We start from the raw sequence: 53484 nt of genomic DNA, 5'->3' as shown, positions 1-53484 counted from the left end.
GTGCGGGCAGCGTTCGACTGGAAATCAGCAATGAACCAGTTTGCTATCCTGTTCGGTGAACGATTCACCCAGGCGCGTGGATAACGCGTTGTTCAACCGCCTCGCCCACAAAAATGCGGACAGGTTCTCCAGGCATGTCCATACACGCTTCATCCGGGCCAGTCTCAGCAATTCTGCAATTGCAGTCCCATACCCCCGATCGCGGTCTCACTCTTTCCATTTCCGTGCTGCCACGCCCGGCCGCAATGCAGTTGCGGGCGCCGATAGCCTCAGCCCATCGGCCCCCGCAACCGCCCCGAAGGCAGCTCAGACAGCGTCAGCCCGCCTTGCCCACCACCCTCTTCCCACCGAAAGCCTCGCACTCCGCCTTATCCCACCGCGTCTTCACGACGCGGTTATCCGAATCGAACTGAACCTGATACTGGCAGGTCGCGACCTTTCCGGAATCGCGGAACTGGAACAGGTAATTCCACGTCCGCACATGAAAAATCCACTCGTGGAAATGCGGCGGCCCGAGCAGCTCGTACAACTGGTTCTTCGTCACGCCCGGCTGAACCTGCGCGAGATTCGCGAGATTCGGATACGTGCCTTCGGGCAGCGTGGCCGTATCGGCCGACGGAAACGGCGGATCGCCCTGCTGCGTGGCGCATCCGGTCAGGCCGGCGACGGCGAGCAGTGCCGCGGCCGCGAACTTAGCAATGTGTGCGTTCATGTTTGGCATCGTTTGAATGAAAGGGAAACGGCGCGGTTCGCGGCTCACCACTGATACCCGGCACCGACCACCGCGCCATACGTGCCGCGCGTGTTGGTCGAGACGGCCGCCTTGTAGATCCAGTGGTTGTTCTCCGAAATCGTCGAAATGCCGAGCGCCTGCCCCGACTGGCCGCGATACACGCTGCCGGCCACCGCGACCATGCTCTTGCCGGGCCCGGACGGCTGCGGCAGGCCGGCGACGGCCATCGCCGTCGCCGTGCCGCCGTCCGCATCGCGGCGGTAGCTGTCGAGGCTGTTGCGCAAGCCGGCGACCTGGCCGTCCGTGTAGCTGTTCGCCTGCGACAGCGTGTTGCCGACGCTGGCATTCAGCTGGTTCACGTTGACCGCATCGGTGCCCTGCGTGCCGGCCGCGACGTTGACGACCTGGCGCGCCGAATCCGCCGAGCCGACCGCGACGACGTTCGAGCGCCCGCCGTCGTTGCTGCCCGTGCCGATCGCGGCCGAGTTGCTGCCCGACGCGGTCGACCCGACCCCGATCGCGGTCGAGCCGTTGCCGGACGCCAGCGACCCGTTGCCGACCGCCGTGCTGTTCGAGCCCGATGCGACAGCACCCGAGCCGCCCGCCGACGAGTTCGACCCGGTCGATCCCGGCGGCACGTTGGAGCCGGCCGGATTCGACGTGTACGAACCGCCGAGGTTGGACGTGCGCTGGTTGATCAGCGTCGTCAACTGGTTGGCGACCGAATCGAGCTGCGACACGTTCACCGCGTCGGTGCCGCTCTTGCCGGCCGCGAGGCCGGTGATCTGCCGGTTGCCGACATTCACTTCGCCGGCCGACGACTGCGGGCTGCTCAACCCGTACGCGATGTAGTTCGTCTGCGCGCCGACCGTGGTCAGCGAACCGGCGCCGAGCGCGACGCTGTTCGCCAGCGTCGCCGACGCGCCGGCGCCGAGCGCGAGCGCGTCGGTCGCGTTGCTGCGCGCACCCGATCCGAGCGCGACGCTGCCGACGCTGGCCGCGACCGCGTGGGCGCCCTGCGCGACCGACTGCGCGCCGGTGGCCGTCGCGCCGCTGCCGAGCGCGATCGCATCGGCCTGCGCGGAACTCGCCGCCTGCCCGATCGCGACGCCGCCGGGCGCAGTGGCGTCGACGATCGCACCGTTGCCGATGCCCACGCCGTTATCGCCGTTGACGACCGTCGTCGGGCCGACCGCGATCGACTCCGCACCGACCGCGAGCGAATCCACGGCCGTCGAGTTCGCATGGAAATACTTCTGGCTCGTGACCGCGAACGACTGCAGCGCGCCGGCCAGCTGCCGCACGGTCACGGCATCCTGCTGGCCGGTGCCATCGGCGACGTTGGTGATCTGGCGATACGTCCTGCTCGTCGCGTCGCCGACCGATACCGCGCCCAGCAGCGTCTGGTCGGTCGTGTTGAACGGGATCGACGCGCTGCCGTTGCGGATCACGCCGGAAGCCGGCACCGTCGCGCGATCGGCCACCGAGCCGGCGCCGAACGCGATGCTGCCGTCCACCCTCGCGACCGCGTTCGGACCGATCGCGACGCTGTCGACGCCGAGCGCCTGGCTGTCCGGCGCGGTCGAGTTCGCGTGGAAATACTTGGTGCCGTGCGCGTTGATGTTGTCGATCGCCGAGCCGACGTTGTTGTTGATCGTCGTCGAACCGTCGCTGTTGTACGTCACGTACGACGGTGCCGAGATCGTCCCGGTCGTCGGGTTGTAGGTCGCGCCGCCGCCGATCGCGCCAGCCGTGCTGTTGCCGAGATTGGTGTTGTTCGACGCGATCGAGCTGAGGCTGGTCGACAACGAACCGATGCCCGTCGACGTCGCAGTCGACAGCGACGTCAGGTTGCTGTTCGTGCTCGACAGGCCGGTGGACAACGAGCCGACGATCGTCGAGGTCGACGTCGACAGTGACGTGATCGAGCTGTTGGTCGAACTGAGGCCGGTGGACAGCGAACCGATGCTCGTCGACGTGGCAGTCGACAGCGACGTCACGCTGCTGTTCGTCGTGCTCAGGCCGGTCGACAGCGAAGCGACGCCGGTGGACAGCGAACCGACGATCGTCGAGGTGGACGTCGACAGCGACGTGATCGAGCTGTTGGTTGAACTGAGGCCGGTGGACAGTGAGCTGATACCCGTCGATGTGGACGTCGACAGCGACGTGACGGCGCTGTTGGTCGAACTGAGGCCGGTGGACAGCGAGCCGATACCCGTCGACGTGGACGTCGACAACGACGTGACGGCGCTGTTGGTCGAACTGAGGCCGGTGGACAACGAACCGACGACCGTCGATGTGGACGTCGACAGCGACGTGACGGCGCTGTTGGTCGAGCTCAACCCGGTCGACAACGACGACACCCCCGTCGACAACGACGTAATGCTCGACGACGTCGACGTCGACAACGACGTGACCGCCTGATTCGTCGCATCGAGCTGCGACCCGTTGATCGCGTCCGTGCTCGCCGAATTGATGCGCCCGGCCGCGACGTTGGTGATCTGGCGCTCGGTGCCCGGCGCGCCGACGCTGACGACACTGGTCGGCGTCGTGCCCTGGAAGGTATACGTGACGCTGCCGATCGTCGCGCTCGACGTCGGATGCGGTGCAGCCGTCGTCGAGCCGGAGCCGAGCGCGACATCGTTTGCGTTGTTCGCCACGGCCGATGCGCCGAACGCCACCGCGCCCGCCGCCGCGGCCGTCGACGTGTTGCCGAACGCGAGCGAGCCGACGCCCTGCGCGTTGTTCGAATTGCCGATCGCCACCGCGCCATCGCCGTTCGCCGTGTTGTTCGCACCGGCCGTGACAGCACCCGTGCCGATCGCGGTGCTCGGGTCGCCGATCGCCACCGCACCGTTGCCGCTGACCGTCTGGCCTGCGCCGAGCGCGACGGCGCCGGTACCCGCCAGCACCTTCGAGTTATTGCCGCCGGCGATCGAGCCCGCGCCCGCGGCAGCGGCGACCGAGTTGGTGTCGCCGATCGCCACCGTGGAACCCGCCGCCGCGACGCTGTTGATGCCGATTGCGGTCGAATTGATGGCCGACGCCGTCGCGCCGGGGCCCAATGCGGTCGCCGATATGCCGCTCGCGCGCGCGAGATTGCCGAACGCGACGGCGAACTGCTGCGTCGCGGTCGCCTGCACGCCCATCGCGATCGAACTGACGCCCGACGTATTCGCGCTCAGGCCGAATGCCATCGACTGGTCGGCGCCGGCCGTCGTGCTCGAACCCAGCGCGATCGAGCTGATGCCGAGCGACTGCGTGCCCGATCCGGGCACGCCGGCCGTGCCGCCCCAGCCGATCGCGATCGATGTGCCGCCCTTCGCGCCGCTGTTGACACCCATCGCGACGCCGGAATTGCCGGTCGCCAGCGCGCCGCTCCCCACCGCAACGGCGGCCGCGCCTGAACTCGTCGACTGGTTGCCGATCGCGACCGTACCCGTATCGGTGGCATGCGACGCGTAGCCGAGCGCGATGCTCTGAACCCCCACCGCGCTCGCCCCGAGACCGAGCGCAGCCGCATACTGGCCGGACGCCAGCGCATTGTTGCCGAGCCCGATGGCCGACACGCCGGTCGCGGCTGCGCCACTGCCGATCGCCACCGCGCCGCTTTGGGTCGCGCTCGAGAGATTGCCGACGGCAACCGAGTAAGCGCCGCTGCCGATCGCCTGCACGCCGAGCGCCGCGCTATTGACACCGGTCGCCTGCGAGTTGATGCCGATGGCCGTCGAAGCGTCGGCTATTGCGTGTGCGCCCGGGCCCAGCGCGGTGGCAGAAACGCCCGTTGCCGTCGCGAGGTTGCCGAATGCGGTGGAATTCACCTGCGTCGCAACCGAACCGTTACCGACCGCTATCGAACTGGCGCCACCGGTTGCCGACCCGCCACCCGCCGAGTACTGCGCATGCGCAGCAACATGGAACAAGCCGAGATACGCCGATGCCATCAGCACTGCCAGCCGCCGAAGCGACGGAGTGGCAGGCGTTCCCGCGTGTGTCGCCGCGCCCCCGATCGCGGTAAGTTCCGCCGCGCTGCTCGACGACGCGACGCGCTTGCCGCGCGCACGGTCAAGCTCCGACGCCGCAACCCAGGCCCCCAATGCTTCGTTCCAGATCGACTTGAACGACTTGTTCATCTTGTCTTCCCTCGGTTCTCATGTGCTGGATGACGCAACAGCGAACGCATCGACAAGCGATCACGCATCCGTCTGCGTTCCCGCTCGTCTTGCGACGCTCCGCGATTCACTTTGGATAGCTAACTAAATGCTCGAACAACGCTGCACGACACTCGCGATCGCCATCGCGATCACGCGACCGCACGCCGCACGTGCGCTTCGGCACGATGCGCGACGACGATCGCCGGTTATCGAATCATGGAAGCCGACGTCGCGGGAAAAGCGGCGGCGCGATGCACCGCGCACCGTGAATCCGCGCGCGTGCGCCGTCGCACCGAACCTGCGGCGACCTCGAATTTCATGGGAAAGCGTCGTTCAGACGCCGGATGGACGGATGCCGGCCCAAACCCCAGGGGCGGCCCGTCGTGATTCATTCAGGAGGAGGATGACACTGCGTAGTCCCCGGGTCTGAAGCATGCGCAGCCGGTTCGATCGAACCGGTGCGTCGAACTGCCATGCCTGTCGTATTCATATTTTTCGTGCCCGCCTGATTCGATAGCGCACCGCGCGCGCTCGCGCCCGAGCGAATCAAACCGCCAGGCTGCCACCGCGAAGCCGCTCACCCTTTCCGTTCGGCCGCCAAACGCACTTTCCGGATTTCCGGAAAAGAACCGAGGGCTTGCCGAACGACCCCTGCACCGAATTGATCGGTCGAATTTCCTTGACGATTTTTTATTGCCAGATGCTTCACATCTCTAACCAACCCCACAATTCTCCGGTTTATCTTGTATACCAACGCATGCGGAGAATTGTGAAGTTTGCATTACCCTCGTGCCAGTTATTCGCCCGCTGCCGCACTCCCACACTTTGAGAGTTTCATCATTCAATGTCACATTGAATATCGCATGCTTCCGGATGTGACAGCGGCAAGCCGTCCGCGCGGAATCGTTCACCTCGAAGAACCGATTCCATCCGCGCCGGGGCTAGTGTGCAGGCATTCGTCCAAACAAACCTTTTCCCGAGCGGACGAACCCTTTTCCCGAGCGGACGGCATTTACATTCATACATTTCGGCGCGAAATCCGATTTCCCCGGGAAAAAATTTTGAACGACGATCAATAAAACATTAATCGGTCAAGCCTCGAATCGGCACTTTCAATTTACTCGAACGACACCAATCCTCGACACAAGACGCCAGAATTCATCGCGCGGGCCATTTCAATCGGATAATCATTTTTCCGGAAATAAAGACCGATATTAAAAGGCGATTCGGAATCTTTTTCCACTTCTTTTTATTCCCGCCGATCGCCGCCACAGAAAACCCGCCGGGCCCCGTCTGATATGCCCACACAGGACGCACGGAATCCTCACAATCGTGCTTTTGCCGGCATATAATTTTTCGCAACAATCGCGCGCATAGCGATGCTTTCAGCCCGTCAGGCCTATTTCCCTACCCGTCCGCAACCATGTCATCCCGCTCGTCCAGCCCGGCGCCGCTTCGCTCCACGCCGGATCTCGCTGACGCACATATTCTTGTCGTCGACGATCGCCCGAACGACCTGCGGCTCCTGACCGAGATCCTGCGTGCCGCGCGGTGCCGGATCAGCGTCGCGTTCGACGGGCTGCAGGCCTATCATCGTGCGCAGGCCATCTCTCCCGACCTGATCCTGATGGACGTGCGCATGCCGCGCATGGACGGGTTCGCCGCGTGCCGGCTGCTGGCGTCGACGCCGTCGACGCAGTCCATCCCGGTGATCATCCTGACCGCCGCGGGCGATCTCGAGGATCGCATCGCGGGGCTCGAAACCGGCGCGATCGACTACATCGTCAAGCCGTTCGAACCGGCGGAAGTGATCGCCCGGATCCGCAATCACCTGAAGCGCGCGCGGCGCAGCCAGCCGTTTGCGCACCTGCCCGAACTGCCCGACAACCCCGACGCGGCCGTCGTGCGCGCGGCAAGCGAGGTGCTGCTGCGCAACCTGCGCCATCCGCCGGCGCTCGAGGATCTCGCCAAACAGGTCGGCACGCACGAGAAGCGCCTGTCCCGCGTGTTCCGCGACCATCTCGGCCAGACCGTGTTCGAGTATCTGCGCGACACGCGCCTGCGCGCCGCGATGCACTTTCTCGCGGAAACGTCGATGGGGATCGGCGACATCGCCGAGGAGATCGGCTTTTCCACGCCCGGCAATTTCGCGACCGCGTTCCGCGAACGCTTCGGCATCACGCCGTCCGACTGGCGCCGCCAGCGCCACGCGGTCAATGCGCCGCCCACACCGGGGGAGCACCATCACGATGCGTAGGCGATACGCGGCATGGGCAGCCGGATGTCGCGCGTTGCTGCTGCTTCTGATGGCGATGGCCGTCACCTGCGCGCTGGCCCGGGCCGCGCCGGCGCCCAACCCCGCGCGACTGGAAGCCGTGTCGGTGTTCGAGGACGCCGGCACGACGATGACCGCCGATCAGGTCGACGCCCGGCTCGCCGATCCGTCACGCGGTAAATCCGCGGCAACCACGCCATCGTTCAACGTCGAGTTTTCCCGGTCGGCATGGTGGGTCCGCGCGACGCTGGCCAACCGCGGCGGCACGGTGCGCCCGCTGGTACTGGTGTTGCGCGACGCGCGCGTCGACCATGCCGACTTCTATCTCCACCGGAACGGCCAGTGGACACTCGCCAGCCGCTTCCCCGCCGCCGATACCGATGCCGACGGCGATGCGAACCGGCAGCCATCGCGGTACCCGGTACTCGACGTCACGCTGCGCGCCGGCGAAAGCATCCCCGTGCTGATCCGCGTCACGTCGCGCAAGGAAATGCGGCTCGCGCCGGCCGCGTTCACCCGCGAAGCATGGAACGCGCAGGAGTCGCGCGCCACGATGTGGGACTTCGGTTTCTTCGGCGGGTTGCTCGCGCTCGTGTGGTGCGCGCTGCTGATCGGTTTCTTCTCGCGCAGCGGGATGTTCTACGTGCTGGCCGCGACGGCGCTGGGCACGACGCTGTTCGAAGCGGCGTACCGCGGCTACACGGCGTTGGCGCTGTGGCCCGCCGCGCGCGAGTGGTCGGCGCGCGGCGAGGTGATCTTCGCGTACCTGGCGGTCTCGCTCCTCATCGTGTTCATTCTGTTGGTCGCGCATCGCGAGAAGGCGCGGCTACCGGTGCGCGCCGTCTACATGACGATCCTCGGCCTCGAATGCGCGGGAATGGCCGGCGCCGCCTTCGGCGACCTGCTGACCTTCACGTGGTTCTGCCTGCGGCTGAACACCGTGCTGGGGATCGTGAACGTCGGCATCGCGCTGACGCTCGCGATCCGCCGGACGCCGACCGGCCGCGTGATGCTGATCGCGGTTACGCTCGCCTGCTTCAACATCCTGCTGCGCACGCTCGACGGCATGGACGCGCTGCCTCCGTTCCTGATCTGGCTCAAGTCCGATATCTATCCGAACCCCGTCACCGCGATCATCGGGCTCGCCACGCACCTGCTGGTGCTGGCCGCGTGGATCCACCACGTGGGCCGTCAGCGCACCGAGGCGAGAAAACGGCTCGAGCATTTCCAGCTCACCGAACAGGATCGCCTGCGCGACGAAGTCGCGCGGCGCACGGTCGCGCTCAACGACGCGCTGCAGCAGGTGAAGACGCACATGCAGCAGAAGATCGAGACGCTCGGCTATGTCAGCCACGACCTGCGCGCGCCGCTGTCCACGATCAACGGCTACGCGAAGCTGCTGCTGCAAAGCGCGACGCGCGGCCAGGCGCGGCTGATCCGGTCGATCGACCGCAGCATCCGCTACCAGCTCGCGCTGATCGACGAACTGCTGGCGTTCACGAAAGCCGAGCTGCAGCCGCTCGGCGTGTCGCCGGACACGACCGACCTGCCCGGCCTGCTCGACGATATCGGCCACTATGCGGTCGCGCTGTGCGCGCAGCAGGACAACCGGTTCGTCTACCGGCCGGCCACGCCGCTGCCGCACACGGTGTCGATCGACGGCATGCGGCTGCAGCAGGTGCTGCTCAACCTGCTGTCCAACGCGTCGAAATTCACGCGCGACGGCACGGTCACGCTGTCGGTTCATGCGGCGCGGGAAGGCGATGCGTGGCGTCTCCTGTTCGAGGTCGCCGATACGGGGATCGGGATCGACATCGGCGGAACGCGCGACATCTTCCGCGCGTACCAGCAGGTGCAGGCCGTGAACGGTGGAACGGGGCTCGGCCTGTTCATCGCGCAGCGCATCGTCGACGCGATGGGCGGCGAACTGGCCGTCTCCAGCCGGCCGGGCGCCGGCACGTCGTTCTCGTTCCCGATCGTCGCACCGGTAGTCGGGCACGCGCTGGTGCCGGTGTCGGAGCTCGTCCGGCGGTTTCAGCCGGCCGACGATACCGAACCGGAGATCGCCGCGCCGTTGCTGCACGGCCCGTCCGACGATGCGCTCGACGAACTGATCCTGCTCGCCGGCGAGGGCCGGCTCACCGATATCGAAGAGTGGCTCGGCCAGTATGCGGACGAGCCCGAGCATGCGGCCTTCGTGCAGGACGTGCGAGAGCACCTCGACGCGCTCGATCTGCACGCGATCGAGAAGCTGGCCGGGTCGCTGAAACGCGCGCGCTTTGCCGATACGTCATTCGACGCCGAGACGGACGCGGCCGGGCAGGCCTGATCATCATGGTCGGTCGCGCGATAGCCGCTGCATCGTCGATACCGGCGCCGCGTCCTCGTCAGGCGCCGCCACGCGAACGACTGTAACGGACCTACTGCTCGGCCGCGGGCACCAGGATGCTACGCGGAATCAACGCGATCAGCACGCAGCTGACCAGCAGGCAGGCGCCCAGTGCGTAAGTACCGTTGTTGATGTTGCCGGTCATTTCCTTTGCGATGCCGGTGATCATCGAGCCCGTGAAACCGGACAGGTTGCCCACCGAGTTGATCAGCGCAATGCCGGCGGCCGCGGCCGTGCCGGACAGAATCTGGCCCGGGAAGGTCCAGTAGATCGGCATCAGCGCCAGGATGCCGCAGGTGGCGATGGTCAGGAACACGATCGACAGCGCCACGTTCTGCGCGCATGCCGCGCTCATGATCAGGCCGACGCCGCCGATCAGCGCCGGAATCGTTGCATGCAGGCGGCGCTCGCCCGTCTTGCGCGAGTGCGATGCGTTCCACACCATCGCGAAAATTGCCGTCAGGTACGGAATGGCGGTAAGCAGGCCGATATGCAGCGGGCTCCGCACGCCGGACGCGCGAATGATCGACGGCAGCCAGAAGGCCAGCCCGTAGAAGCCGGTATTGAATGTGAGAAGGATGAAGGTAAGCAGCCAGACGCGCGGGCTGCGCAACGCGGCACCGACGCTGTGCGACTTGTGCGCGGCCTCGGATTCGAGGTTGCGCGACAGCACCGCCTTTTCCTGGTCGGACAGCCACTTCGCCGACTGCGGGCCGTCGCCGAGGCAAGCCAGCACGACGAACGCCACCACGATCGACGGCAAACCTTCGAGCAGCAGCATCCATTGCCAACCGCTCATGCCCGACAGGCCGTGCGTCTGCTCCATCAGCCAGCCGGACACCACGCTGCCCAGCGTCAGGCTCAGCGGGATCGCCACCAGGAAGCCCGACATGGCCACGCTCTGGCGGCGCGCCGGAAACCAGTAGTTCATGTACAGGATGACGCCCGGGAAAAAGCCGGCTTCACACAGGCCCAACAGGAAGCGCAGCGTGTAGAACATGGTGGGCGTCTGCACGTGGAAGAACTGCGCGAGCGGCACGATGAAGGCCATCGACGACGACACGATGCCCCATGTGATCATGATCCGCGCGATCCAGAAGCGTGCGCCGTACCGGTGCAGCAGCAGGTTGCTGGGCATCTCGAACAGGAAATAGCCCCAGAAGAACACGCTGGCGCCGAACGCATAGACGCTGTCGCTCAGGCTCAGGTCATCGAGCATCTGCAGCTTGGCGAAGCCCACGTTGACGCGGTCCAGGTAGGCCACGACGTAGCAGAGCAGCAGCAATGGCAGGATGCGCCGCATGACCTTGCGGTAGAGGGCGTCTTCGGACGAGTCTGCCGCGGCCGGCGCGTCAGCGGCCTGGGTGATGGTTGGCATCGGATTGTCTCCTGATTGTGTAGGTCTTCTTCGTATCGGCGCGCTCGCCGGCTCGCCGATGTTACCGATACCATCCGGTGATAAAAAAAACCGTCGGCCGGGCGACGGGAGCAACCGGCGCTCTGATACCGGTAACAGATTTGAAGGTAGCATGCGCCGACAGGCGAGTTCAAGTCCCGACGAACGAGTGGTTTCCCTAGTGCTGGCGTCGATGCAATGGGGGTGCAGCGGGCGGCCTGCACGGTACGCCGCACCGGTATGATGTTGCCTTTACATGTTTCAGCGATCGCGATTCCGATGCCCAGCCCCACCGCCGTCCGGCCTGCCGGACCGCCCCGCATGTCCGACGTAGCCCGCCTGGCAGGCGTATCGAAGATGACCGTGTCGCGCGTGCTTGCCGGCCACAGCGTGGCCGCCGAGACGCGCGAACGGGTCTGCAAGGCCATCGACCAGCTCGGCTACGTGGCCGATGCTGCCGCCGGTGCGCTGTCGTCGGGGCGGTCGGAATTTGTCGCGGTGCTGGTGCCGTCACTGTCGAGCTCCAACTTCTCGGACACCGTGCGCGGCCTGACCGATGCGCTCGAACCGCATGGCCTGCAACTGCTGCTCGGCGACACCGACTACGACCTCGAACGTGAAGAACGGCTGGTGCGCTCCATGCTGCGTCACCAGCCGCGCTGCATCGCGCTGACGGGTGCGCAGCACACCGATGCGACGCGCAAGGTGCTGCAGCGCTCGGCCATTCCCGTGGTCGAGATGTGGGACCTGCCCACGCATCCGATCGACACCGCCGTGGGCTTCTCCAACGTGCGCGCCGCGCGTGCGATGGTGCGGCACCTTGCCGGGCAAGGTTACCGGCGCATCGGCTTTCTAGGCGGCGCCAGCGAGCTGGACCGCCGCGGCCTGGACCGGCTCAAGGGGTATCAGTCGGAGATCAAGGCACTCGGACTGTGCGAGCCGCGCGTCGTGCGGCTCGGTGAATCGCCGATCACCATGAGCCACGGCGGCCCCGCCATGGCAGCCCTGCTGGAGATGTGGCCGGACACCGACGCGGTGATGTGCGTGAGCGACATGTCGGCGTTCGGCGCGATCATGGAATGCCACCGGCGCGGACTGTCCGTGCCGGCCGACATGGCCGTGGCCGGCTTCGGGAACTTCGAAGTGGCGACATGCTGCCACCCGACCATCACCACGGTGTCGGTCGACGCCTACGGCATTGGCGTGCGCACGGGCGAAGCCCTGCTGGCGGCGCTGCAAGCGCGTGACGACGGCGAACGGGTCGAATCGCAAAGCATCCGCATCGACTACACGATCGTCGCGCGGGAAAGCGCCTGACGGGCTGAAGGCCCGGTTTGCCGCCCTTACAAGATGAGAATGGTCGCGCGTCGACGCGCGACTGCGTAGCGGCTCGCGCCCTCATCCCGCCCCCACTCGCACGCAAAATCCCCTTTCGCAACGCAAAATCCCCGTGCTAACATCGGCTCGTATGTTACCGGTAACTATCCGGCAAAAAAACTGAACGAAGAACCATTCGGAGACAGCCCACCATGTCACAACCCCCTCGCCGCCTGCGCAGCCAGGAATGGTTCGACGACCCTGCCCATGCGGACATGACCGCGCTCTATGTCGAGCGCTTCATGAACTACGGGCTGACACGTGAGGAGCTGCAGTCGGGCCGTCCCATCATCGGCATCGCACAGACGGGCAGCGACCTGGCACCGTGCAACCGCCACCACATCGGACTGGCCGAGCGCACCAAGGCGGGTATCCGCGACATGGGCGGCATTCCGATGGAATTCCCCGTGCATCCGCTGGCCGAGCAGAGCCGCCGGCCCACGGCCGCGCTCGACCGAAACCTGGCCTACCTGGGGCTGGTCGAGGTGTTGCATGGCTTTCCGCTGGACGGTGTGGTCCTGACCACCGGCTGCGACAAGACCACCCCCGCCTGCCTGATGGCCGCGGCCACCGTGGACATGCCCGCCATCGTGCTGTCGGGTGGACCGATGCTCGACGGCTGGCACGAGGGCAAGCGCGTCGGTTCGGGCACGGTGATCTGGCACGCCCGCAACCTGCTGGCTGCCGGCGATATCGACTACGAAGGCTTCATGAAGCTGACCACGGCATCGTCGCCGTCGATCGGGCACTGCAACACCATGGGCACGGCGCTGTCGATGAACAGCCTGGCCGAGGCGCTGGGCATGTCGCTGCCGGGCTGCGCGAGCATTCCGGCCGCGTACCGCGAGCGCGGCCAGATGGCTTACGCCACCGGCAAGCGCGCGGTCGAGCTCGTTCGCGAAGACATGCGCCCGTCGAAGATCATGACGCGCGCGGCGTTCGAGAATGCCATCGTCGTCGCCTCCGCGCTCGGCGCGTCGACCAACTGCCCGCCGCACCTGATCGCCATTGCGCGCCACATGGGCGTGGAACTGAGCCTGGACGAATGGCAGCGCCTGGGTGAATCCGTGCCGCTGCTCGTCAACTGCATGCCGGCCGGCGAATACCTCGGCGAGAGCTTCCACCGCGCCGGCGGCGTGCCCGCGGTGCTGCGTCAACTCGATGCGGCCGGCCTGCTGCGGCGCGACTGCCTGACCGTGTCCGGTCGCGCGATCGGCGAGATCGCCGACACGGCGCGAGATGCCGACCGCGACGTGATCCGCACGCCCGAAGACCCGCTCAAGCACGGTGCCGGCTTCATGGTGCTGTCGGGCAACTTCTTCGACAGCGCCATCATGAAGATGTCGGTGGTGGGCGAAGCCTTCCGCCAGACCTACCTGGTCGAGCCGGGCGCGGAAAATACCTTCGAGGCACGCGCGATCGTCTTCGATGGCCCCGAGGACTACCACGCCCGTATCAACGATCCTCGGCTGCAAATCGACGAACGCTGCATCCTGGTGATCCGCGGCTGCGGTACGGTCGGCTACCCGGGCAGTTCGGAAGTCGTCAACATGGCACCGCCCGCGGACCTGGTGAAGCGTGGCGTGACGTCGCTGCCATGCATGGGCGACGGACGCCAGAGCGGCACGTCGGCCAGCCCGTCGATCCTGAACATGTCGCCGGAAGCGGCGGTCGGCGGCGGCCTGGCCATGCTGCGCACGAACGACCGCATCCGCGTGGACCTGAATCGCCGCAGCGTCGACGTGCTCGTCGATGAAGACGAACTCGCGCGCCGCCGCGAGACTGCAAGTTTCGCCGTGCCGCAGGCACAAACGCCCTGGCAAGAACTCTATCGCCGGTTCGTGGGCCAGTTGTCCACCGGCGGCTGCCTCGAACCGGCCACGCTGTACCTGAAGGTAATCGAGCAGCGCGGTAATCCGCGCCATTCGCACTGACCCAACCGCCCACGACTCTTGCCGAGCTGACCATGCGTACTCCTTCCGTTTCCGACTGCCTGCCGCACAACCTTGCGCAGGCCCTGCTGATCGGCCGCGTCTGGCGGCACAATGGTGCCCACGCGGGCCCGAGCGTCGTCGCCGTGCGCGGCGGCGAGATGTTCGACATCACGTACACCGTGCCGACCACCGCGGACCTGTTCGACCGTCCCGACGCAGTCGCAATCGCGGGCACCGCCCCCGGCGAATCGCTCGGCCGCGTCGAGCCCCTGCTGCAGGCGGCGCTGGACGGCACGCCCGGCGCCACTCACCTGCTCGCCCCATGCGATGTGCAGGCCATCAAGGCTTGCGGCGTCACCTTTGCCGTCAGCCTGATTGAACGCGTCATCGAAGAACAGGCCGGCGGCGATCCCGCCAAAGCGAGGGACGTGCGCGAAACCATGGCCGCGACCATCGGCACCGACCTGTCGAAGATCGTTCCCGGTTCTGAAGCCGCCATGCGCCTGAAGGCGGAACTCGAGCGCCGCGGCGCGTGGTCGCAATACATGGAAGTCGGCATCGGCCCGGATGCCGAGGTGTTCTCCAAGTCGCAGCCGATGTCGGCAGTGGGCTTCGGCGCGGACGTGGGCCTGCTGCCGGTGTCGGTGTGGAACAACCCGGAACCGGAGATCGTGCTGGCGGTCAGCTGCGACGGCAGGCCGGTAGGCGCCACGCTCGGCAACGACGTGAACTTGCGCGACATCGAAGGCCGCTCGGCGCTGCTCCTCGGCAAATGCAAGGACAACAACGGCTCGTGCGCGATCGGCCCGTTCGTGCGGCTATTCGACGACCGCTTCACGCTGAACAGCGTGCGGCAGGCCAGCGTGTCGCTGCGCGTCGAAGGCGCGGATGACGGCTTCGTCCTCGACGGCATCAGCCACATGCGCGAGATCAGCCGCGACCCGGCCGACCTCGTCGCGCAGACCTGCGGCGCGCATCACCAGTATCCCGACGGTTTCATGCTGTTCCTGGGCACGATGTTCTCGCCGATCCAGGATCGCGACGCACCCGGCGGCGGATTCACTCACCACCTGGGCGACCGCGTCACCATCTCCACGCCCATGCTGGGCGCACTCGTCAACACCGTGCGGCTTTCCACGGAGATCTCGCCATGGACCTTCGGCGTGCGTGCCCTGTACGCCAACCTGGCCGCACGCGGCCTGCTCGATGCGTGAGGCCGTTCACGGACGATCCGGACTTTCATCATGCATCAGCGTTGCATACAGTACAGACTCGAGCCATTCCCGTGATCCCTTCCAGGAGACAACCGTGCCTGTCGATTTGTTTGCCGAATCGTTCGACCTCGAAGCCGCATTCGGCGACGTGTCGGAATACTGGTCGCCCAAAGTCGTTGCGCAGGTCAACGGTCAATACGTGAAGGTCGCAAAAGTACGCGGACAGCTCGTCTGGCACGACCATGCACACGAAGACGAGCTGTTCTTCGTCGTGCGCGGGCACCTCAGGATCGAATATGAAGGCGGCCGTGTCGTCGATCTGCCCGCCGGTTCGATGCACGTCGTGCCGAAAGGCACGCTGCACAATCCGGTCGCCGATGACGAATGCTGGATCGTCCTGATCGAACCCGTTCAGACGAAGCACACCGGCGACGTCGAATCACCGCTGACACGGACGATCGACGAGCAGTTGGGTGTGTCGCGCTGAGTCCATCCGTCGACCTTGACCATCGCTCCCGGGCCGGGAGTATGGCCGGATAGCCCGGAAAAACGTCCCCGTCGTTGCACGGCGATGTCGCCGGCCCGCTCGTTCCGATACGGGCCCTGCCGAACGAGCCGGTCGAACCGGCATTGCCCGCGAAACGTCAGGCCGAAGCCGCCGTGCCGCCCGCGCCCTGCTCGCGCGCCGGCGACCCACGCCGCCCCGACACCGCCCCCGGCGTGACATTCGTCCGCGCCGCGTTCGGCCGGTCGACGTAATCGCGCGGCGTGCGCCCGAGCACCCTTCTGAAATGGCGGCACAGATGGCTCTGGTCGAAGAACCCGACCTCGGTCGCGACGACCGACGGCGGCAGCCCCGCGCGCAGCAAATCCTGCGCGCGCCGCACCCGCACGAGGCACAGATAACGATGCGGCGACACGCCCAGCTCGCTGCGAAAGCGCGCGGCAAAACGCGACACGCTCAGCCCGGCCACCGCCGCGAGCGCCTCGATGCTCAACGGCTGCGCGTACGAAGTCTCGATAATGCGCAGCGCACCGCCGACGGCGCGCGACACGGGCTGCGCAACGCCGAACGGGCGGATCGCATCATGATCGATCACGTGATGGAAAACGTCGGCCATGCGCGGGTTCCTCAGGTCGTTGCATGCTTCGCGTCGGCCGGCATCGCGAAGCGCCCGATCGCGAACGGCTCGATCGGCGTGCTCGTCGCGCCCGTGTCGATCAGCTCCGCCATCGTGTCGCCGACGCCCGGGCCGAGCTGGAAGCCGTGCCCGCAGAAGCCGAACGCGTAATACAGCCCGTCGACCTTCGCGCTGCGCCCCATGATCGGCCGGTCGTCCGGCATGTAGCCCTCGACACCGCTCCACACGCGAATGATGTTCAGCCGCGTCAGCGCCGGTGCGACACGCGCGAGCTGCGTGAACTGCAGCAGCGTGCTCTCGGGCAGCACCTTCGCGCGCCGTTCGTCGAGATAGGCCGGCGCGCGCGCGCAGCCGCCGATCACGATGTTGCCGCGCTCGACCTGCCGGAAGTACACGACTTCCTCGATATGCGGCGACGATACGCCGACGGCCGGCAGGATCGAATACGGCACGGGCTCCGTCACGCACATCTGCGGCCCGTTGATCGCGATCGGCACCGGCTCGCCGAACTGCGTGCTGAGCTGGTTGCCCCACGCGCCGGCCGTCACGAGCAGGTTCGGCGCGCAGAACACGCGGCCGTCGGCGCTCGTCGCGCGGAACGTGTCGCCATCCTTCTCGACGGTCGCGATCGCGGTGTTCTCCTCGATCCGCGCACCCGCGCGCGCCGCCGCGCGGCCGAACGCCGGCGCGGCGAGGCGCGGGTTCGCATGGCCGTCCAGCGCCGAATGGGACGCGCTCAGCACCTCGGGGCCGAGAAACGGAAACTTCGCGCGCATCGCCGCGCCGCGATACAGGTCGAGCGTCAGCCCGTATTGCGCGGCGTCGCGCGCATAAGCCTCGAACATGTCGTCCTGCTCCTGCCGGTAGCACACGCGGACGTGCCCGGTCTGCAGGAATTCGGCGCTGTGTCCGATCAGCTCGGGCATCCGGCTCCAGATCTCGCGGGAACGGTTCGAGAGCGGCAGTTGCGGCAGGTAACGGCCCTGGCGCCGCACGTTGCCGAAATTGACGCCGCTCGCCTGCTGCCCGATCAGCCCGCGTTCGAGCAGGATCACCGAGCGGCCGCGCCGGCGCAGGAAAAACGCGGCCGCGGCGCCCATGAAGCCGCCGCCCACGATCACGACATCCGCATCGGCCCGCATCACTCGTCCCCCTTCATCGTCACGGCGTCGTCACGCGGCGCGGGCGGCTCGCCCGCCGCCGCACGCAGCGCGACCGGCAGCGGCTTCACGGGCGCCTGCCCGCGCAGGCGGCCGACCGCCTCGAGCGGCACGCCGGCCGCGGCGGCGATCACCTCGGCCCCCGCGTGGCCGCAGTAGCGGCCCTGGCAGCGCCCCATCCCGACGCGGCTGAACGCCTTCGCGCGATTCGCCTCGCACGCGCCTTCGTCGCGGATCACGCGGCGCAGCTCGCCGACGCTCACGCCCTCGCAGCGGCACAGGATCGTGTCGTCGGACAGCGTCGCGGCCTGTTGCGCGGGCCACGGAAACGCCTGCACGAGCCCCGCGCGGAAACGGTCCATCTTCATGCGTTCGCGCTGCAGCGCGGCGACCGCGCGCGCGTCGACCGGCCGCCCGAGATCCGTCAGCAGCGCAAGCGCCGCGAGGCGGCCCGCCGCTTCCGCGCCGTCCGCGCCGAGCACACGCGCGCCGTCGCCGGCCAGATAGACGCCCGTGGCCGAACTGCGCCCCATGTCGTCGAGCTGCGGCAGCCATTGCCGCGTGTCGCCGTCGAAGCGGAACGCGCAGCCGGCCAGATCCGCGAGTTGCGTCTCGGCGCGCAGGTGGTAGCCCAGCGCGACCGCGTCGCAATCGATGAGCGCGGCGGTGCCGGCGGCGGTGCGAAAGCGGACGGCCGACACGCCCTGCGCGGGATCGCCGTGAATCTCGAGCGGCTCGATCCCGTGCTCGATGCGCACGCCGGCACGCTTCAGCGCACGCGTGAGCGCGATGCCCTTCGCGAGCACGTCGGGCCGCGCAAGCAGTTTCGGCAGCGCGCGCAGCCGGTTCGCCGCGGGCGACGTGTCTAGCACCGCCGCGACCTTCGCGCCGGCCTGCACGTACTGGTTCGCGACGAGATACAGCAGCGGGCCCGAGCCCATGAACACGACGTTCGCGCCGATCGCGCATGCCTGCGCCTTCAGCGCGATCTGCGATGCGCCGAGGCTGTACGTGCCCGCGTACTGCCAGCCCTTGACGGGCATCAGCCGGTCGGTCGCGCCCGGGCACAGCACCAGCGCGTCGTACGGGCGGCGCACCGACACGCCGTCGTGCGCGGTGTACAGCGCGCCGCCGGACAGGTTCCAGGCCAGCGTGTCGGGCGCGTAGTCCAGCGACGCGCGCAGGCGTTCGAACGTGTCGTGCAGGTCTTTCGCGCGCGCGGCCTCGGTGCCGTACAGCTTGTCGTACGGGCGCGAGAACGTGTCGGGCTGACGCCGGTAGATCTGGCCGCCGTCGCGCCGGCCTTCGTCGATCACGAGCGGCCGCACGCCGGCTTCCACCAGCGTCTGCGCGCAGCGCACGCCGGCCGGCCCGGCGCCGACGACGATTACGCGAGGCTCGACCATTGCGCCTCCGGTTGGCGGGTGACGATGTCGAGGTCCGGCTGCACGACGGTCGTGCACGCGCGCAGGCGCTCGCCGTCGGCGGTCCAGACCCAGCAGTCCTGGCACGCGCCCATCAGGCAGAACCCGGCGCGCGCCTCGGGGCCAAACTCGGACTGCCGCACGTGGCCGGCCTGCGTCAGCATCGCGACGAGCAGCGTATCGCCTTCGAGCCCGTTCACCGTGCGGCCGTCGACGCGGAACGCGACCGGACGGCGCCCGGTTTCGGCGAGACGAACGAATCGCCCTGTCATATCCAACCCTCCTGTCGCGCGAGCGCGCCGCCCACCGGCCGGCCCGTCGCGCGTCTTCTCATCGTTTTCAACGTTCAGTGCAGGATGTCCTGCAGCCGGTAATACGCGCCGACGAACGGCAGGAACCACGCATGCCCGAAATGGCCCGGCATCGCCGGCCAGTCGAGCTCGCGCCACGGATTCGACGCGGCCGCGCCATACATCACGTCGGCCATCACGCGGCCCATGTGCACCGACATCTGCACGCCGTGGCCGCTGTAGCCCATCGAGTAATAGACGCCTTCGTGCTGGCCCGCACGCGGCAGGCGGTCGGCGGTGATGTCGACGAGCCCGCCCCAGCAATAGTCGAGCCGCACGTTCGCGAGCGCCGGGAAATACTCGGCCATCCCGGCGCGCAGGATGTCGCCGCTTTTCGCATCGGAGCGCGGGCTCGACATCGCGAAGCGCGCGCGCCCGCCGAACAGCAGCCGGTTGTCGGGCGTCACGCGGAAGTAGTTGCCGATCTGGCGCGACGTCACGTAGGCGCGGCGGTGCGGAAACAGCCGGTTCAGCTGCGCTTCGGGCAGCGGCTCGGTGACCACGATGAAACTGCCGACCGGCGCGATGCGCCGCCGGAACCACGCGAACGGCCCGTGCTGCGATGCGCCGGTCGCGACCAGCACGCGATCGGCCACGATCGTGCCGCGCGTGCAGGTGATCGCGTGGCGCTCGCCATCGAGCCGCTCGAGCTGCGTGACGGCCGCATGCTCGTAGATGCGCGCGCCGGCCTGCGCCGCGGCTTGCGCGAGCCCGACGCCGAACTTGCCCATGTGCATCTGCGCGCCGTTGCGCTGCAGCAGGCCGCCGTGGAAACCGTCGGAACCGATCTCGTCGCGAATCCGCGACGGCTCGATCAGTTCGATATCCGGATCGACGTCGCGCCGCAATGCGTCGAAGGTCTTCGCGAGCCCCGCGAAATGCTGCGGCTTCGCGGCAAGTTTCAGCTTGCCGGCGCGCCGGAAATCGCAGTCGATCGCGTGGTCGGCGACGATCGTTTCGACGGTTCGCACCGCGCTCTCGTACGCACGATAGAACTGCTTCGCCTGCTCGGCGCCGAGTCGCGCGGCGAGCGACGCGTAGTCCTGCGCGACGCCGGTGTTGCATTGCCCGCCGTTGCGGCCGGATGCCTCCGCGGCGACCTGCGCGGCTTCGAGCACCACGACCGACACGCCACGCTGCGCGAACGCCAGCGCCGCCGACAACCCGGTAAAACCGCCGCCGATCACGACCACGTCGGCGCGCCCTTCTACGGGCCCTTCGCTGCCGGCGCGAAAGTCGGGGCGGGTTTCCAGCCAGTACGATTCGAATTTCATCGGATCCTTCGTGAGCAATCGGGCGCCGCGCATGACGCGCATGCGGAGCGCCGGCCCGCCTGTCGCCGCAGGTTCGCGACCGGGCGATGGCCGCCCGGTGAATACCATTTAAGCATCGACAAAAAGCGCAGTTGCCGCGTATTGACGCACCGCGCGCGCATCATCCGCTGTTTTGCCGGGCCGCGACAGCACACCATGCGCAAGCCGCGCGCGGCAGCCTGCACGCGCCGATCGAGCGTCGTCCGATCCGGTCATGGAACGCGCCGGCGTCATTCGTCACGCCCCCACTCTTGAAGCGCAGGTTCGCCTCGTAGGCATAGCGGCCGAGGTCGGCCGTATGCACGCCTGCCGCGAGCCCGTACTTGTCGTGCGCGGCGAGCGCGAGCGCTTCGTCCTCATCGTCGAACGTCCGCAGCGTCAATACCGGCCCGAAGATTTCATCGCGCACGGCAGGTGACCGGGTCATCACGCCGGTCGGGATCGTCGGCACATGAAACGCCTTCCAAATGGCGCCGTTCCGCAACCGGGTGCGCGCGACGAATCGATCCCCGGCACGATGGGTCGAACCGCCGCGTCAAACGGTCCCGAAGTAGTGCTGCGCCAAGGCGACCCAATACCGGACGCCGGCCGGAATGATGTCGTCGTTGAAATCGTATTTCGGGTGATGCAGAGCCGGCGCGGCCGTTCCGGCCGGCGCATTGCCGATCAGCACATAAGCGCCGGGCCGCTCCTCCAGCATGAAGCCGAAGTCTTCGGACGTCATGTTCGGCGGCACGTCGCGGTAAAGGCGTTCGTCGCCGAACGTCTCGCGAATGACCGTTTCGCAGAGCGCCGTCTCGGCCGGCGTGTTGACCGTCGCGGGGTAGTACTGAAAAAACGCGACCTCGACTTGCGCGCCATAGGCACGGGCCAGCCCCTCGCACATGAGCTGGACGTCGCGCTGCAGCTTCTGCTGCAATGTCGACGATAGCGTGCGAATCGTCCCGCGCAACTCGGCGCTGTCCGGAATGACGTTGTCCGTCGTTCCCGCATGGAACATGCAGACGGAAATGACGGCAGGATCCACGGGATCCTTGTGCCGCGCAGCGATGGTCTGACACTGCAGCACCATCGAACACGCGAGGGGGACGGGGTCGACGCCCAGATGCGGCTGCGCCGCATGCGCGCCCTTGCCCGTTACCGTAATCCTGAACCGGGAGCCCGCGGCCATGATCGGGCCGGTACGCAACCCGAAATGCCCGGCAGGCAAACCGGGCCAGTTGTGCATGCCGAATACCGCCTCCGTCGGACATTGCTCGAACAGCCCGTCGTCGATCATCTTCCGCGCGCCCGCGCCCCCCTCTTCTCCGGGCTGGAACACGAAATGAACCGTGCCCGGCAACTGCCGTAGTTCCTTCAGGATTCGCGCGGCCCCGAGCAACATGACGGTATGCCCGTCATGCCCGCACGCGTGCATGACCCCTCGGGCGCACGATGCGTGCGCAAAGTCATTGGCTTCCTGGATCGGCAACGCATCCAGATCGGCACGGAGCACGATGCCGCGGCCCGGATTCGCACCGGGCAGGCTCGCGACGACTCCCGTGCCTCCGATCCCACGCGAAACCGCGTAGCCGAGATCTTCAAGCTCACGGGCGACGACGTCGGCCGTCCTGTGCTCTTCGAATCGCAACTCGGGATGCGCATGCAGATCGCGGCGCAATGCCGCCCAGTGCGCGTGATGCGTGTTCAGCGACGCCTCGGGGATGACGGGGATTTCCAATCTCGGCACCTTTACCAAGCAAACGGATTCAAATGTGTAATGCCGCCGCAACGCGCGCAGCAGCTGCTTCAATCATGGAAACCCAGGATCGACTTGATCTCCATGTACTCTTCCATCCCTTCGATCCCGTACTCGCGACCGTTCCCCGACTGCTTGTACCCGCCAAACGGAGCCTGCGGGTCCCATGCCGGGTAGTTCAGATGCACCTGACCCGACCGGATGCGCGCGGCCACCGCGCGCACGCGTTCCTTGTCGGTGCCCTGCACATGTGCGCCAAGTCCGTAAACCGTATCGTTCGCGATAGCGATGGCTTCTTCGACGGTGTCGTAAGGAAGGATCGCGAGGACCGGACCAAAGATCTCCTGCTGCGCGATCGTCATGTCGGTGCGGACATCGGAAAAGACGGTCGGCCGCGCATAAAGGCCTCGATCGAAACCCGCGGGCCGTCCGGGCCCACCGGCGATGAGCTTCGCCCGTTCGTCGATGCCCGCGTCGATCATCTGCCCGACGCGATCGAACTGCGCGCGATTGGCCAGCGGGCCATGCGTCGTCGCTTCGGCGAACGGATCGCCGACGACCATCCGTTCCGTTGCCGCGACGACCAACGCTTCGACGCTGCCCAGAAGGCTGCGCGGTACGATCATACGGGTCGGCGCGCTGCACGACTGGCCCATGTTCCGGAACGCGGCGGCAACGCCCGGCGCGACGGCACGCGACAGGTCCGCATCGGGCAACACGATGTTCGGCGACTTGCCTCCAAGCTCCTGCGCAACGCGCTTGACGGTCGGAGCCGCCGCTTGCGCAACCAGTACGCCCGCACGCGTCGACCCCGTGATCGAAACCATGTCGACCTCCGGGTGCGACGCGAGCGCCGCACCCACTTCCGTTCCACTGCCGCTCACCAGGTTGAATACGCCCGCGGGCACGCCCGCATCGGCGATCACTTCCGCAAACAGCAACGCGCTGAGCGGCGACAGCTCGCTAGGTTTCAGGACCACGGTACAGCCCGCTGCGAGAGCCGGGCCGACCTTCGCCGTGATTTGATAGATCGGCCAGTTCCACGGCGTGATCAGCGCGCACACGCCGATCGGCTCGCGCACGACCGCGGTCGTCCCCCGCCGGGTCCGGAACGGGTAGCTGGCCAGATTGTCGCGCGCGACCCGGATATGTTCGGCCGCGAGCGGCACATGGGCACCGCGCGCATAGCTGATGGGCGCGCCCATTTCCATCGTGAGCGCCGTGGCGAACAGTTCGGCACGCTCGAGTATCAGCGCATGAACGCGGTCGAGCAGCTCGGCGCGTTGCTGCGGCGACGTCGCGGCCCAGCGTTCGAAAGCGTCGCGCGCGGCCTGCACCGCGCGGTCGGCGTCGCGTGCGTTCCCAAGCGGAATTTCGCACAGCGTGTCTTCGGTGGAAGGGCAGACGACCGCGAACCGATCGCCGCCGTCGGGCATGACCCAGTCTCCGTCGATGAAGAATCGATTCAGCCTTCCGGCTTGCATCAGGTGACGAACAGGTGAATTCATTGCAGGGTGTCCTTGAGTCGGTACCACGCGCCCACGAACGGCAAAAACCATGCTTTGCCGAAGTGGCCGGGAATAGCGGGCCAGTCGAAACTGTTCCACGGGTTGAGATCGGCTCGCCCGTCCATGATCTCTGCCATCAGCGTGCCCATCAGCGTGGCCATGTGCGTGCCGTGGCCGCTATAGCCCATCGAGTAATAAACACCTCGTCGCTGGCCCGCGCGCGGCAGGCGGTTGGCCGTCATGTCGACCATGCCGCCCCAGCAATGGTCGATGCGCACGCTGGCCAGTTCGGGAAACACGGCGGCCATCTGCTGTCGCAGGATCAACCCGCTCTTTTCGTCCGAACGGGGGTTGGACGTCGCAAACCGCGCACGCCCGCCAAACAGCATCCGGTTGTCGGGCGTGACGCGAAAGAAGTTCACGAAGTTCTTCGTGTCGGTGACCATCCGGCGAGTCGGCAGCAACCGGTCCAGAAGTTCGCGCGGCAAAGGCTCGGTGACGATGATGAAAGCGCCGACCGGCACGATCCTGCGTCGGATCCAGCCGAACGGCCCCAGCTGCGAAATGCCGCTCGCCAGAAGAACCTGGCGCGTACGGATCTCACCGAGCGGCGTTCGCAACGCGTATGCGCCACCCGCCTCCCTCTTTAACCCGAGTACCGGCGCGCGCTCCAGGATGTGCGCACCGCGCGCTTGCGCGGCGTTCGCAAGGCCGCGCACATAGCGGCCGACGTGCATCCCGGCACTCTTCTCGAAGATCAACCCGCCGTGATAACGGTTCGAGCCGATCTCGTCGCGCAGTTCCGCCTTCGTCACCACGCGCGTGTCCGGATCGACGCTCGCGGCGAGCAGCGCCTGACTTCGCACAAGCTTGTCGTAGTGCTCCGGCTTCGCCGCGAGCTTGAGCTTTCCGCAGCGCACGAAATCGCAGTCGATCGACTCCTCCCTGACCAGCCGCTCGACCGTGTCGACACCCGCGTCGAACGCAAGATACAAGCGGTTGGCCAGTTCCGTGCCGATGCGCTGCGACAGTGCAGCGTAATCCTGCGCGAAGCCGTTGTTGCACATGCCGCCGTTGCGTCCCGACGCCGCCTGCCCCACGGTGCCGGCTTCACAGACAACGACGCGCGCGCCTTTTTTCGACAGCGCCAGTGCAGCCGCCGAACCCGTGATTCCGCCGCCCACCACGACCACGTCGCAACTTCCGTCAGGCAAATCCGGCGAGCTGCTCACGAATGGCTCGGACGTATCGAGCCAGTAGGAACTGAAACGCATCACACACTCCAAAGCTGACGCACCAGGCTGGAAAGCCGGCGGGCATTCGCCGCACCGATCCGGTTGGTCGCGCACGATCCGAACCGAAGCGCATCATTCAGACGCCGCCACCGCCTTCCGCGTGACGGCCGCAAACTAAAAATCAGCGACCTTGCCCCAGGCGGATTCGCCGAATCGGCCGGGCCGATACGGTATCGGGTCTACGATCGGCCGCGCACCGGTGGCGAGATCCGCGATCAAGTGACCCGCGCCCGGGCCGATGCCGAAGCCGTGCCCGGAAAAGCCTGCCGCCAGGATCAAGCCCGGCACGCCCGGCACTTCGCCGATACCCGGGACGCCGTCCGGCGTGCTGTCGACGAACCCGGCCCAGGCGTGAGTGACCGTCGCTTCACGAAGTTCGGGCAGCAGTTCGACGGCACGGCGGTACGTTTCGGTGATCGTCTGCTTATCGGGCTTCGGATCGAGAATGCGCACCGCCTCCATCGGTGTCGGCGCATCGAGTCGCCACCGCTTCAGCGATTCGTGGCCGCCGCGCATGCCTTCGAGGCCTCCCGGAAGAAGGCTGCGCCAGCGCTTCGCGAACATCGGCACGAAATGCGGGGCGAATCGCAGGAACTGCGGCGTCACATCCACGCGCGCGCGGCCGCTGATGGCCAGTGCGTAGCGTCCGTCGCTCCGACGCGTAACGGACACGCCGGAGGTGTACAGCGCATCCGGCAAGCGCTGTTCGACAGGCGACACGCTCAGGATCGACTGGCGAATCGAGGCCTGAGGAAAACGGATGCCGAGCTGGCGGCAGAACGACGAAGCCCACGCGCCACCGGCGAGCACGGCCGTTCTGGTCTTGATCACCCCGGCTTCCGTCACGACGCCGGAAACCCGCCCGCCCTCGAGTTCGATGCCGCGGGCCGCGCAGTGCTGGTTGACGCTGCCGCCGAGCTTCATCAGTGCAGCGGCCACGGCCGGCGCGGCCTTCGCCGGGTCGGCGGTGCCGTCGCTCGGCGAGAAGACGCCGCCCTTCCAGGGCCGCCCGGTTGGCTGCCCGCGCTGGCTCGCTTGCCGGCTGTCGAGCATGTACGTCGTCACGCCCGCGGTCTTTGCGAACTCGCCCCAACGGGACCAACGCGACAACTCGGCTTCGTCATTGCTCAGATACAACAGCCCGCAACGATGAAAACCCGTGTCTTCGCCGGATTCGGCGGCAAATCGTTCCCAGAGATCGAGGCTCTTGCTTGCCATCGGCAACTCGCGCGCGTCGCGGTTTTGCTGCCGGCACCAGCCCCAGTTGCGGCTCGACTGCTCGGCTCCGATCCTGCCCTTCTCGACCAGCGCGACCGAAACCCCGCGCAGGGCCAGGTAGTAGGCGGTAAAGACGCCGATGATCCCGCCTCCGATCACGACGACGTCAGCCGCGGCCGGCAGCGTGGGCGAGGTTTGTATGTGCTGCAGTGGAGGCGACATGATCAATGTTGCCCGGTTGAAGACCGGACTTCTTGCACGACGTAGAACTTCGCCACGCGATCGCTGCTTTCCCAGCCGATCGATGCGCCCTGCGGGACGAAAAGCGCGTCGCCGACGCCGACCGACAGCACGCTGCCATCAGGCGCGGCGAACCGTACGCTGCCGGCCAGCAGCTGCATGAACTCGTTCACGCGATGCGGGCGAACGATCCGATGGTACGGCGTCGAATCCCACGTACCCGCGCAGTAAGCTGCGCCGTCGTCGGTGAAGACGTTGTCACTGCGGCATTGTGGAGCGGGCCCGAGCAGCACGTCGGCCGACAGCGATGCAGACGGCTTGAAGTCGGCATCGGCGCGCAGCGCAAAGAGGCCGCGTTTCGTCGGATTCCTGCAAGCCGCCGCGCAGAACATGAAAAGCACGGGCGATGCTGCACTGACGCGAACCGTTGTGCCGCTGCCGATGACCGCCCCCGCTTGCGGGCCGAGCACCAACGGCGCTGCGCCGGGCACTTCGAGCGTAAGCTCTCCTTCCACGACGACGATGGTTTCAATGTGCGGAAAGCTCGGCACGTCGAGCTCGCCCACGAAGCCGATACGGCCCGCGGCCATCGAGTCGGGGCCTTCCCATGCGATCTCCCGATGTCGCCCGAACGGGTCGTTCTCGCCGAATGACTCCCTGCGGAAGACGGTTGACAAAGGCGTGCCGTCGGCACGGTGCAACACGAATGCTACGGTCATTTCTGCTCCTGCGCATTGCGCGACGATCTTGTTGAAATGTCCTCGGGCGGCACCGGAAATCGTCGTTCTCGCGACTTCGTTTCCGGAAACCGTCAGGAGTATTGATCTGTTGGATAAAGCGTATTCGTTGCGAAATAATTCAATCGCTCGGCTGGTGGTTCGTGCCTGCAATTATGCGTCTCGGACCTTCCCGACTGATTAACTTCCAGGAAATCGATCGTTAAGTACGGTTTAATGTGCAAGCCACGGGCCGGCAGGCGGCTTCACCGAGCAGCCAGGGCCGGTCGCAGCCGCACGCCCGCTCCGCTTTCGCCTACGCGGCCTGGCAGGACGCGCCACGGCGTTCATCGAGCGTGCGCATCGACGACGTTCGCGCCTGCGCCCCACCCGACCGCGCGCTCACGTAATCGCGCGGCGTAATCCCGAGCACCCGCCGGAAATGCCGGCACAGATGGCTCTGGTCGAAGAAACCGACTTCGGTCGCCACGACCGACGGCGCCACGCCGCCGCGCAGCAAGTCCTGCGCACGCCGAACACGCACCAGACACAGATACCGATGCGGCGACAGCCCGATTTCGCTGCGAAAACGCGCGGTGAAACGCGACACGCTCAACCCGGCCACCGCCGCGAGCGTATCGAGATTCAGCGGCTGCGCGAACGACGCATCGATCGTGCGCAGCACGTCGCCGATGGCCGGCGATACGGGCCGCCCGACGCCAGCAGCGCGGTGCACCGCACTTTCGACCGAATCGTGGAACAGAGCGACCATGTTCGCCATCCTCATGCGGCCGCCTGCGCGGCCGTTACCGGTGCGACGATGCGCGCGATCGCGAACGACTCGATCGGCGTGCCGGTCGCGCCGGTGTCGATCAGTTTAATCACCGTCAAGAAGCGCAGTTGCGGCGGATTCGCGCACGGCGCACGCACAATCCACCGTTCTTCGCGACCGCCGCAGCAGCCTGTGCGGAAAGCCGATCGCCGGCCTACGCGAGCGCGGTGCACTCATGGTGCGGCCCACTACAGGCGCACCGGCTGCGACGGCACGGCGGCCGTGTCGGCCGGCTCCGCCTGGAAGCGCTTCAGGTCTTCCTCGCTGCGATGGCACAGCACCTGCGCGCCGTTGTCGAGGGTACGCAGCACGGGCGCCGTTCGATTGCATACGCCGTCGATCCGCATCGGGCAGCGCGACAGGAACGGGCACAGCCCGGCGTGGTCCGCGCTCGCGCCGATCGGCACCAGCGGCCGGTGGCAACGCTCGGCCGCATCGTCGAGCCAGCCCGCACGCAATTCCGGCGCCGACGACACGAGCAGGTGCGAGTACGGGTGATAAGGCGGCGCGCACAGCGCGTCACGGCTGCCCGTCTCGACGCGGCGGCCCGCGTACAGCACGACGATGTCGTCGCTGATCGCGCGCACCTTGGCGATGTCGTGCGTGATGAACACGTACGACACGCCGAGCTTCGCCTGCAGTTCGCGCAACAGGTCCATGATCGCGGCGCCGACCACGGTATCGAGCGCCGACGTCACCTCGTCGCACAGGATCAGGTCGGGCTCCGCCGCGAGCGCGCGCGCGAGGTTCACGCGCTGCTTCTGCCCGCCGGACAGCTCGCCGGTGCGCCGCCCGGCGACCGCCTGCGGCAGGCGCACGAGCTCGAGCAGTTCCGCGACGCGCCGCCGTGCGCGCGCGCCCTTGATGCCGTGATAGAACGCGAGCGGTCGCGCGAGCGTGCGCTCGACGGTGTGCACCGGGTTGAGCGCGGTATCCGCGTTCTGGAACACGATCTGCACGCGGCGGTGCTGCTCCTTCGTGCGCTTGGCCGTATCGAGCGCGAGCGGCTCGCCGTCGAGCAGGATCTGCCCGCCGGTGGCCGGCACCAGGCCCGCGATCACCTTCGCGAGCGTCGTCTTGCCCGAGCCCGATTCGCCGATCACGCCGACCGTCTGCCCGCGCCCGATGCGCAGGTCCACTTCGTGCAGGATCACCTTGGCCGGCCAGCCTTTCGCGGTGCGGCCGCCGTAGCCGGCGATCGCGCCGCGCACGTCGAGCAGCGGCGCAGGCGCGGCCGGCGCGGCTTTCGCGGCCCGTTCGGCATCGCTCGGCGCGACCGCCGCGATCAGGCTCTGCGTGTACGGATGCGCGGGCGCATGCAGGATCTGCCCCGTATCGCCCGACTCGCGGATCACGCCGTCGCTCAGCACGATGATCCGGTCGGCCATCTGCGCGACGACGGCCAGGTCGTGCGACACGTACACCGCGCTCATCCCGTAGCGCCGGATCACGCTCTTGAACGCCTGCAGCACGTCGATCTGCGTGGTCACGTCGAGCGCCGTCGTCGGCTCGTCGAGGATCACGAGTTCCGGATCGGTGATCAGCGCCATCGCCGCCATCAGACGCTGCAACTGGCCGCCCGACACCTGGTGCGGATAGCGCTTGCCGATCGTCTCCGGCTCCGGCAGCGCGAGCGCGCGGAACAGCTCGACGGCCTTCGCCTGCGCGTCGCGCTTCGTCAGCGTCCGGTGGATCAGCGCGCTCTCGATCACCTGGTCGAGGATCGTGCGCGACGGGTTGAACGCGGCGGCCGCGCTCTGCGCGATGTACGCGACCCGGCGGCCGCGCAGCGCGGTCAGCGCCGCTGCGGGCAGCCTGCAGACGTCGGAGCCGTCGAGCTTGACCGAGCCGCCGGCGATCCGGCAGCCGGCGCGCGCATGGCCCATCAGCGACAGCGCGATCGTCGTCTTGCCGGAGCCGGATTCGCCGATCAGCGCGAGCACCTCGCCGCGCCGGACGTCGAAGTCGACGCCGTCGACGATCGTCGTTTCCGCACCGCCCGGCCGGCCGCCGACCACGCGCAGCCCGCGCACCTCGACGAGCGGGTTCGATTCATGTCGCATCAGTGTGCTCCCGCGGCGGCGGCCGCGCCCTTGCGGCGGCCGCGATGCGGCAGGCCGTCGATCAACAGGTTGACGCCCACCGTCAGGATCGCGATCGCGACCGCGGGCATGATTGCGACGGCCGAGCCGTCGCCGAGGCTGGCAATGTTCTCGCGCACGAGCGAGCCGAGATCCGCGTACGGCGGCTGCACGCCGAGCCCGAGGAAGCTCAGGCCGCTCAGCAGCAGCACGACGAACGTGAAGCGCAGGCCTGTGTCGGCGAGCATCGGGTGAATCATGTTCGGCAGCATCTCGACGCACGCGATGTACAGCGCGCTCTCGCCGCGCGCTCGTGCGACCTGCACGAATTCGAGCGTGCTGATGTTGACCGCCAGCGCGCGCGCGATCCGGTACGAGCCCGGCATGTAGCTGATCGCGGCCGTCAGGATCAGCAGCGGCAGCGACGAGCCGAACGCGGCGACGATCATCAGCGCGAACATCTTCGACGGGATCGACGTGAGCGCATCGAGCACGCGGCTCATCGTCTCGTCGACCACGCGGCCGGACACCGTCGCGAGCAGCCCGAGCGTCGTGCCGGTCAGCGCGGCGAGCAGCACTGCCGCGAGCGCGAGCAGCACGGTCAGCCGCGTGCCGTACAGGATCCGGCTCAGCATGTCGCGGCCGAGGAAGTCCGAGCCGAACGGCAGCTTCGCGCTGAACGGCGCGAACACGTCGGGCGTGACGATCGTGCCGACTTCGTGCGGCGCGAGGAGCGGCGCGAACACCGCGACGAACAGCATCAGGCTGGCCATCGACAGGCCGATCCAGCCGCCGGTGGTCAACGCCGGGCGCATCGCGCGGCGCTTGCGCGGCTGCTCGGGGGAAGGTGCCGCAGGCGGCGTGTCGCCCCATGACGGGCGCGGATCGCCGGGCGGCGGCAGCGCGCTGCTGCGTTGTACGGGTTCGATCGGGTGCATGTTCGGCATCTCGGGAGAAGGACTGGACGGTCAGGTCCGCAGTCTCGGGTTCGACACGATCGAGCACAGATCGGCGAACAGCACGAGCGTCAGGTAGGCCACGCAGAAGATCAGCGTGCACGCCTGCACCAGCGGGAAGTCGCGGTTGCCGACCGCATCGACCATCAGGCTGGCGAGGCCCGGATAGTTGAAGATCGTCTCGACGACGATCACGCCGCCGAGCAGATAGGACAGGCTCAGTGCGATCGCATTGGCGATCGGCCCGATCGCGTTCGGCAGCGCATGGCGCAGCACCACGCGCGCGGGGCTCGCGCCCTTGAGCACGGCCATCTCGACATACGATGCGCTCAGTTGCTCGATGACCGCGGCGCGCGTCATCCGCGCCATCTGCGCAATCACGACCGCGCAGAGCGTCAGCACCGGCATCGCATACGCGCGCAGGAAATCGTGGACGCTTTCGATCGGTCCGCTATATGACAGCGCAGAGAGCCAGTGCAGCTTCACCGCCAGCACGAGCACGGCGACCGTCGCGATCAGGAATTCCGGCGTCGCGACGAGCGACAGCGTGCCGAGGCTGATCGCGCGGTCGATCGCCGACTCGCGCTTGACCGCCGCGAGAATGCCGAGCACCAGTGCGATCGGCACCGACACGCAGGTCGTGATCGCCGCGAGCGTGAGCGACTTCGGCAGGCGCCCGCCGATCATGTCGGACACCGGCATGTCGCTCGACAGCGAACGGCCGAAGTCGCCGTGCAGCAGGCCCGTGAGCCAGTGCACGTAGCGCACGTGGGCCGGCATGTCGAGGCCGAACTGCTGGCGCAGCGCGGCCACCGTTTCCGGCGTCGCGGACTGGCCGAGCGCGGCCTGCGCGGCATCGCCCGGCAGCAGGTTCGTGATCGCGAAGATGATCACGGACACGATCAGCAGCGTCAGCGCGGTGACCGCGATGCGGCGGCCGATCAGTCCGAGCAGAATGCGGTTCATCACGCGGCCCTCCGGGAAAGTTCGAGCGTTGCCGGCGCGGCAACCCGCACCGGCAACGCGGCTGCGGCGGGCAACGGCGTCACGCGTTCCACCACACGTTCTCGGCAAACATGAAGCCCATCATCCCGCCGGTCGGGATCGAACCGAGGCCGCCGAGGCGCTTGTCGTAGCCGTCGAGGAAACTGATGAACGCCGGGATGCCGACCCTGCCCTGCTGCGCGACGAGCACCTGCATTTCGCCGTACATCTGCTTGCGCTTCGCATCGTCCGTCTCGGAACGCGCGGCCAGCAGCAGCTGATCGAACTTCGCGTTCTTCCAGCCCGACTCGTTCCACGGCGCATCCGACTTGAAGAACTGCGTGAACAGCACGTCGGCGCTCGAGCGCGGGTTGATGTTGCCGAAGCCGAGCGGATGCTTCATCCAGTGGTTCGACCAGTAGCCGTCGGCCGACACACGGTTCACCTGCAGGTTCAGTCCGATCTTCTGGCCGGCCTGCTGCAGCAGCACGGCCATCTCGATCGAGCCGTTCGCGTCCGACGTCGCGTAGATCGGCGGCAGCGTCACGCCCAGCGCGCCGGCCTTCTGGAACAGGAATTTCGCCTTGTCCGGATCGTGCGCTCGTTGCGGCAGCGACGCGTTGAAGTAGCGATGGCCCGGCGGAATCGGCTGATCGTTGCCGATCACCGCGTAGCCGCGGAACACCGCCGAGCGGATCTGCTCGCGGTCGAACAGGTACTTCATCCCCTCGACGAAATCCGGGTTGGCGGTCAGCGGGCTTTCGCTGCGCATGATGAGGTCGGTATAGAGCCCCGACTTGGTTTCCTTGAGCGCATAGCCAGGCGTCGACGCGACGCGCTGCGTCGAACGCGGATCGATCGCATTCACGAGGTGCACGTCGCCCGACAGCAGCGCGTTCAGGCGCGCGGCGCTGTCGCTGATGCCGATCAGCTCGATCTCGTCGAGATACGGCATCCCCGGCTTGAAGTAGCTGTCGTTGCGCACGCCGACCGTCGACACGCCCGGCTTGAACGCCTTCAGCTTGTATGGGCCGCAGCCGATGCCGGTCGTGAAGTCGGTCGTGCCGTCCTTGACGATCACGAGCTGCGGCGTCGCGAGGATCACCGGCAGGTCCGCGTTCGCGCTGGCAAGCGTGAGCGTGACTTCGTCGGGCCCGGTCGCCTTCGCGTCGGCGAACTGGTCGGCGATCGTCTTGACCTTCGATGCCGTGGCCGGGTTCTTGTGGCGCAGCAGCGAGTACACGACGTCGGCCGGGCCGACCGTCTTGCCGTCGTGGAACGTGACGCCCTTGCGCAGCTTGATGACCCAGGTCTTCGCGTCGGTCGTCCGCAGCGATTCGGCCAGGTTCATCTGCGGCGTCAGGCTGGCATCCAGCTGCGTGAGGCCGCTGTAGAACATGAAGAAGCGGATGTAGTCGGCGCCCGTCGAGCCCTTGGCCGGGTCGAGCGTATCGGCCGTCGAGCTGGATTCGTTCGCCACGCGGATCTTGCCGCCGCGCTTCGGCGCGGGCGCGGCGAACGCCGGCTGCGCGCCCGTCAGCAATCCGCCGGCGCCGGTGGCCATCATGCCGCCCGCCGCCATGATCCGCATCATGTCGCGGCGCGTGAAGCCGCGGTGATCTCCGCCGTTGTCGATATCGTCGCTCATCCGAACTGCTCCTGACTGTGGAAAGTGGGTCCTGGGATCCAGCGTGGTTCGAGATTCCCGCCGCGCCCGCCTGCTGGTGGCGAGCGCAACGTCGTACGCAGTGAGTTCATTTAAGCACCGCCAAAATGCCGGTTATCGCGATTCGGGGCGCCTGCACGACACGATTCGACCGTTTTGGGCCGTCCGCGCAGCATGATCGACTGCGTGGACGCATGTGTTGCGTTGCCTCCCCGATCGCCCCGCGACACATGCGTGACAAAGGGAATCGTAAAGCGGCGGCCGCCGCAGATTGCACCGACAAAATTGCCCGTTCGGCATCCGAAACGCGTTCGGCGGCCCCAAACCGCATGTTGTGCGTCGCTTGCGCGCTTGCGGGCCGGCGGCGGTCGAAACGAGCGAAACGTCCTGGCCGCCGGCCGCACGCGCGTGCGACAGTGAGCGGCCCTCGCAGCCGCTGCGCCGGGGCGATTTCCCACTACCGCGAAGACACCCACGCATGAAAGTTCAGAAGATTTCCCGCTCCGTCGACACCGCGTTGCCCGAGGACTGGGGCACGGCCGGCTTGCCCGGCACCGAGCCCTCCCGCGTGTCGGGCCGTCAGGTGGTCATTCCGGGCAGCGAGGCGTTCGACACCGGCGTGTTCGAATGCACGCCGGGCACTTACCGGCGCGGCGTGAAGGAAGCGGAGGTGATGCATTTCCTCGCGGGCGCCGGCACGTTTGCGCCGGACGGCGAGGAAGCGATCGAGTTCGGCGCGGGCGACACGCTGTTCTTTGCCGCGAACACCGAAGGGCTGTGGCAGGTGCGCGAGACGATGCGCAAGGTGTATGTGATTTTCTGACGCGGGCGGGCCGCTCATGCGAGCCGCGCCCGGTTTCTCGCCGGCGCGGCCGCTCAGCTGGCCAGCCGGAACACCGCTACCGCGGACCTCAACCGTGCCGCCTGTTCATCCAGCGACGAAGCGGCAGCGGCAGCCTGCTCCACGAGCGCGGCGTTCTGCTGAGTGACTTCGTCCATTTGCGACACCGCCTTGCCGACCTGTTCGATGCCGGTGCTTTGCTCGGCGGACGCCGTGGAGATCTCGCCCATGATGTCGGCGACCCGGTCGATCGACCGGACGATCTCCGTCATGCGCGCCCCGGCCGCCTCGACGAGCCGGCTGCCGCTGCCGACTTTCTCGACCGACACCTCGATCAGCCCCTTGATGTCCTTCGCCGCCGCGGCGCTGCGCTGGGCGAGCGAGCGGACCTCCGAGGCCACGACCGCGAACCCGCGCCCTTCCTCGCCGGCTCGCGCCGCTTCGACGGCCGCGTTGAGCGCAAGAATGTTGGTCTGGAACGCGATGCTTTCGATCACGACGGTAATGTCGGCGATCCGCACCGACTCGTCGGAAATCTGCCGCATCGTTTCGACGACCTGCTGCACGGCGGCACCGCCGAGTTCGGTCGCCTCCTTGGCCGTGGTGACGAGCGCATTGGCCTGACGCGCATTCTCGGCATTCTGCCGGACCGTCGACGTGATCTGTTCCATGCTGGCGGCCGTTTCCTGCAGCGACGCGGCCTGTTCCTCCGTGCGTTGCGACAGGTCCAGGTTGCCTTGCGCGATCTCGCCGGTGCCCATCGCAATCGAGTGGGTCGTGGTCTGGATTTCGGCGATCGTCTCGGTCAAGCGCGCCTTCATCTCGCCGAGCGCCGCGAGCAGGCTGCCCGGCGCAGCCTTGGCCGCATCGAACTCGACGTCCAGTTCGCCGGCGGCGATGCGCGCCGCGATGTGCGTCGCGTGCGCCGGCTCGCCGCCCAGCGTGCGCCTGACGCTGCGCAGCACGCCCCACGCGATTGCCGCCAGCGTCGCGGCGATGACGAGCGCAATCGCGCCCAGCACCATCGCGAGCCGCGTGAACGCCGCGTCGATATCGTCGTAGAAGAATCCCGTGCCGATCCACCAGTTCCAGTCCGGAATGGCGACCACGCCCTGGAGTTTCGGCACCGCATCCGCGTCGGGGCTGCGCTTGACCAGCACGTCGACGAGCGCGAAATGCGCCTGCGCCATCCCCGCGCGGTAAGCCTCGCTATCGGTCAGGCCGCCGGTCGTGCGGTTGCCCTTGGCCCGCGTGCCGACGAACTTCGCGTTCGGGTGAACCAGGTTGACGCCGTCGGCAGTCGTGACCCAGTAGTAGCTTTTCGTATCCGCGTTGAGCGCCGACAGCGCGGCTTTCGCCTGCTGCTGGGCCTGATCCTCCGTGAGCGTACCGCTCGCCTGCAACGCGCGGTACGAATTGACCAGGTGTTCGGCCTTCGTCAGCAGAATGACGATCTCTTCGCGACGGCTGTCGATCAGCGCGCCGCGCAGCGTGTGCAGCGACATGGCGGCCAGCAGGACGACACCGAGCAGCGCGGCTGCGACGAGCATCAGCAGTTTCGTGGACAACTTCATGCGGGAGCCTCGCGATATTAACCATTCGGTACAGATATCGGCGCCCGCGGCTCCACCTTGAACGGCACCGCATCGGTATTTACCCTCGATTCGTGCGCTGATCGTACGCACCCGAGCGAACGGTCGGGCCGGCCGCTCACTGAATTCGCCCGGGCGTGCCCGGGCGGCGGCGCGACGCACGACCCATGCGCGCGCCGCCGACGCGCCGCTTACAGGCCGAGCTGCGTCGCGAGATCGCCGATGTCGGACACTTCCGTGTAGTTGTAGTACGGCGTGCCCGGCTCGTGGCCGCGATTGACGAACGCCTTGTGCTTGATCCCGAGATCCTCGGCCGTCATCAGGTCGTAGCGCAGGCTCGACGACACGTGCAGCACGTCCTGCGGCTGGCAGCCGAGCTTGTCGAACATGTATTCGAAGCCCTGCATGCGCGGCTTGTACGACTGCGCCTGCTGCGCCGTGAACACCGCGTGGAACGGCGCGCCGAGCTTGTCGACGTTGCTCATGATCTGGTCGTCCGACGCGTTCGACAGGATCACCAGCTTGTACTTCTTCGCGAGCCGCGACAGGCCGGCCGGCACGTCCGGATGCGGGCCCCAGGTCGGAACCGCGAAATAGAAGCGTTCGGCCTCGGCTTCGTCGAACTTCACGCCGAGCCTGTTGCAGGTGCGGCGGATCGCGTTGACGACGACGTCGCGATACGGCTTCCACGCGCCGAGCACCTCGTCGAGGCGATAGCCGGCGAACACGCGCACGAACTCCTCGAGATCGACCGGCGACAGGCGGTCGGCGTAAATCTCGCGCGCCATGTCGCCCATCCGGAAGCGGGTCAGCGTGCCATAGCAGTCGAACGTGATGAATTTCGGTTCAAATTGAATCATGGTGACGTCCTGTCGGTGTGAAGCCCCGGCAGGGCCGGGGACGGGCTGGGTTGAACGCAATTGAATCAGGGCAATAAATCCTTCGCGCATCGTTCGGCGCCGCTCGAAACGCACGATCGCCGCGTGTTGCCGGGCCTGCACGGCACGATCTGCGGCGATCCCGGCGCGGCGCACGCCGGCCGGCCGGCCGACGGGATCGCGCGAAGCGGCAACGCAACGCGTCGGTCGTGCACAACCGCCGTGCCGCGCTGCTTCAATCGTACGGGCGTTCACGCAGCAGATGCTGCCGGATTGACCGCCCGCTCCGGCACGGAATGCGCGTTGCGCCGCGCCGTTCGAGCCGGTTTGCATCGATCCCGCGCGACGGGCCGCGATCGCCGAAAAACAGGCGAATCGTCCTATCCGCGCCGTGCCGCCGCTGGCAGAGTGGGGCGTCATTCCTACCGATCCGGAGTCCGGCGTGGCCGACCTCAATTCCTCCCGCACGCTTACCTATCGTCCGTTCGCCGAAAGCGACCTGCCCGCCGCGCATCGGCTGTCGCAAGCGTTCAACTGGCCGCATCGGGTCGACGACTGGCGCTTCGTGCTGCAGCTCGGCAGCGGCTTCGTCGCCGAAGACGAGACCGGCGTCGTCGGCACCGCGCTCGGCTGGCGCTTCGGCGAGTCGCACGCGTCGCTCGGCATGGTGATCGTGTCGCCCGAGCACCAGGGCCGCGGCATCGGCCGCGAACTCCTCGCGCGGCTGGTCGACGGCTTCGGCCCGCGCACGGTGTTCCTGCATGCGACGCCGGCCGGCGAGCCGCTGTACGCGAAGTTCGGCTTCCACGCGATCGGCACGATCGACCAGCACCAGGGCACCGTATTCCAGCCGCCGCTGATCTCGCTGCCGCCCGGCGAACGGCTGCGCCCGCTCGGCACGAACGACGGCCCGCGACTCGCGGCGCTCGCGTCGCGCGCGGCCGGCTATCCGCGCGACGCGGTGACCGACGCGCTGCTCGACGTCGCCAACGGCATCGCGCTCGATCGCGACGGCGAACTGCTCGGCTTCGCGCTGTTCCGCCGGTTCGGCCGCGGCCATGCGATCGGCCCGGTGATCGCGCCGGACGCGCTGCGCGCGCAGGCGCTCATCAGCCACTGGCTCGCGCTGCACGAAGGCATGTTCGTGCGGCTCGACGTGCCGGGCGACAGCGGCCTGTCGGACTGGCTGCAGGGGCTCGGGTTGCCGCGCGTCGACACGGTCGTCGCGATGGTGCGCGGCGACGCGCCCGCGCGCGACCCGGCGCTGCGCGCGTTCGCGATCGTCAATCAGGCGCTCGGCTGAGCCACGCGGGCCATGAGCTTCCTTTACAAGGCCGATCCGGTGCGCGGCGCGCAATGGGCGCACCGTTTCGCACAGCAAGCACCCGATCTCGCGTTCCGGATCTGGCCTGACATCGGCGATCCGCACGCGGTGCGCTACCTCGCCGCGTGGCAGCCACCCGACGATCCGGTCGCGCTGCTGCCGAACCTCGAGATCGTGTTCTCCGTCGGCGCCGGCATCGACCAGTTCGACCTGTCGCGCGTGCCCGCGCACATCCCGGTCGTGCGGATGATCGAACCCGGCATTGTCGACGGCATGGTCGAGTATGTGACGCAGGCCGTGCTGACGATCCATCGCGACCTGTTCGACTACGCGGCGCAGCAACGCGCGCAGGTATGGCACGAGCGGCCGGTGCGCGCGGCCGCAACGCGCCGCGTCGGCGTGCTCGGGCTCGGCACGCTCGGCCAGGCCGTGCTCGACATGCTGCGGCGCTTCGGCTTCCCGTGCGCCGGCTGGAGCCGCACGCCGCGCACGCTCGACGGCGTCGAGTGCCATGCGGGCGACGCGGCGCTGGACGCGTTTCTCGCGCGCACCGACATCCTGATCTGCCTGCTGCCGCTGACGGACGGCACGCGCGGGCTGCTCGGCGCGCGCGTGTTCGACGCGCTGCCGGCCGGCGCGTCGCTCGTGCAGGTCGGTCGCGGCCCGCAGCTCGACGCGGCCGCGCTGCTCGCGGCGCTCGACAGCGGCCGGCTCGACAGCGCGATCCTCGACGTGACGGACCCCGAACCGTTGCCGGCAGGACACCCGTTCTGGGCCCATCCGCGCATCCGGATCACGCCGCACATCGCCAGCGCGACGCGGCCCGACACCGCCGTCGACGCCGTGCTGGCGAACCTCGCGCGCCATCGCGCGGGGCAGCCGATGATCGGCGTCGTCGATCGCGCGCGCGGCTACTGACCGCTCATCCGCACCGGCGCGCGGACGCAGCAGAAAATGCCGAAGCATGCCGTGCAAACGCCGCGCCCGTACGTTTCAGCCGGCAAATTGAAGGCACACGCGAATTTCTCGCTCGTTAGGATGACTCCATCGCTGACACCCGACGAGAGTCCCGCCCTTCCATGACCTACTCCGCGCTGATCGAAGCCGATCGCCAACACCTGATTCATCCGGTCGTCAATTACCGTGCGCACGAGGCGCGCGGCGTCACCGTGCTCGACTCCGCCGACGGCGTGTTCCTGCGCGACGCGCAAGGCCACACGCTGCTCGACGCGTTTTCCGGCCTGTGGTGCGTGAACGTCGGCTACGGCCGCGACAGCATCGTGAAGGCGGCGGCCGAACAGATGGCGAAGCTGCCGTACGCCACCGGCTATTTCCACTTCGGGTCGCAGCCCGCGATCGAGCTTGCCGAGCGGCTCGCGGCGCTCGCGCCCGCGTCGCTGAACCGCGTGTACTTCACGCTCGGCGGCTCGGACGCCGTCGATTCCGCGGTGCGCTTCATCACGCACTATTTCAACGCGACCGGCCGCCCGACGAAGAAGCACATGATCGCGCTCGAGCGCGGTTATCACGGCTCGTCGTCGATCGGCGCCGGGCTCACCGCATTGCCCGCGTTCCACCGCCATTTCGACCTGCCGCGCGCCGACCAGCACCACATTCCGTCGCCCTACCCGTATCGCCACCCGCTCGGCGACGATCCGCAGGCACTGATCGCCGCGTCCGTCGCCGCGCTCGAAGCGAAGGTCGCGGAACTCGGCGCGGACAACGTCGCCGCGTTCTTCTGCGAGCCGGTGCAAGGCTCCGGCGGCGTGATCGTGCCGCCCGCGGGCTGGCTGAAGGCGATGCGCGACGCATGCCGGCGCATCGGCATCCTGTTCGTGGCCGACGAGGTGATCACCGGCTTCGGCCGCACGGGCCCGCTGTTCGCGTGCGAGACCGAACGCGTCGAGCCGGACCTGATGACCGTCGCGAAGGGCCTGACGGCCGGTTATGCGCCGATGGGCGCGGTCCTGATGTCCGACGAAATCTATGAAGGGATCGCGGGCAGCCGCACCGAGTCCGCAGTGGTCGGGCACGGCCACACGTATTCCGCGCATCCGGTCAGCGCCGCGATCGGCCTCGAGGTGCTGAGGCTCTATCACGAAGGCGGGCTGCTCGCGAACGGCCAGACGATGGCGCCGCGCTTCGCGGCGGGCCTTGCCGCGCTGCGCGACCATCCGCTGGTCGGCGAGGCGCGTTCGGCGGGCCTGCTCGGCGCGCTCGAGCTGGTGGCCGACAAGGCGCGCAAGACGCGCTTCGACCCGGCGCTGAACCTGCCAGACCGGATCACGGCGGCCGCGTACGCGAACGGCATCGTGTTCCGCGCGTTCGGCGACGGCGTGCTCGGTTTCGCGCCGGCGCTGAGCTTCACGGCCGGCGAGTTCGACCTGATGTTCGAGCGCGTGCGCAAGACGCTCGACGACGTGCTGGCCGACGCGGGCGTGCAGCGCGCGCTCGACGCCGCCCATGCGCAGCCGGCGTGAGTCGGGCATGAGTCGGGCGCGAAGCGGGCGAGGGAAAGCCGGACTTGTGGCGGCTACCGTTCGACTCTAAAGTAACCGGACATTCCATTTCTGCCTTCTCACGCGAACATGACGGACAGCAAGCTAGACCGGATCGACCTGCGCATTCTTTCCCAGTTGCAAAAGCGCGGGCGCATGACCAATGTCGAACTGGCCGATGCAGTCGGACTGTCGCCGAGCCCGTGCCTGATCCGCGTGAAGCGGCTCGAGAAAGCCGGCTACATCGCCGGGTACGGCGCGCACATCCAGCTCGAGAAGCTCGGCGACGTGCAGGTGGTGTTTACCGAGGTCACGCTGGCCGACCACCGGCGCGAGGACTTCGACCGGTTCGTCGCGGCGATCCGCGATGTCGACGAGATCGTCGAGTGCCATCTCGCGAGCGGCGGCTACGACTATCTGCTCAAGTTCGTCACGCGCAGCGTGAGCCACTACCAGACGATCGTCGAAGGGCTGCTCGAGCAGAACATCGGCATCGAGAAGTATTTCAGCTACGTGATCATCAAGTCGCCGTTCGTCAAGCGGCACTATCCGCTCGAATCGCTGTTCGGCGAACGGCACTGACGCGCGGCGGGCGGCGGCCACGCCGTACGCGCGTCGTCGCGACGCACCCGCCTGCCGCCGTCGAGCCGCCCTCATCCAAGGACCAGCCATGTCACTTACCCTCTCCCGCACCGAACTCGTTCGCAGTGCAAACCTGATCGACGGCGCGTGGCGCGATGCGCTCGACGGCGGCCGCTTCGCGGTCACCGATCCGGCGACGCTCGAGCGCGTGGCCGACGTGCCGGACAGCGGCGCGGCCGACGCGCGTGCCGCGACCGACGCGGCCGCGCGCGCGCTGCCCGCGTGGCGCGCGACGCCGACCCGCGAACGCGCGGCGATCCTGCGCGCGTGGCATGCGGCGATCGTCGCGCACACCGACGATCTCGCGAAACTGATGTCGCGCGAACAGGGCAAGCCGCTCGCCGAAGCGCGCGGCGAAGTCGCATATGGCGCGTCGTACGTGCTGTGGTTTGCCGAGGAAGCGACCCGCACCTACGGCGACCTGATTCCGCAACAGCAGCGCGGCAAGCGGCAGAGTGCGGTCAAGGAGCCGATCGGCGTCGTCGCCGCGATCACGCCGTGGAATTTCCCGCTCGCGATGATCGCGCGCAAGATCGCGCCCGCGCTCGCGGCCGGCTGCACGGTCGTCGCGAAGCCGGCCGAGGACACGCCGCTCACGGCGCTCGCGCTGGCGTTCCTCGCGCAGGAAGCCGGCGTGCCGCCCGGCGTGCTGAACATGATCGCCGCATCGCGCGCGCGCGGCATCGACGCGGTGGCCGACTGGCTCGCCGACGCCCGCGTGCGCAAGATCACGTTTACGGGCTCGACGCCCGTCGGCAAGCTGCTCGCACGCGAATCGGCGGCGACGCTCAAGAAGCTGTCGCTCGAGCTCGGCGGCAATGCGCCGTTCATCGTGTTCGACGATGCCGAGCTCGACGCCGCAGTCGACGGGCTGATGGCCGCCAAGTTCCGCAACGGCGGCCAGACCTGCGTGTCGCCGAATCGCGTGTACGTGCAGGCCCGGATCTACGACGCGTTCGCCGCGAAGCTCGCCGCGCGGGTGGGCGCGTTGAAAGTTGCGCCTGCAACCGACCCCGCCGCGCAGATCGGCCCGATGATCAACGCACGCGCGGTCGACAAGATCGCGCGCCATGTCGACGATGCGCTCGAGCGCGGCGCCCGCGTGCTGACGGGCGGCAGGCGCCTGCCCGAACTGGGGCCGAACTATTACGCGCCGACCGTGCTGGCCGATGCGGCCGCCGGCATGCAGCTCGGTTGCGAGGAGACGTTCGGGCCGGTCGCCGCGCTGTTTCCGTTCGATACCGAGGACGAAGCCGTCGGCGCCGCGAACGACACGCCGTTCGGGCTCGCCGCGTATTTCTACACGCAGGACGTCCGGCGGATCGCGCGCGTATCGGCGCGGCTCGAAACGGGCATCGTCGGCATCAACGAGGGCGCGCTCGCGAGCGAGGCCGCGCCGTTCGGCGGCGTGAAGGAATCGGGCTACGGCCGCGAAGGTTCGCGCTACGGCCTCGACGACTACCTGTCGATCAAGTACCTGTGCCAGGGCGGGCTCGACTGATCGCACGCCCCTTCCTTACGTTTTCGTTGCCCGGTATGCCGCCATGACCGCTTTCACGCCCTACCCGATCGAAGTTTCGTTTCCCGACCTTGCGCCGCACCGCGCGGGCAATACCGGCGTCGAGCACGTCTATCGCTTCGCATCCGGCGAGGCCGGCCCGAACGTGATGGTCAACGCGCTCACGCATGGCAACGAAGTCTGCGGCGCGATCGTCGTCGACGCGCTGCTGGCGCTCGGCGTGCGGCCGCGCCGCGGCACGCTCACGCTGTCGTTCGCGAACGTCGCGGCCTACGCGCGCTTCGATCCCGCGCAGCCGGACGCGGCGCGCTTCGTCGACCAGGATTTCAACCGCGTGTGGACGCCCGCCGTGCTCGACGATCTGTCAGCCCGCTCGGTCGAACTCGATCGCGCCCGCGCGCTGCGCCCGTTCGTCGACGCGGCCGACTGGCTGCTCGACCTGCATTCGATGCACGAGCGCAGTGCGCCGCTGATCGTCGCGGGGCCGCTCGACAAGGGCGTCGCGCTCGCGCGCCGCGTCGGCGCACCGGCCACCGTGATCCGCGACGAAGGCCACCCGGAAGGCACGCGGATGCGCGATTACGCGGCATTCGGCGAGCCGGGCAGCCCGAAATGCGCGATGCTGGTGGAATGCGGGCAGCACTGGGAAGCACGCGCGGTGGACGTCGCCCGCGATTCGACGGCCCGTTTCCTGGTTGCGTCCGGCGTGGTCGAGCCTGACGACCTGCCCGCCGACTGGTTCCTGCGGCTGCCCGACACGATGCGCGTCGTGCAAGTGACGGAGCCCGTGGTCGCGACGAACGGCGTGTTCCGTTTCGCGGGCGACTATACCGGGCTCGAACATTTCCCGGACGCCGGCACCGTGATCGGCTGGTCGAACGAGGTCCCGGTCGTGACGCCCTATCCCGATTGCGTACTCGTGATGCCGTCGCTGCGGCAATTGCGGCCCGGCGTCACCGTCGTCCGGCTCGGGCGGCTCGTCGACGAATCCGGCGCGCCCGCCTGACGGATCGGCTTCAACGCAACCGGCGCGGCAGCCGCACACGTTTGCGGCAACGCCGCGCCGATTCGCTTCGCATGCAGACCTCCATTTCCTCGCATACCTGCCGTTAACCCGGATTTCAGCGCAGCCTCGGTCATCGCACCGGGCTTCCCCCACGAGCGCGAGCATGTCCGCATCCACTTCCATCGAGAAAATCGCCGACTGGGCGGGACGAAACCATCTTGTCGTCGGCGCGCTCGGCACACTGATGTCGCTCGCCGCGCTGAGCATCAGCGCGATGACGCTGTGGGCCATGAGAAGCGGCGTCGTCGAGCACGCGCACGAGACCTCGCGCAACGTCGCCGCCGTGCTGGTCGGCGAGATCGCGCGGACCGTCGAGACGTCCAACAACGCGCTGATCGCGCTCGCATCCGATCTCGGCAAGCCGGAGGTCGGGCACATGGACGCCGGGCTTCGGCACGATCTGCTGTTCCAGCGCGCGGCCGCGCAATACGTGACCGGCATGGGCGTGACGGACCGAAATGGCCTCCTGATAGACGGGTGTTGCGGCCCGTCACACCACTGGGACTTCAGCGATCGCGACTACTTCAAGGTCCATCGCGACTCGGCGAACGTCGGCCTTTACGTATCCGAGGCCTATCGCGCGCGCTCGCGCAGCGGCACGGAGTCCATCGCGCTGTCCCGGCGCATCGAACGGCCGGACCACTCGTTCAACGGGATCGCGATCGTCGCCATCGACATCGCCTACTTCGATCAACTGCTTGCCCGACTGAACGTCGGGCCGAACGGCATCAGCGCGATCCTGCGCACGGACGGCACCATCCTGGCCAGAAATCCGCCGCTGAGCGAACACCAGATGCTCCGCCTGAGCCGATCGAAGGCCTTCGATCGCATGCTGAACCAGGAATCGGGGTTCTATGCGGCCTACTCGCGCATCGACGGAACCTTGCGGCTCTATACGTTCCAGCGGGTGCCCGGCACACCGCTGATTGCCGTCGTCGCGCCCGCCGAGCGCGACGTGCTGGCCGGCTTCACGCGCATGTCATGGTCGGTCGGCGTGTCGGCATCGTTCATCTGCGCGCTCTTCTGCGCGGTCGTCTGGCTGCTCGCATTCGCGTTGCGGGACAATCTCCGCAAGCAGACGTTGCTGACCGATCTCACCCGCACCGATCCGCTGACGGGCCTGCACAACCGCCGTGCGCTCGACGTCGCGCTGGCCGACGAATGGAAGCGACTCCAGCGCAGCAACGACGGCAGCCTGTCCGTGCTGTTCATCGATGCCGACCACTTCAAGCAGTACAACGACAGATACGGGCATGCGCAGGGTGACACGGCACTGAGATTCCTGGCCGAATGCATCCGGACTCACACGCGGCGGCGCGCCGACATCGCCGCGCGCTACGGCGGCGAAGAGTTCGTCGCGGTGCTGCCGGACACGGATGAAAGCGGCGCCGCGAAGGTCGCGGAGGCCATTCGTGCGGACGTGGAACGCAACCAGCTCGCCGGATTCGCCGAGACGGTTCCGGCTTTCACCGTCAGCATCGGATACGCAACCGGGCATCGCGCACGCCCGACGTCCGTCGACGCGCTCACGCATCAAGCGGACCTCGCGTTGTATACGGCGAAGCGCCACGGTAGAAACCGCGTGTGCCGCGGCGACACGGGATCGCTTGTGCATCCCGTTTAAGGGGCGTTGCGGTCGACTGCGACCGCCCTTTTCCTTCCGGCATTCGTCTCGCCCTGCAACGCAACGCACCGATCGCCGGCCGCGCGATCGTGCCACCGCATCGTTCGCCTGCTCCGGCGATCCGACAGCTTCGCTGCCTGGAAAGTGACACGCCTGCCGTTCCAGGCTGGCGAGCCCGCATCGATCGGCAACCTCATGGTTATCCGATCGGATAGTGACAATTGCGTGACAGCGCCGATTCCGAAATCACGCACTCCATAACATCTGAGGTAAAAACCTCTCCGGATAACACTCCGAACCGCGCGTTCTTGATCATTTCGAAGTTTCTCGCCCCGCAAACGATTGCGTTTTTCAAGCGCCCTAAATACTTTTTTAACCAATCCGATAATAAGGAACGCTACCCACCGTCTACGCAAGGGATCCCGACAGATGCATAGCAAACAGCTTACGGTTCGCACCAAACTCACTCTTACATTCGGCCTTCTGGCATGTGTGGTGCTGCTCGTTTCGTTCCTCGGCGTCGTATCGCTCAGCAACGCGAACGCGATATTCGCGAATTACGTCAATGGCATCAACGCTCGCGCGGAACTGGCAGCCAAGGTACGCGTCGCCGTCGATCGGCGAGCCATCGCGGCTCGCAACCTGGTGCTCGTGACAACGCCGCGCGACCTGGAGATCGAGAAGGAAGCAGCGCTGCAGGCCGACCGCGATGTCAGCGCACGGATCGCCGCACTCAAGAGCGCCGTGGGCGAAGGCACCGACGCAACCGACAAGGCGCGCGAGCTGGTACGGCAAATCGACCAGATCGAGACCAGGTACGGCCCGGTGGCACGGGCCATCGTGGACGCCGCGCTGGACAACCGGCGCGATCAGGCCATCACGATGATGAACGAACAATGCCGCCCGCTTCTGGCGCAGCTGGTCGACGCATCGCAGGCCTATATCGTGTACACGCGCGAACGCGCCGTGCAGATGGTGAAAGACTCGGAAGACAGCTATGCGTCCCGGCGGACGCTGCTCATCTTCATCTGCATCGCCTCCGTCGCGGGCGCGGTGGCGGCGGGCGTCATCATCGTGCGAGGGCTGACTCGTTCGCTCGGCACGGAGCCTGCCACGCTCAACGACATCGCGCAGCGCATCGCCGGCGGCGACCTCGCCGCCGGGTCCGCCGCCGTCGACGCGCCGCGCGGCAGCGTGCTGGCTTCCATGCGCGAAATGCAGGCCAATCTGGTGCGGCTGATTTCGCAGGTCCGCATTGCGTCCGGCAACGTCGCGACGGGCGCGAGCGAAATCGCGTCCGGCAACCAGGATCTGTCGTCTCGCACGGAACAGCAGGCGGCGTCGCTGCAGGAAACCGCATCCAGCATGGAAGAATTGACGTCCACCGTGCGACTGAACGCCGACAATGCGCAGCAGGCGAGCTCGCTGGCCAATAACGCATCGGAAGTCGCGCAGCGCGGCAGCACCGCGGTCGGCCTGGTGGTCGAAACGATGACGGAGATCAGCGACAGCTCGACGAAAATCGCCGAGATCACCGGGATGATCGAAGGGATCGCGTTCCAGACGAACATCCTCGCGCTCAACGCGGCCGTGGAAGCGGCGCGCGCGGGCGAACAAGGCCGCGGCTTCGCGGTGGTAGCCAGCGAGGTGAGAAGTCTCGCGCAACGTTCATCGTCTGCCGCGAAGGAAATCCGGCAACTGATCACGCAATCGGTCCAGAAGATCCAGGACGGCTCGCGTCTCGCGCACAATGCGGGCGACACGATGGACCAGGTGACGCAGGCGGTGGCGCGCGTGACGGACATCATGGGCGAGATCGCGGCGGCATCGAGCGAGCAGAGCCGCGGCATCGAGCAGGTCAACCTGGCCATCACGCAAATGGATGAAGTCACGCAACAGAACGCGGCGCTCGTCGAAGAGGCCGCTGCCGCATCGAAGTCGCTCGAGGAACAGGGAAATCAGCTTTCCGAGTCGGTATCCCTGTTCCGGCTGGAGGCGAGCGCATCGCACGCGTAGCCGCGTCGCACCACGACCGACATCCCTATTGCTTTCGATATTCGTCCCGTTTAGGAAAACAAACTAAACATCATCCGCCGAAAGCGGGACGCTCTCGATCGCGCCGAATGACGTGAATCGGTTTCGTAACCGTCGCGTCACGATCGGCCACCACAATGCTCCGTCTTCTACCCTCAGGATGGAGTTTGCATGCTTGCGTCACCGAGCCGTCTCCCGCTGCACGTCGCAGCGCTGTCGACCGCGATCCTACTGGCTGCCTGCGGCGGCGGCGACGATGTCGTCGCAACGAGCTCGACGAACGCCGCGGTCCCGGCGCCGCCGGCCGACCCCGGCTTCGTCGACAGCGCGCCGGTTCCGAGCGTGCCCGCGTTCGTCGACAACGTCGCGACCAACCAGCGCGGCGACGCTCGTTATGCAACGCTGTCGACCAACGCCGCCGTGCGCGTGGTGAGCCGCTTCCTCGACCTGTGGCAGCCGTCGACGATGCTCGTCGATGCAGGCGTGACCGCGCCGGCCAACGGCGCGTTTCCGGCCATCTCGCCGTCCACCTGCACGGGGCTGCCCGGCAACGGCACGCCGTGCGGCACGAGCCTGAACGACGCGGTGCTGTCGGCGAACGTGCAATATGTGGTCAATGCGACCACCGCGCGCACGCCGCAGCAAGCCGACGCCGCCTACTACGACGACCGGCGCGGCAAGGGCTACAGCGTGACCGACGGCATGGGGCCGCTCACCGCGGCATGGCGCACCGCGGCCCAGCAGACGACCAGCATCACCAGCGTGCCGGCCGACGCCACGACCGTGCTGTACAACGACAGCGGCAACAACGTCGGCGTGGGCAGCAGCGGCAACGCGAATTTCGGGAAAGTCGTCGACCTGCTCAACGAAATGGGCAACAACGCGTCGACCGAACCCGCGAAGCGCTTCTACAAGTATGCGCGGCCGTATCGCTGGAGCACGAGCGTCGTCGTCGCGCCGACGCTCGTGCTCGCGGAAAGCACGACGCCGGCGACCGACGGCGGCTTCATCAGCGGCCACCAGGCCGAAGCGATGCGCGACGCCGTGACGATGGCGTGGCTCGTGCCCGAGCGCTTCCAGGAAATGGTCGGCCGCGGCCTCGAGCTCGGCGAGAACCGGATACTCGCCGGCATGCACTCGCCGCTCGACGTGATCGGCGGCCGCATGCTCGCGCTGGCCGTCAGCGCGGCCAACCTCGCGGCCTACGCGAGCGACGCGCAGGCCGCGTACGGCCAGGCGCACCAGACGCTGCAGCAGCTCACCGGCACCACCGATGCAACCTTCCCCGCATTCGCGCGCTCGGGCACGACGGCGACCGACCGGTTCGCCGACTACGCGACGAACAAGGCGGCGTTCACGCGCCGCATGACGTACGGCTTCGGCGCGATCGACGCGACCGGCGCACCGCCGGTCGTGCCGAAGGGCGCGGAGACCCTGCTGCAGACGCGCTTCCCGTACCTGGGCGCCGACCAGCGGCGCGTGGTGCTGAAGACCACCGAACTGCCGTCCGGCTACCCGGTGATGGACGATGCGGAAGGCTGGGGCCGGCTGAACCTGTTCGCCGCCGCCGACGGCTACGGTGCATTCAACGGCAACGTGACCGTCGCGATGGATGCGTCGAAGGGCGGCCTCAACGCCGCCGACCTGTGGCGCAACGACATCGCGGGCGCCGGCAAGCTGACGCTGCAAGGCAGCGGCACGCTGACGCTGGCGGGCAACAACAGCTATACGGGCGGCACGCAGGTCAGCGGCGGCACACTCGCCGCCGCTTCCACGACGGCGTTCGGCAACGGCGACGTGTATGTCGGTTCCGGCGGCGGCATCCGGATCGCGGCCGGCGCGCCCGTCACGATCGCGACCCGCTACACGCAGCTCGACAACACGACGCTCGAACTCGACATCGACGGCAACGGCGGCGGACGCCTGCGCGTGGGCGGCGCGTTCACCGTCGCGGGCGGCACGCTGCACGTGAAGTTCGTGAACGGTTATGCACCGAAAGCCGGCGACACCATCGCGCTGATCGACGCGGCAGCAGGCGCCGCGAAATTCTCGACGGTGACGGTCGACGGCTTCAAGGCGACGCCGGTCTATACGGCGACGGGTGTGTCGATCACGCTGTCGGCGTCATAACCGGCAGCAGGCACCGATCCGTGCGACGGCGCCGCCCGCCGGCGGCGCCGGTCAAGCGAAACGGCCGGAGGCCGGCCCTTCGTCGAACATGCCGGCTTCGCCCGACGGGCACGGCCGCGTACCGAAGCGCCGTTGCAGATCGATGATCGCGGGCAGGTTGAAATCGTGGACGTCGGGCACGGCGCCGCCTTGCCGCCGGCTCACCTCGGCACACAGCTCCAGCGCACGGGCGCGCGTCTCGGCGAGCAGCCGCAGCGCCTCGCCCAGCAACCCCTTCTCCAGGTCCGACAGATGAAAGTCCCGGCCGGTCTCGCCGACCGCCGGTTCGCGCATCAGGGTGTGCATCGCGGGTTCTCCTTCGCAGTCCGATTGCGCGGGCGGCCGTACGCCGCCGCGCGTCACGAGTGGCGGATCAGCATTCGACGAGCGCCTTCACGACGGTCTGCCCCGCGTCCAGCAGACGCGGCAGCGCGTCCGGCACGTCCTCGAGCCGCATCCGGTGCGTGTTCAGCGCGCGGTCGGGAATGCGCCCCGCGCGCATCGCGTCGAGCACGGTCGCGAAATCCTCGGCCGTCGCATTGCGGCTCGCGAGCAACGTGGTTTCCCGCTTGTGGAATTCGGGATCCGAGAACGCGACGTGCCCGCGCACGATCGAGATCAGCGTGTATTTGCCGCCGTGCGCGACGAATTCGAAACCGCGATTCATCGCATCGAGGTTGCCCGTCGCGTCGAACACCGCATCGAAATACTCGCCGTCCGTCAGCGCCGCGAGGCGCGCCGCGTCGTCCGGCCCGACCTCCACCGCCGCGTCGACACCCAGGTGCTGCCGGCAAAACGCCAGGCGGTCGGCCCGCGTGTCGAGGCACGTCACGTCGGCGCCGCGCAGCTTCGCGAAGATCATCGCGGCCATGCCGATCGGCCCGGCGCCGACGACCAGCGCCCGCTGCCCGGGGCGCACCTCCGCGCGCCGCACCGCATGCGCGCCGATCGCGAGGAATTCGAGCATCGCCGCCTGGTCGAGCGAAATGCCGTCGGCCTTGTGAACGAACTGCGCGGGCACACTGAGATATTCGGCCAGCGCGCCGTCGCGATGCACGCCGAGCACCTTGATGTTCACGCAGCAGTTGGTGTTGCCGTGACGGCATGCCACGCAGTGTCCGCACGACAGATACGGCATCACGTACACCGCATCGCCGGCGCCGAGCCCCGACTCGGGTTCCGCCTCGACCACGACGGCGGACAGTTCATGGCCCATCACGCGCGGATACTCGAGATACGGCTGGTTGCCGGTGAAGATGTGCAGGTCGGTGCCGCAGATGCCGACACGTTGCACGCGCAACAAGACTTCGCCGCTGCCGCGCACAGGCCGTTCGCGATGCTGCACGCGCAGCACGCCGGGGGATTCGCAAATCACGCTGAGCATGTCGGATTCCTGTCGATCGGGGTCATGCGCCGCCGCGCGCGGCGTCGATCCGGTAGAAGCGGTGAGCGTTGCCGCCGAACAGGTCGGCAAGCGCCGCCGAGCCCAGCAACTGCGCGCAGTCGTCCTCGCACGCAGCCAGCCAGTCGCCGTAGCCGCCGCACGCCGACGCAACCCGCAGCACCGGCCAGTCGCTGCCCCACATCAGCCGCGTCGGCCCGAACAGGTCGGCCAGCGCGTGCACATAAGGCCGCGTGCGCGCTCGCACGGCGTCCGCGCCGGCCGACGGCCCGGCCTCGGTCCACAGGCCGGACAGCTTGCAATGCAGGTTCGGCAGGCTCGCGAGGCGGCGCATCGCCGACAGCCACGGCTGCAGCTCGCCGCGCTCGATGAACGGCTTCGCGCCGTGGTCGATCACGATCGGCAGATCCGGGTGGCGCCGCGCGAACGCATGCAGCGCATCGAGATGGCGCGGCATCACCAGCGCATCGAAACACAGCGCATGCTCGAGCATCGCGGCGACCGCGCGATCCAGCACCGGATCGTCGATCCACGCATCGTCGGGCAGATCCTGCAGCATCGGTCGCAACCCGCGCGCTTTCGGCGCCGCCGCAAAGGCCTCGATCCGCGCCGGCGCGTCGACGGCCTTCAGGTCGACCCAGCCGACCACCGCGCCGACCGTCGGGGTGTCGTCCGCGAGATCGAGAAGGAAGCGCGTGTCGGCGTCGCTCGGCAGCGATTGCACGAGCACGGTGCGGTCGATGCGCGCCGCGTCGAGCAGCGGCGCCAGATCGGCGGGGCCGAAATCGCGGTGTATCGCGTCGAGTTCGGCCGGCGGCCAGCAACCGGCCCGCGCGCCGATCCGCCAGTAGTGCTGATGTGCGTCGATGCGCGCCGTCATGCGCGCGCTCCCGGAACCGGCGCGCGCGCCGCGATCAGCCCTTCGTCGCGCAGCGCGGCCCACAGTTCGGCCGGCAAGGGGCGCTCGAACCATGCGAGGTTCTGTTGCAGCTGGGCCACGCTGCGCGCGCCGACCACGCACGACACGACCGCCGGATGGCCGAACGGAAACTGCAGCGCGGCGGCGGGCAGCGGAACGTCGAAGCGCTTGCACAGCGCGCCGAGCCGCGTGGCCTTGTCGATCACGTCGGCGCTTGCATCCGCATAGTTGAACTTGCCGTTGCCGGCCAGCACGCCGGAATTGAACACGCCGCCGACCACGATGCCCGTCCCCGCGCGGCCGCACGCGTCGAGCAACGGTTCGAGCGCCGTCTGTTCGAGCAGCGTGTAGCGGCCGGCCAGCAGCACGGCATCGAGCGCCGCTTCGTTCAGCGCAGCGGCGGCGACTTCCCATTCGTTCACGCCGAGGCCGAACCCGCCGATCTCGCCGCCCGCACGCAGCGCGTCCAGCGCGCGAAACCCGCCGCCGCGGGTCAGCTGTTCCCAGTAGTGCGCGTGACGATCGCCGTGCGTCATCGCGCCGATGTCGTGCACGTACAGGATGTCGATCCGCGCGAGCCCGAGCCGCTGCCGGCTATCGTCGTGCGACCGCATGATGCCGTCGTAGCTGTAGTCGTAGACGGGCCGGAACGGCAGCGGCTCGGCCCAGCCGTCGTCGCCCGGGCGCACGCTCGCGTCGGCGCGCATCAGGCGCCCGACCTTCGTGCTGAGCGTGAACGCGCCGCGCTCGCGCGGGGCGAGCCCCGCGCCCACGCGCCGCTCGGACAGCGTGTAGCCGTAATACGGCGCGGTGTCGAAGTAGCGCAGGCCGGCGGCCCACGCGGCGTCGACGAGCGCGTCGGCGTCGGCGGCCGACATCGG

At 67.7% G+C, this 53484-nt stretch carries 40 protein-coding genes and 1 pseudogene (1 of these 41 cut by a window edge); 16 read left to right on the top strand and 25 right to left on the bottom strand.

The window, feature by feature from the left end; genetic code table 11:
• Positions 1 to 316: 316 nt before the first annotated feature.
• On the bottom strand, positions 317 to 712 hold the full coding sequence (locus GD429_RS06360) for an outer membrane protein assembly factor BamE (RefSeq protein WP_152856157.1): 396 nt from the start codon (positions 710 to 712) through the stop codon (positions 317 to 319).
• Between the two features lie 44 nt (positions 713 to 756).
• The gene (locus GD429_RS06355) at positions 757 to 4866 is read right to left on the bottom strand and encodes a YadA-like family protein (protein WP_152856156.1); all 4110 of its coding nucleotides are present in this window, start codon (positions 4864 to 4866) and stop codon (positions 757 to 759) included.
• A gap of 1444 nt (positions 4867 to 6310) precedes the next feature.
• Here GD429_RS06355 and GD429_RS06350 point away from each other — a divergent pair.
• A complete protein-coding gene (locus tag GD429_RS06350; protein WP_152856155.1) occupies positions 6311 to 7144 on the top strand; it encodes a response regulator in 834 nt (277 codons plus the stop codon).
• Positions 7137 to 9491 (top strand): sensor histidine kinase, encoded by a 2355-nt coding sequence (locus GD429_RS06345; protein WP_152856154.1) that lies wholly within the window; start codon positions 7137 to 7139, stop codon positions 9489 to 9491. Before GD429_RS06350 ends, GD429_RS06345 begins: the two co-directional genes overlap by 8 nt.
• 91 nt (positions 9492 to 9582) lie before the next feature.
• Here GD429_RS06345 and GD429_RS06340 read toward each other — a convergent pair whose 3' ends face one another.
• Positions 9583 to 10929, bottom strand: a complete 1347-nt coding sequence (locus tag GD429_RS06340) for an MFS transporter (RefSeq protein WP_152856153.1) — start codon at positions 10927 to 10929, stop codon at positions 9583 to 9585.
• Positions 10930 to 11226: 297 nt separating this feature from the next.
• Between GD429_RS06340 and GD429_RS06335 the strand changes: the two genes are divergently transcribed.
• The 4 genes from GD429_RS06335 (at position 11227) to GD429_RS06320 (ending at position 15959) form a co-directional block, all read left to right on the top strand.
• Positions 11227 to 12264, top strand: coding sequence for a LacI family DNA-binding transcriptional regulator (locus GD429_RS06335; RefSeq protein WP_193727064.1), 1038 nt, complete (start codon positions 11227 to 11229; stop codon positions 12262 to 12264).
• Positions 12265 to 12476: 212 nt separating this feature from the next.
• Positions 12477 to 14258: an IlvD/Edd family dehydratase gene (locus tag GD429_RS06330; protein ID WP_152856151.1), complete on the top strand. Its 1782-nt coding sequence runs from the start codon at positions 12477 to 12479 to the stop codon at positions 14256 to 14258.
• Positions 14259 to 14290: 32 nt separating this feature from the next.
• Complete coding sequence (locus GD429_RS06325) at positions 14291 to 15472, top strand: fumarylacetoacetate hydrolase family protein (protein ID WP_152856150.1); 1182 nt, start codon at positions 14291 to 14293, stop codon at positions 15470 to 15472.
• A gap of 94 nt (positions 15473 to 15566) precedes the next feature.
• A complete protein-coding gene (locus GD429_RS06320) occupies positions 15567 to 15959 on the top strand; it encodes a cupin domain-containing protein (RefSeq protein ID WP_321574430.1) in 393 nt (130 codons plus the stop codon).
• 157 nt (positions 15960 to 16116) lie between these two features.
• Here the strand turns inward: GD429_RS06320 and GD429_RS06315 are convergent, their stop codons facing one another.
• The 16 genes and pseudogenes from GD429_RS06315 to GD429_RS06240 all read right to left on the bottom strand — a co-directional run bounded on the left by GD429_RS06315 (position 16117) and on the right by GD429_RS06240 (position 34077).
• A complete protein-coding gene (locus GD429_RS06315; protein ID WP_152856149.1) occupies positions 16117 to 16593 on the bottom strand; it encodes a helix-turn-helix domain-containing protein in 477 nt (158 codons plus the stop codon).
• A gap of 11 nt (positions 16594 to 16604) precedes the next feature.
• Positions 16605 to 17756: an NAD(P)/FAD-dependent oxidoreductase gene (locus tag GD429_RS06310; protein WP_152856148.1), complete on the bottom strand. Its 1152-nt coding sequence runs from the start codon at positions 17754 to 17756 to the stop codon at positions 16605 to 16607.
• Complete coding sequence (locus GD429_RS06305; protein WP_152856147.1) at positions 17756 to 19180, bottom strand: NAD(P)/FAD-dependent oxidoreductase; 1425 nt, start codon at positions 19178 to 19180, stop codon at positions 17756 to 17758. The genes GD429_RS06310 and GD429_RS06305 overlap by 1 nt, the downstream gene beginning before the upstream one ends.
• Positions 19162 to 19470, bottom strand: a complete 309-nt coding sequence (locus tag GD429_RS06300; RefSeq protein WP_152856146.1) for a (2Fe-2S)-binding protein — start codon at positions 19468 to 19470, stop codon at positions 19162 to 19164. The genes GD429_RS06305 and GD429_RS06300 overlap by 19 nt, the downstream gene beginning before the upstream one ends.
• A gap of 74 nt (positions 19471 to 19544) precedes the next feature.
• Positions 19545 to 20822 carry an NAD(P)/FAD-dependent oxidoreductase gene (locus GD429_RS06295; RefSeq protein WP_152856145.1) on the bottom strand — a complete coding sequence of 426 codons (1278 nt, stop codon included), beginning with the start codon at positions 20820 to 20822 and terminating at the stop codon, positions 19545 to 19547.
• Between the two features lie 160 nt (positions 20823 to 20982).
• Positions 20983 to 21321: pseudogene (locus GD429_RS06290) on the bottom strand (aldehyde dehydrogenase family protein); the annotation flags it as partial.
• Between the two features lie 75 nt (positions 21322 to 21396).
• Complete coding sequence (locus GD429_RS06285; protein ID WP_152856184.1) at positions 21397 to 22581, bottom strand: M20 aminoacylase family protein; 1185 nt, start codon at positions 22579 to 22581, stop codon at positions 21397 to 21399.
• 68 nt (positions 22582 to 22649) lie between these two features.
• Positions 22650 to 24107, bottom strand: a complete 1458-nt coding sequence (locus GD429_RS06280; protein WP_152856144.1) for an aldehyde dehydrogenase family protein — start codon at positions 24105 to 24107, stop codon at positions 22650 to 22652.
• A complete protein-coding gene (locus GD429_RS06275; RefSeq protein ID WP_152856183.1) occupies positions 24104 to 25381 on the bottom strand; it encodes an NAD(P)/FAD-dependent oxidoreductase in 1278 nt (425 codons plus the stop codon). The genes GD429_RS06280 and GD429_RS06275 overlap by 4 nt, the downstream gene beginning before the upstream one ends.
• 135 nt (positions 25382 to 25516) lie before the next feature.
• Positions 25517 to 26842: an NAD(P)/FAD-dependent oxidoreductase gene (locus GD429_RS06270; protein ID WP_152856143.1), complete on the bottom strand. Its 1326-nt coding sequence runs from the start codon at positions 26840 to 26842 to the stop codon at positions 25517 to 25519.
• A gap of 2 nt (positions 26843 to 26844) precedes the next feature.
• On the bottom strand, positions 26845 to 27579 hold the full coding sequence (locus tag GD429_RS06265) for a cupin domain-containing protein (RefSeq protein ID WP_152856182.1): 735 nt from the start codon (positions 27577 to 27579) through the stop codon (positions 26845 to 26847).
• Positions 27580 to 27892: 313 nt separating this feature from the next.
• The gene (locus GD429_RS06260) at positions 27893 to 28348 is read right to left on the bottom strand and encodes a helix-turn-helix domain-containing protein (protein ID WP_152856142.1); all 456 of its coding nucleotides are present in this window, start codon (positions 28346 to 28348) and stop codon (positions 27893 to 27895) included.
• A gap of 248 nt (positions 28349 to 28596) precedes the next feature.
• The gene (locus GD429_RS06255; protein WP_152856141.1) at positions 28597 to 30471 is read right to left on the bottom strand and encodes an ABC transporter ATP-binding protein; all 1875 of its coding nucleotides are present in this window, start codon (positions 30469 to 30471) and stop codon (positions 28597 to 28599) included.
• The gene (locus GD429_RS06250) at positions 30471 to 31427 is read right to left on the bottom strand and encodes an ABC transporter permease (RefSeq protein WP_152856140.1); all 957 of its coding nucleotides are present in this window, start codon (positions 31425 to 31427) and stop codon (positions 30471 to 30473) included. Before GD429_RS06250 ends, GD429_RS06255 begins: the two co-directional genes overlap by 1 nt.
• 30 nt (positions 31428 to 31457) lie before the next feature.
• On the bottom strand, positions 31458 to 32411 hold the full coding sequence (locus GD429_RS06245; protein WP_152856139.1) for an ABC transporter permease: 954 nt from the start codon (positions 32409 to 32411) through the stop codon (positions 31458 to 31460).
• A 79-nt stretch (positions 32412 to 32490) separates the two neighbouring features.
• Entirely contained in the window at positions 32491 to 34077 is a 1587-nt protein-coding gene (locus tag GD429_RS06240) for an ABC transporter substrate-binding protein (RefSeq protein WP_152856138.1), read from the bottom strand.
• 496 nt (positions 34078 to 34573) lie between these two features.
• On the opposite strand from GD429_RS06240, the gene GD429_RS06230 reads away from it, so the two are divergent.
• Positions 34574 to 34918, top strand: a complete 345-nt coding sequence (locus GD429_RS06230) for a cupin domain-containing protein (RefSeq protein ID WP_152856136.1) — start codon at positions 34574 to 34576, stop codon at positions 34916 to 34918.
• Positions 34919 to 34971: 53 nt separating this feature from the next.
• Here GD429_RS06230 and GD429_RS06225 read toward each other — a convergent pair whose 3' ends face one another.
• Both GD429_RS06225 and GD429_RS06220 read right to left on the bottom strand, forming a co-directional pair.
• Positions 34972 to 36510 (bottom strand): methyl-accepting chemotaxis protein, encoded by a 1539-nt coding sequence (locus tag GD429_RS06225; protein WP_152856181.1) that lies wholly within the window; start codon positions 36508 to 36510, stop codon positions 34972 to 34974.
• A 209-nt stretch (positions 36511 to 36719) separates the two neighbouring features.
• On the bottom strand, positions 36720 to 37388 hold the full coding sequence (locus GD429_RS06220) for a haloacid dehalogenase type II (RefSeq protein ID WP_152856135.1): 669 nt from the start codon (positions 37386 to 37388) through the stop codon (positions 36720 to 36722).
• A gap of 460 nt (positions 37389 to 37848) precedes the next feature.
• Here GD429_RS06220 and GD429_RS06215 point away from each other — a divergent pair, with 460 nt between their 5' ends.
• The 9 genes from GD429_RS06215 (at position 37849) to GD429_RS06175 (ending at position 50243) form a co-directional block, all read left to right on the top strand.
• Positions 37849 to 38709, top strand: coding sequence for a GNAT family N-acetyltransferase (locus GD429_RS06215; RefSeq protein ID WP_321574429.1), 861 nt, complete (start codon positions 37849 to 37851; stop codon positions 38707 to 38709).
• A gap of 12 nt (positions 38710 to 38721) precedes the next feature.
• Positions 38722 to 39648, top strand: a complete 927-nt coding sequence (locus GD429_RS06210; protein ID WP_152856134.1) for a 2-hydroxyacid dehydrogenase — start codon at positions 38722 to 38724, stop codon at positions 39646 to 39648.
• Positions 39649 to 39809: 161 nt separating this feature from the next.
• The gene (locus GD429_RS06205; RefSeq protein ID WP_152856133.1) at positions 39810 to 41210 is read left to right on the top strand and encodes an aspartate aminotransferase family protein; all 1401 of its coding nucleotides are present in this window, start codon (positions 39810 to 39812) and stop codon (positions 41208 to 41210) included.
• A gap of 108 nt (positions 41211 to 41318) precedes the next feature.
• Positions 41319 to 41810 carry an Lrp/AsnC family transcriptional regulator gene (locus GD429_RS06200; protein ID WP_034182400.1) on the top strand — a complete coding sequence of 164 codons (492 nt, stop codon included), beginning with the start codon at positions 41319 to 41321 and terminating at the stop codon, positions 41808 to 41810.
• Positions 41811 to 41898: 88 nt separating this feature from the next.
• The gene (locus GD429_RS06195; protein ID WP_152856132.1) at positions 41899 to 43371 is read left to right on the top strand and encodes an NAD-dependent succinate-semialdehyde dehydrogenase; all 1473 of its coding nucleotides are present in this window, start codon (positions 41899 to 41901) and stop codon (positions 43369 to 43371) included.
• Between the two features lie 43 nt (positions 43372 to 43414).
• Positions 43415 to 44395, top strand: coding sequence for a M14 family metallopeptidase (locus GD429_RS06190; protein ID WP_152856131.1), 981 nt, complete (start codon positions 43415 to 43417; stop codon positions 44393 to 44395).
• A 163-nt stretch (positions 44396 to 44558) separates the two neighbouring features.
• Entirely contained in the window at positions 44559 to 46079 is a 1521-nt protein-coding gene (locus GD429_RS06185; RefSeq protein WP_152856130.1) for a sensor domain-containing diguanylate cyclase, read from the top strand.
• A 429-nt stretch (positions 46080 to 46508) separates the two neighbouring features.
• Positions 46509 to 48095 carry a methyl-accepting chemotaxis protein gene (locus GD429_RS06180; protein ID WP_152856179.1) on the top strand — a complete coding sequence of 529 codons (1587 nt, stop codon included), beginning with the start codon at positions 46509 to 46511 and terminating at the stop codon, positions 48093 to 48095.
• 189 nt (positions 48096 to 48284) lie between these two features.
• Entirely contained in the window at positions 48285 to 50243 is a 1959-nt protein-coding gene (locus GD429_RS06175; RefSeq protein WP_152856129.1) for a phosphatase PAP2 family protein, read from the top strand.
• Between the two features lie 51 nt (positions 50244 to 50294).
• Here the strand turns inward: GD429_RS06175 and GD429_RS06170 are convergent, their stop codons facing one another.
• The 4 genes from GD429_RS06170 to GD429_RS06155 form a co-directional block, all read right to left on the bottom strand.
• A complete protein-coding gene (locus tag GD429_RS06170; RefSeq protein WP_152856128.1) occupies positions 50295 to 50588 on the bottom strand; it encodes a hypothetical protein in 294 nt (97 codons plus the stop codon).
• Between the two features lie 67 nt (positions 50589 to 50655).
• Positions 50656 to 51666, bottom strand: coding sequence for a zinc-binding alcohol dehydrogenase family protein (locus GD429_RS06165; RefSeq protein WP_152856127.1), 1011 nt, complete (start codon positions 51664 to 51666; stop codon positions 50656 to 50658).
• Positions 51667 to 51688: 22 nt separating this feature from the next.
• Positions 51689 to 52564 carry an amidohydrolase family protein gene (locus GD429_RS06160; protein WP_152856126.1) on the bottom strand — a complete coding sequence of 292 codons (876 nt, stop codon included), beginning with the start codon at positions 52562 to 52564 and terminating at the stop codon, positions 51689 to 51691.
• Positions 52561 to 53484: the 3' portion of an aldo/keto reductase gene (locus GD429_RS06155; protein ID WP_152856125.1), read on the bottom strand. It continues 93 nt past the right edge of the window; only the last 924 of its 1017 coding nucleotides appear in the window; its start codon lies beyond the right edge, outside the window; its stop codon occupies positions 52561 to 52563. The genes GD429_RS06160 and GD429_RS06155 overlap by 4 nt, the downstream gene beginning before the upstream one ends.

The sequence above is a fragment of the Burkholderia sp. BE17 genome, from assembly GCF_009362305.1.
GTDB lineage: Bacteria > Pseudomonadota > Gammaproteobacteria > Burkholderiales > Burkholderiaceae > Burkholderia > Burkholderia pyrrocinia_C.
This window is presented reverse-complemented; position numbering and strand designations above follow the sequence as displayed.

Coding starts and splice junctions, on each gene's coding strand:
- GD429_RS06355 (WP_152856156.1), bottom strand. CDS start 4,866: ATGAACAAGTCGTTCAAGTCGATCTGGAACGAAGCATTGGGGGCCTGG.
- GD429_RS06360 (WP_152856157.1), bottom strand. CDS start 712: ATGAACGCACACATTGCTAAGTTCGCGGCCGCGGCACTGCTCGCCGTC.
- GD429_RS06165 (WP_152856127.1), bottom strand. CDS start 51,666: ATGCTCAGCGTGATTTGCGAATCCCCCGGCGTGCTGCGCGTGCAGCAT.
- GD429_RS06245 (WP_152856139.1), bottom strand. CDS start 32,411: ATGAACCGCATTCTGCTCGGACTGATCGGCCGCCGCATCGCGGTCACC.
- GD429_RS06200 (WP_034182400.1), top strand. CDS start 41,319: ATGACGGACAGCAAGCTAGACCGGATCGACCTGCGCATTCTTTCCCAG.
- GD429_RS06335 (WP_193727064.1), top strand. CDS start 11,227: ATGCCCAGCCCCACCGCCGTCCGGCCTGCCGGACCGCCCCGCATGTCC.
- GD429_RS06270 (WP_152856143.1), bottom strand. CDS start 26,842: ATGTCGCCTCCACTGCAGCACATACAAACCTCGCCCACGCTGCCGGCC.
- GD429_RS06340 (WP_152856153.1), bottom strand. CDS start 10,929: ATGCCAACCATCACCCAGGCCGCTGACGCGCCGGCCGCGGCAGACTCG.
- GD429_RS06325 (WP_152856150.1), top strand. CDS start 14,291: ATGCGTACTCCTTCCGTTTCCGACTGCCTGCCGCACAACCTTGCGCAG.
- GD429_RS06300 (WP_152856146.1), bottom strand. CDS start 19,470: ATGACAGGGCGATTCGTTCGTCTCGCCGAAACCGGGCGCCGTCCGGTC.
- GD429_RS06350 (WP_152856155.1), top strand. CDS start 6,311: ATGTCATCCCGCTCGTCCAGCCCGGCGCCGCTTCGCTCCACGCCGGAT.
- GD429_RS06345 (WP_152856154.1), top strand. CDS start 7,137: ATGCGTAGGCGATACGCGGCATGGGCAGCCGGATGTCGCGCGTTGCTG.
- GD429_RS06295 (WP_152856145.1), bottom strand. CDS start 20,822: ATGAAATTCGAATCGTACTGGCTGGAAACCCGCCCCGACTTTCGCGCC.
- GD429_RS06275 (WP_152856183.1), bottom strand. CDS start 25,381: ATGCGTTTCAGTTCCTACTGGCTCGATACGTCCGAGCCATTCGTGAGC.
- GD429_RS06205 (WP_152856133.1), top strand. CDS start 39,810: ATGACCTACTCCGCGCTGATCGAAGCCGATCGCCAACACCTGATTCAT.
- GD429_RS06210 (WP_152856134.1), top strand. CDS start 38,722: ATGAGCTTCCTTTACAAGGCCGATCCGGTGCGCGGCGCGCAATGGGCG.
- GD429_RS06225 (WP_152856181.1), bottom strand. CDS start 36,510: ATGAAGTTGTCCACGAAACTGCTGATGCTCGTCGCAGCCGCGCTGCTC.
- GD429_RS06195 (WP_152856132.1), top strand. CDS start 41,899: ATGTCACTTACCCTCTCCCGCACCGAACTCGTTCGCAGTGCAAACCTG.
- GD429_RS06280 (WP_152856144.1), bottom strand. CDS start 24,107: ATGAATTCACCTGTTCGTCACCTGATGCAAGCCGGAAGGCTGAATCGA.
- GD429_RS06160 (WP_152856126.1), bottom strand. CDS start 52,564: ATGACGGCGCGCATCGACGCACATCAGCACTACTGGCGGATCGGCGCG.
- GD429_RS06180 (WP_152856179.1), top strand. CDS start 46,509: ATGCATAGCAAACAGCTTACGGTTCGCACCAAACTCACTCTTACATTC.
- GD429_RS06260 (WP_152856142.1), bottom strand. CDS start 28,348: ATGGTCGCTCTGTTCCACGATTCGGTCGAAAGTGCGGTGCACCGCGCT.
- GD429_RS06305 (WP_152856147.1), bottom strand. CDS start 19,180: ATGGTCGAGCCTCGCGTAATCGTCGTCGGCGCCGGGCCGGCCGGCGTG.
- GD429_RS06240 (WP_152856138.1), bottom strand. CDS start 34,077: ATGAGCGACGATATCGACAACGGCGGAGATCACCGCGGCTTCACGCGC.
- GD429_RS06250 (WP_152856140.1), bottom strand. CDS start 31,427: ATGCACCCGATCGAACCCGTACAACGCAGCAGCGCGCTGCCGCCGCCC.
- GD429_RS06185 (WP_152856130.1), top strand. CDS start 44,559: ATGTCCGCATCCACTTCCATCGAGAAAATCGCCGACTGGGCGGGACGA.
- GD429_RS06190 (WP_152856131.1), top strand. CDS start 43,415: ATGACCGCTTTCACGCCCTACCCGATCGAAGTTTCGTTTCCCGACCTT.
- GD429_RS06170 (WP_152856128.1), bottom strand. CDS start 50,588: ATGCACACCCTGATGCGCGAACCGGCGGTCGGCGAGACCGGCCGGGAC.
- GD429_RS06230 (WP_152856136.1), top strand. CDS start 34,574: ATGAAAGTTCAGAAGATTTCCCGCTCCGTCGACACCGCGTTGCCCGAG.
- GD429_RS06310 (WP_152856148.1), bottom strand. CDS start 17,756: ATGCGGGCCGATGCGGATGTCGTGATCGTGGGCGGCGGCTTCATGGGC.
- GD429_RS06330 (WP_152856151.1), top strand. CDS start 12,477: ATGTCACAACCCCCTCGCCGCCTGCGCAGCCAGGAATGGTTCGACGAC.
- GD429_RS06220 (WP_152856135.1), bottom strand. CDS start 37,388: ATGATTCAATTTGAACCGAAATTCATCACGTTCGACTGCTATGGCACG.
- GD429_RS06255 (WP_152856141.1), bottom strand. CDS start 30,471: ATGCGACATGAATCGAACCCGCTCGTCGAGGTGCGCGGGCTGCGCGTG.
- GD429_RS06265 (WP_152856182.1), bottom strand. CDS start 27,579: ATGACCGTAGCATTCGTGTTGCACCGTGCCGACGGCACGCCTTTGTCA.
- GD429_RS06315 (WP_152856149.1), bottom strand. CDS start 16,593: ATGGCCGACGTTTTCCATCACGTGATCGATCATGATGCGATCCGCCCG.
- GD429_RS06175 (WP_152856129.1), top strand. CDS start 48,285: ATGCTTGCGTCACCGAGCCGTCTCCCGCTGCACGTCGCAGCGCTGTCG.